Here is a 56,636-nt window from a genome sequence, read left to right on the forward strand (position 1 = left end):
GGCTCCGAGACGCGCAGGTTGGTATCGACCGTGGCGCGGTAATAATCATCGGTTCCCGCCGCCGCCGAAACGATTGTCAGGTCGTCTGCTTGCGGGGCCTTGCTGACCAGGTTGATCGTCCCGCCGACCGATCCCGAGCCGTTGTAGACCGAGTTCGCGCCGTTGTAGATCTCGATCTGCTGGAGATAGAACGGGTCGGTGCGGCTGTACTGCGCGCTGTCGCGCACCCCGTCGACGGTGATGTCGTTGTTGGCCGAATATCCGCGCAAGTTGATCGAATCGCCGTACCCGCCGCCGCCCTCGCCGGCGCCGAAGGTGATCCCCGGGATTGTCGCCAGCGCATCGCGCAACGTCAGCAGGTTCTGCTTGCGCAGCGTCTGGTCGCTGATCACGGTGACGGTCTGCGGGGTATCGAGCAGCGGCGCGATTACTTTGGGCGATTGCGCTTCCTCGCCCGCCTGGCGCGCGCCGCTGACCACGATCTGGTCGGCCGCCGCAACTTCGCTTGTGTCCGCTTCGGCCACCGCAGCCTGGGCTGAAGGCGACGCGAAAGCGACGCAACTCAGCGCCAGAAATGCGGGCAGTCTCTCGGACACGAACGAATTCCCCTTCGAGGGGCGTGCTATTGAGAGTCGTTCGCAACGTCAACACTAATGCGAGGCATTCGCAAAAAGAAGGCGCGCCGTTGACGCCGTCCGTCTGCTTGCGCAAGACAGGCTTATGAAAGCGACGATCTGGCACAATCCCGCCTGCGGCACGTCACGCAAGACGCTGGCGATCCTCGAAGAATCTCCGGGCGTGGAGGTGGCGGTAATCGAATACCTCAAGACCCCGCCGACCGCGGCGAAGCTCGCCCAGCTTTATCGCGATGCCGGAATTACGCCGCAGCAGGGTCTGCGCTTGCGCGGGACCGATGCGGCGGAACGAGGTTTGCCCGACGCAAGCGACGCAGAAGTACTCGCCGCGATGGTGGCGGAGCCAGTCCTGATCGAGCGGCCCGTGGTGGAGACGGAAAAAGGCGTCCGGCTATGCCGCCCGCAGGATGTGGTGCGCGAGATTCTGTAGAAACGTCAGAACAGCGGCATTTGTCCCGCCAGAATCAGCGCCAGCGCGCATCCGGACACGATGGCAACGCGCGCCAGCTCGATCGGCACGGAGCGCGGAAGCGAAGCGGCGAAGGCAAGGGCACGAGCCATGACTCGACTTTGCGCCCCGGCCCCTAACGAATCGTAAATTTCAGCCGGTCGTCTCCAACCATTCGACCAGCGCCGCCAGGCACTCGCGCCCAAGCAGGCGGCTGCGTTCCGGGCTCCATCCTTGCGCGGCATCCGGCAGCGCGGCGTAGTCCTTGAACGGCATCTCCAGCGTCATCGACACGCAGCCGTGGCTCGGGCCGAAGCGGTTGGCGAGCTGGTTGGTGCTCATCGTCAGGTTGGCCTTGCGCGGCGCGGCGATGGGGTAGCCCAGCTTGGTCTGGAAATCGGGCCAGCGCCGGTCGAGGATCGCTTTGTAGCGTTCATAGCCCTGCCCTTGCGCCTCGGTCCAGTTGGGCACCCCCTCGAACCCCGCGAGAAACACCGCGGCGATCGCTTCGTCGCCGTGGATGTCCATCGCGAAGTGGACGCCGCTCTCGTCCATTGCGTTGCGGATAGCGAGCACCTCGGGGCTGCGCTCGGCGCTGGGCTCATGCCATTCGCGGTTGAGGTTGACCCCAATGGCGTTGGTGCGCAGGTGGCCGCGCACCGATCCGTCGGGATTGGCGTTGGGGACGATGTGAAAGCGACACTGTTGCAGCAGTAATCGTGCGACTGGGTCAGTGGAATCGGTCAGGCACTGGAGCGCGCCCTCCATCCACCATTCGGCCATCGATTCGCCCGGATGCTGGCGCGCGTAGAGCCAAACCTGCTTGTCGCCTTCACCCAACTCGAGGCAGTCGATCGGCTGGCCGTCCAGGCTGCGGCCCAGCTGGCGATGCATGACGCCCTCGGCCAGCGCGGCCTGGCTGACCAGGTCGTGGTGGCGATCCATCGAATAGGGCGCGAAATAGGCGAACCAGGCGATGCTGGCGGCGGGGGTGTAATGAATGGTCAGGGTACCGCCATCGGCGTCCTTGTCCCACGCGGTATCGGCGCGGCCCCAGAACTCACGGTCTTCCGAGACGCAGGCGCGATAGTCGGTCCACCCGCCGGGATAAGCGCTGGCTGCCAGCCCGGTAATCTTCAGTTCGACCCGGCGTCCGGCCGCACCCGAAACGCGGAAGTGGAACCACTGGAAGAAGTCCGAATCCCGGTCCTTGCGGATCGCCAGACGGGCCGAAGTCCCGTCGATGGAAAGGACTTCGATGTTGCCGCTGTCGAACGCGGCGTCGATCTGGATGGGTGCAATTTTTGAGGTCATTTGACCTCGATAGTCTCCCCCGACTTTCCGGGAAAGCCCACGAACAGCGCATGGGCGAGCCGCGCGGCGGTTTCGGGCTTATCGGCCTCGCGCCGCGGGCTGCGCAAGGCGGAGCGGCCTTCCCACAACGGCGCGCCGCTGGCCTTGTCACGGATCGTCACCGACAGCTCGCTCATGACGTCACCGCCGCGCTGTCCGCCACCGAGCGGGAAGCCGACGCCAAGGCCGACCCCGACCGAGGTGCCCCCGCCACGGTGCCATCCGCCGCCCGAACCGCCGCCGATGCCGATGCTGACCGACGACCCGCCGCCCCGACGCTCGCTGCCGGGCACCGCGTCGCGGGTCAGACGGACTTCGGCGATGCGCCCGACGCTGGGCTGGGCCGCGGACGGTGCCAAACCTTGCGCCGCAAGCTCGCGCGCCACCGCGTCGAGCCAGGCGCGGGTCTCGAGACTGCGCGCGTCGGTTCCGGGAGCGGGAGCAACTTCGACCCAGCCGGGCCCGAGCTGAGCCAGCGTGGCCGGGGTGTGAAAGCGGGTCACCTCGACCGGGGCGGACGCCATCGCGGGATAAGCCGACGCGAGCAGCGCGGCGGTGGCGAACAGGAAACGCATGGTCGAAAGCCCCTTGAAGTTCGGCCAAATCCTTAGCCGCAAAGGATTTAGCAGGGCTGAATGCGAGCGTTAACCATCGCGCACAGATTGCGTGCTACGCGCTCGCCATGAGCGAGTCATGGTTTGAATTTCCAAAGGTAAGTATGTCAAAGCTATCTGTACTCGTGACCGGCGGCGCCGGTTATATCGGCAGCCACGCGGTGCTCGCCTTGCTGGACGCAGGCTGGCCGGTGACCGTGATCGACGACCTCTCGACCGGATTCCGCTGGGCGGTGCCCGAAGGCGTTGCGTTCTATCAGGGTGATATCGCCGATGAGGCGCTGCTGTCGCGGATCTTCGCCGAGCAGGGCACCCGCGCCGTGATGCACTTCGCCGGCTCGATCATCGTCCCCGAATCGGTCTCCGATCCACTCAAATACTACCTCAACAACACCGTGAACAGCCGCGCGCTGATCGCCGCCTGCGTCGCTGCCGGGGTGCCGCACTTGATCTTCAGTTCGACCGCGGCGGTCTATGGCGCGCCGGAGGCGGCGCGGTTGGGCGAGACCACGCCCACAGTGCCGATCAACCCTTACGGCCGCTCCAAGCTGATGACCGAAGGCATGCTTGCGGATACCGCCGCGGCGCATGCGTTCAACTATTGCGCCTTGCGCTATTTCAACGTCGCCGGCGCAGATCCGCAGGCGCGCGCCGGGCAATCGACCGCGGGGGCGACGCATCTGCTCAAGATCGCGGTCGAGGCGGCGCTGGGCAAGCGCGACTATGTCGGGGTCTACGGCACCGACTACGACACGCCGGACGGCACCGGGGTGCGCGACTACATCCACGTCGCCGACCTCGCCGCGGCGCACGTTCTTGCGCTCGAGGCGCTGATCGCCGACCCGGCGCGCAGCCTCACGCTCAACTGTGGCTACGGGCGCGGGTTCTCGGTGCTCGAAGTGCTCGACGCGGTCGATCGGGTGACCAACCGCAAGCTCGACCGCCGGATGGAGGCGCGCCGGCCGGGCGATTCGGACGCACTGGTTTCGGACAACGCCAGAATTCTCGCGACGCTTCCGTGGCAGCCGCGCTACGCCGATCTCGACACGATCGTGGGCCACGCGCTTGCCTGGGAACGCAAGCTGACCGAAATCCGCGGTGGCGCCGAAGCCCCGCGCACGGTTGACTTCGCCACGACCCGCCGATAACGGCGCGCGTTCAAATTCGAGCCTGCGGGCTGCCACGGAACCTGTCATGAAGATTCGCAACAGCCTCAAGTCGCTGAAGGACCGCCACCGCGACAACCGCGTGATTCGCCGCCGCGGCCGCACTTACGTGATCAACAAGACCAACCGCCGCTTCAAGGCGCGCCAGGGTTGATCGCGTCCGGCCGCGAGGCTGGAAAAGTCCAGACAGTTGTCTTCGACGTTGGCCGGGTCCTCTACCAGTGGGACCTGCGGTTTCTATTCGCCAAGCTGATACCCGATCCCGCGCGGCTCGAATGGTTCGTGACCACCGTGGTCACGCCTGAGTGGCATTTCCAGCATGATGCCGGTCGTCCGATCGCGGAGATGGTCGCCGAACGTTCGGCGGAGTTTCCGGCCGAAGCCGCGCTGATCGAAGCCTACGCCTGTCGCTTCAACGAAAGCATACCCGGGCCGGTGCCGGGCAGCCTCGAGCTGGTCGAGGCGTTGCTGACGCGCGCTGTCCCCTTGCACGGCATCACCAATTTCGGCGCCGATACCTGGGCCGGCTTCCGCCCCACAGCTCCGGTGTTCGACGCCTTTCGCGACGTGATCGTCTCGGGCGTGGAGAAGCTCGCCAAGCCCGACCCGGCGATCTACGCGCTGGCCGAGCGGCGCTTCGGCTATGCCCCGGAAGCGATGCTGTTCATCGATGATTCGCTGCCCAACGTGGAGGCGGCGCGGGCGCGGGGGTGGCGCGCGCACCATTTCGTCGATGCGGGGGGCTTGAGGCGGAGCTGAAGCTCCGCAACCTTCTCTAGCCTTCGCCGGGGCGACGGGTTTGGGTCGAGCGGGCCTAGCGCCGCCCCAGCGCCGCCTCGCTCTGGGCCATCAGCGATGCGACAATCTCCGCCACCGGCTCTTCCTGGGTCACCATCCCCACGCTCTGCCCGGCCATCAAGCTGCCGTGCTCGACATCGCCGTCGATGACCGCACGGCGCAGCGCGCCGGCCCAGTAGTGCTCGATCTGGAGCTGCGCCTCGCCCATCGCGATGCCGTCCTCGTCGAGCGCCTTGGCCACTTCGAGCTGCTTGGCGGTGAACAGTTCGGTACCCGAATTCTTGAGCGCGCGGACCGGGATTACCGGGAGCCGCGGATCGACCTGGACGCTGGCGACCGCATCGCGCGCGCTGGCGCGGAAGAACGCCTTCTTGAACGCGGGGTGGGCGATGCTTTCGGTCGCGCAGGCAAACCGCGTGCCGAGTTGAACTCCGCAGGCGTTCATCTCGAGATAACCGGCAACCGCTTCGCCCCGACCGATCCCGCCCGCGACGAACACCAGGTGTTCCTCGGCCAGTGCCGGAAGAATTTCCTGCGCGAGCACGCTGGTCGAAACCGGGCCGATATGGCCTCCCGCCTCCATCCCCTCGATCACCAGCGCGTCGGCGCCCGAGCGCAGCAGCTTCTTGCCCAGCGCCAATGTCGGCGCGAAACAGAGGACCTTGGCCCCCGCCTCCTTGATCGCCTCGACACTGCCTTTGGGTGGAATGCCGCCCGCGAGCACGACGTGACCGACCTTGTGGCGCACGCAGACCTCGATCAGATCGAACAACTGCGGGTGCATCGTGATCAGGTTGACCCCGAACGGGCGTTTGGTCAGCGCCGCGGTCGCCGCGATTTCGGCGTCGAGCAGGTCCGGGGTCATTGCTCCGCAGGCGATCACCCCAAAGCCGCCCGCCTCGCTTATCGCGGAGACGAGATGGCGCTCGGACACCCAGCTCATCGCGCCGCAAAGGATCGCGTATTCGCTGCCGAGGAAATCGCGCCCGCGCTGCATCAGGTGGGCGGTGAGGGGATAGCTGGTCATGGCGCGGGCGCTTAGGCGGCGGCGGCGCCAACGGCAAGCCGGGCGGAATTCTCGCCGGGCCGTTTAATCGATTTTTCCGCGCAGGGTAAGCAAGCTTAATCGCTTCACTCACTTGACCGTGCGGCCTATCGAGGCGGCTGGTTTTCGAAATACCAAGGAGCAGGATGATGGACGCGGTAACCGGATCGATGGCGGGCGGCTGCCCGGTGGGCAAGGACGGCGGGGTGCGCGCGCTGCTTGGGAGGCAGAACCGCGACTGGTGGCCCGATGCGCTGGCGGTCGACATCCTCGCCGCCAATGGCAGCGCCGATCCGATGGGGCCGGACTTTGACTACGCGACCGCGTTCAACACGCTCGATTACAACGCGCTCAAGGCCGATCTCACCGCGCTGATGACCGACAGCCAGCCCTGGTGGCCGGCCGACTACGGCCACTACGGTCCGTTCTTCATCCGCATGGCGTGGCACGCCGCGGGCACCTATCGCACCGGCGACGGGCGCGGTGGCGCCAATTCAGGCCAGCAGCGATTTGCCCCGCTCAACTCGTGGCCCGACAACGGCAACCTCGACAAGGCGCGGCGCCTGCTGTGGCCGATCAAGCAGAAATACGGTCAGAGCATCAGCTGGGCCGACCTGTTCATCCTGGCCGGGAATGTCGCGATCGAATCGATGGGCGGCCCGGTGTTCGGCTTCGGCGGCGGTCGCGCCGACGTCTATGAGCCCGAGAAGGACATCTACTGGGGCGACGAGGACAAGTGGGTCAACGAAGGCGTCCAGACCCGGATCGATCCCGAGCGGGGTCTCGAGGATCTCGACGGGCCTCTGGCGGCGATCCAGATGGGGCTGATCTACGTCAATCCCGAGGGGCCGGGCGGCAACCCCGATCCGCTGCAGTCGGCGCGCGACATCAAGGCGACCTTCTTGCGCATGGCGATGAACTCGGAAGAGACCGTCGCACTGACCGCGGGCGGGCACACCTTTGGCAAGGCCCACGGCAACGGCGACGCCTCGCTGCTCGGCAAGGCTCCCGCGGGCGGCGATCTTGCTTCGCTCGGCTTCGGCTGGACCAGCAGCGCCGAACATGGCGGGATCGGTGAGCACACCGTTACCAGCGGGATTGAGGGATCGTGGGTCAATACCCCCACCTCATGGTCTGAGAACTATTTCCGCCTGCTGCTCGATTACGAGTACGAACTCGTCCACTCGCCCGCCGGCGCGCAGCAGTGGCAGCCGATCAACCAGAAGCCCGAAGATATGGCGCCTGCGGCATGGGATCCCAGCGTCAAGGTTCCGACGATGATGACCACCGCGGACATGGCGCTGAAGATGGACCCCGAATTCCGCGTGATCTCGGAGAAATTCCGCGCCGATCACGAGGCCTTCAAGGACGCCTTCGCGCGCGCCTGGTTCAAGCTGTGCCACCGCGATATGGGACCAAGGATCCGCTACCAGGGTCCGGAAGTCCCCGCCGAGGACCTGATCTGGCAGGACCCGATCCCCGCCGGAACCAAACCCTCGGACGCCGACGTTGCGGCGGTCAAGGCGAAGATCGCATCCAGCGGCCTGACCGTGAGCCAACTGGTCAAGACCGCGTGGGCCTCGGCCAGCACCTATCGCAAGTCGGATCACCGCGGCGGCGCCAACGGCGCGCGCATCCGGCTCGCGCCCCAGAAGGACTGGGACGTCAACGAACCCGCCGAACTGGCCAAGGTGTTGTCGACCCTCGACGGATTGCGCGGTTCGCTGTCGATGGCCGATGCGATCGTGCTCGGCGGCGTTGTCGGGCTCGAGAAGGCGATGGAGGGCACCGGCTTCAGCGTTCCCGTGCCGTTTAGCGGCGGGCGCGGCGATGCGACCGCCGAGCAGACCGACGCCGAAAGCTTCGACTGGCTTGAACCGCGGGCCGATGCGTTCCGCAACTACCTGCCCAAGAAGCTGCGGGTGAAGACCGAGGAGATGATGCTCGATCGCGCCTCGCTGCTTGGGCTTTCGGTGCCTGAACTGACGGTACTGATCGCGGGCTTGCGCGTGCTGGGCGTCAATCACGGCGGTCGCGGCCACGGCAGCTTCACCAAGCGTCAGGGCCAACTGACCAACGACTTCCTGGTCCACCTGCTCGACATGACCAACGTCTGGAAGGCAGTCGACGGCAGCGACGAGGAGGAATTCGTCGCCACCGACCGGACGAGCGGCGGAGAAACGTGGCGTGCGACGCGCGCCGACCTGGTGTTCGGATCGAATTCGGAACTGCGCGCGGTCGCCGAGGTCTATGCCGAGAAGGGGCACGAGCAGAAGTTCGTCAAGGACTTCGTCAAGGCCTGGACTAAGGTGATGAACGCCGATCGCTTCGACCTCGGCAAGGGTGTCGAGGCCAACTGAGTCGATCCAACCGAAGCGATGGACCGCCGCCCGCAATCGATGGGCGGCGGTCTCGCCACTCGCGTTCCCCTTTGCCAAGGCTGTGTTAAGCCTATAATACAGCGTCCGCGATGTTGTTCACCCGGCGCGATCCCGTTCCAGACAGTTCGCAGCCGCTGCCAGGCGGCGTGCTGCCGCCACGCAGCTATCCGGGGTTCGACCCCGTATCGTTCGAGCCTCCGCAAATCGAGCTTGGCCCGACTCCCAAGCCGCCACGCAGCTGGCGGTGGTGGACCCCGCGCGTCCTGGGCGGGCTGTTGGCGCTGTTCGTTGTGCTGGTCGCGTGGCTGGCGATCACCGCACCGCTGTCGAAATCGCTCCAGCCGATCGCTCCCCCGCAGATCACCCTGCTTGCCGCCGACGGCACTCCGATCGCTCGGAGCGGGGCGGTGGTCGAGGCGCCGGTGACGATGAAGGCGCTTCCCCCGCATGTCGCGCAGGCGTTCCTGGCGATCGAGGATCGCAACTTCTACTCGCACTGGGGGGTCGATCCGCGTGGGATCGCCCGCGCCGCGTGGGGCAACCTGACCAGCAGCCGCACCCAGGGCGGCAGCACGATCACCCAGCAGCTTGCCAAGTTCACCTTCCTCACGCCCGAACGCAGCCTCACCCGCAAGCTGCGCGAGGCGCTGATCGCGTTCTGGCTGGAGGCGTGGCTGAGCAAGGACGAAATCCTCGAACGCTATCTCTCCAACGCCTATTTCGGCGACAACCGCTATGGCCTGCGTGCCGCCTCGATGCACTACTTCTACCGCAAGCCGGAGAGGCTCACCGTGGCGCAGGCGGCGATGCTGGCGGGGTTGATGCAGGCGCCCAGCCGCTATGCCCCCACGAAGAGCTACGCGCTGGCCGAGCGGCGGATGCACACCGTGGTTGCGGCCATGGTCGATACCGGTGCGTTGACCCCGGCGGCGGCCAAAGCCGTCACCCCGCCGCGGCTCGACGTGCGCGACCGCGACGCGCTGCCGACCGGAACCTACTTCGCCGACTGGGCGCTGCCCGAGGCGCGCGGGCATGGCGAGCCGGGCTATCTGCGCCAGACGCTGACGACCACGCTTGATGCCAGGCTCCAGAACGCCGCGCGCGCCGCGATCAACCGCGCGCCGTTGGGCGGGGCGCAGGTGGCGCTGGTGGCGATGCGGCCCAATGGCGAGGTCGTGGCGATGGTCGGCGGGCGCGATTACGCCAAGTCGCCGTTCAACCGCGCCACCCAGGCGCGCCGCCAGCCGGGGTCGACGTTCAAGCTGTTCGTCTATCTCGCCGCGTTGCGCGCCGGGTTCACCCCCGAAACGCGGATCGACAACACCGCGATCGAAGCCGGATCGTACCGCCCGCACAATTCGGGAGAGGACTATTCGCCGACGCTTCCTCTGGCCGACGCCTTTGCCCAATCGAGCAACGTCGCGGCGGTCCGCCTGTTCGGCAAGGTCGGCGATACCGCGGTGATCCAGGCCGCGCGCGATCTTGGGGTGACCTCGCCGTTGGCGCAGGGCGATCCCAGCCTGGCGCTGGGCACGTCGGGAGTGACCCTGCTCGAACTGACCGCGGCTTACGCGGGCATAGCGGGCGACCACAACCCGGTGGTTCCCACCGCGTTCAGCGCGCCCGACGAAGACTGGATGGGCTGGCTGCTCGGCCGCCGCAAGGCGATTTCGGGCGCAGAACGCGCGGCGATGCGCGACCTGCTGCGCGGCGCGGTGGAGCATGGCACAGGGCGCGCGGCGCGGCTTGGTGTGCCAGCCTACGGCAAGACCGGCACTACCCAGGACCATCGCGACGCGCTGTTCGTCGGTTTCGCGGGTGATCTGGTGGTCGGCGTGTGGGTCGGAAACGACGACAACACCCCCCAACCAGAAGGTCACCGGCGGCGGGCTGCCCGCGCGGATCTGGGCCGATTTCATGCGCAGCGCGCTGGGCGGCCGCGCCGCGCCCGCCGCCGCGCCCACCCAACGCCCCGATCCCGAAGGTCCGGTCGAGCCGCTGGACGTCCCCGAAGGCATCGACATCGACGCCAACAACCGCTTGCGGGTGGAAAACGGCGAGGCGGTCATCACCACCGACATCGGCGGGGCCCCGATGGACGTGCGGATCGGCGAAGACGGGGTGCGGGTGGACGGGCAGAGCTTGCAGGACCGGCTGGTCCGGCCCGAAGACCTGGAGCGCCTTCGCGAGGCGCAACGCCGCGCGGTCGACGAGGCCCGGCGGCGGGCGGATGAGGCGCGCGAGCGGTATGAGGAGGAAATGGGGCGGTAGGCTCTAGCGCCGGCAGACTTCCGGATTGTCGCCCGATGACAGCCGGGTCCGCGCGACCGACGACGAGGTATTGATGAAGATCCCGGTGGTGCCGCAACGCCTGAGTTGAAACCGGACCCTGCGCGCCCGGAAATCGAGCGAAACGCGGCGAAATGTCTCGAGCAGGTCGGTCCCCAGCAGCAGCGAAGGTTCCTTGTCGAGTCCGAACACCGTGAACGGCGGGACATCCGCGAACGCCATCGGAACATCGCGCAAGGTCACCGAGCCGAGCCGCAGTTCGCCGATCCGCGCCACTTGCAGCGGCACCGTGACCCCGGTCACCCCGACGACCTCGATCGTCACGAACTTGTCGCGGTTGCTGCGATTGTTGCGGATCAGCTTGTCGCGCAGGGCGAGGTTGCCGATGGTGATTTCCGAGCCGGTGTCGATCACCGCCTCCACCGGCAGATTGGCGGCGCGGACCTGAGTCAGTATCAATTGCCCGCGCCGTTTGCGCGCGACGAGGATGAACTCGCCGTCGAGGCGCGGCGCCGGGCGGCGCGAATCCTCGACCTTTATCTGGCGCTTCTCGAAGTCCATCATCAGCCGCTGCTCGACCAGAGCGTCGATGCCCAGCATCCCTTGGCCGCCCATGTCGCGTTCTTCGAGCGCAGGCAGTTCCAAATCACGGATCGTGCTCGGGCCGAGCGTCAACTCGCCGACCAGCACCCGCTCGACCCGGGCGCTGGCGGTTATCCCGTTGAGGATCACCGGTCTTCCCGCGGGCAGTTGCAGCGCCCGCGCGATCCGCTGGCCGACCACCGAACTGTCCGCGCCGCTATCGACCAGGAATTGATACGGCCCGCTTCCGTTGATCTGCACCGCTACGGTCAATCGGGTGCGGACCTTGCGCGCGTCGATATCGTCGCCGCCCACGGCAAGCGCATCGTCGATCACCGCAGGCGGTAGCCGAGGCATTTCCACGGGCGCGACGCGGACCGGCTTGGGCGCCGCAGCCAGCGCGGAGGGTCCCGCAAACGCCAACGCCGCCGCGAGGAGGATCGGCCAGTGATCTGTGCGCGGGCGCGGCGGTGGTTTCACCGGGCCAGGATACCGCAAAAAGCGGCGCTTCGATATTGCCGCCGGGCCGCGCCGCGCGCATGATTGCTATGTAGGATTTCGTTTGCCTCGCGTGTCTGGCGATGCGCCGCGGACACGATCCTACGCACTCTGGCTGCTGTTATGCGCGATGCGACAGCCCTTATCGCGGAAGGCCGTTTTTTTTACCTAGGACTGTGGTCCAAGTGGTCCAAGCCCGGCGCGGAACTTGCCCGGCGTCAGGCCGCCGCGTCGACCGCGTCGAGCCCGTACGCGGTGTGGAGCACCCGTACCGCGAGTTCGGTTTCGTCCTCGTCGATCAGCACGCTGACTTTGATCTCGCTGGTGCTGATCGCCTGAATGTTGATCGCGCGGTCCGCCAAGCTCTTGAACATCGTCGCGGCCACGCCCGCGTGGCTCTTCATTCCGACTCCGACCACGCTGATCTTGGCGACGTGGGCGTCCGAGATCAGGCGGTAGAACCCGATCTCGCTCTGCTTGGCCTCGAGCATCGCCAGGCTGCGGGCCAGATCGGTGCGCGGCACCGTGAAGGTCACGTCGGTCTCGCCCTTATCCTTGGCGACGTTCTGGATGATCATGTCGACGTTGATGCTGGCGGCAGCCAGCGGCCCGAAGATGTGCGCGACCGAGCCGGGCTTGTCGGGCACCCGGGTCAGCGTGATCTTGGCCTCGTTCTTGTCGTGGGCGATGCCGGTGATGAGCTGGCGTTCCATGTCCTGTCCTTCCACTTCGGCGTCGCTGACGATCATCGTGCCGGGAATGCTGTCGGCGGGGGGCGCGTCGTCGTCGATAAACGAGCTCAAGACCTGGACGCGCACGCCCTCCTTCATTGCCAGCCCGACCGAACGGGTCTGGAGCACCTTGGCGCCCACGCTGGCGAGTTCGAGCATCTCCTCGTAAGTCACGGTCTTGAGCTTGCGCGCCTTGGCGACGATCCGCGGGTCGGTGGTATAGACCCCGTCGACGTCGGTGTAGATGTCGCAGCGATCGGCCTTGACCGCCGCCGCCACTGCTACGGCGCTGGTGTCGGAACCGCCGCGGCCCAGCGTGGTGACGCGGTTGTCGTCGGACAGGCCCTGGAACCCGGGGATCACCGCGATTTCGCCGCTCGCCATCGAGGCGATAAGCGCCTCGGCGGGAATGTCGTCGATCCGCGCCTTGGCGTGCGCGCCGACGGTGCGGACGGGCAACTGCCAGCCAAGCCACGAACGCGCCTTGCAACCCAATGCTTGCAGGGTGAGAGCCAGCAGCCCGCTGGTGACCTGCTCGCCGCTGGCGACGACCACGTCGTATTCGGCGGGATCGTACAGCGGATTGGCCTCGCGCGCGAAATTGACCAGGCGGTCGGTCTCGCCCGCCATCGCGCTGACCACCACCGCGACCTCGTGCCCGGCAGCCTGCTGGCGCTGAACGATCCGCGCGACACGGCGGATGCGCTCGGTCCCGGCCATGCTGGTGCCGCCGAACTTCATCACGATCCGGGCCAAGATTGCAGCTCCCGCGCAAGAAAATGTCGCCGCGGACCCCTCGCCGCGCGGCGGGCGCCCTGTTAGGGTCGGCACATGGATAACGCAACCACCGCCACGATCAGGGCAGACGAGGCCGCGCACTTCGGCAAGCTGGCGGCCGAGTGGTGGGATCCCAAGGGCTCGTCGGCGATGCTCCACCGGATCAATCCCGTGCGCCTCGGTTTCGTGCGCGAGGCGATCGATGCGCACTGGGGCGGCGATGCGGCAGCGCTCAGGCCCCTGGCCGGCAAGCGCGCCCTGGACGTCGGCTGCGGCGCGGGGTTGCTGTGCGAGCCGCTGGCCCGGCTCGGCGCGGCGGTGACCGGGGTCGATGCGGCGGCGGAAAATATCGCGATGGCCAGCGATCACGCGGCCGGGGCGGGGCTGGACATCGCCTACCGCGCCGGAGAACTGTCCGCGCTCGATCTGGGCCGGTTCGACCTCGTCACGGCCATGGAAGTGCTCGAGCATGTCGCCGACAAGCCCGCGTTTGTCGCCGCGCTGGCCGCAAGCCTCGCGCCCGGTGGCCTGCTGATCCTGTCGACCCCCAACCGCACGCTCCAATCCCGCCTGCTGCTGGTCGGTGCGGCGGAGCTGGTCGGGGCGATCCCGCGGGGCACACATCATTGGGACGATTTCGTCATCCCGCTCGAACTGCGCGACTTGCTGGACACGGCGGGGCTCGTGATGGGCAAACCGCGCGGAATCGCCTGGTCGCCGGGCAAAGGCCTGCACCTTTCGGACGACCTGGCGCTGAACTACATCGTCACCGCCACGGCCGCTTCGCCAACCGGCGCCCTTGCAACCAGCGTATTACTCACCTAATACACTTGCCGGAACACGCCGCACGCGGCATTGAAACGGCCACGCAACACGGGATCGACGATCGATGGCTCCCACGCCCACGCAGACCGCAACCACGGCCAAGCTTGAACTGACCGCGCCCGATCCGGTGCCGGTCGTCGCGCCGGAACAGGCGATCGGGCTGGTCCCGGTCTCGGACGAAAACCGCTCGAAGCTGGAGACCAAGGTCGAAGCGTTCGTCGCCGACCTGGTTGCGCAGGACGCGGCCAGCCCCGAGTTCGGCAAGCGGGTCGATCAGCTGACCAACATGGGGCGCAAGGAGATCGCGGCCGCGGCGGCGATGTCGAACCGGTTCCTCGACCGCCCGGTACGCGCAATGGACAAGGAAACCGGCGTCGGCGCCAACCTTGCCGAACTTCGCCGCACGGTCGAGCAGCTCGATCCGGGCAAGAAGGGGCAGCTTTCCACCGGGCGCAAGATTCTCGGTATCATCCCGTTCGGCAACAGCCTCAAGAACTACTTCACCAGCTATCAGTCGGCCCAGGGCCACATCCAGTCGGTGCTCGGCCACCTCGCCTCGGGCAAGGACGAGCTGCTGATGGACAACGCCGCGATCGACGTAGAGCGCCAGAACCTGTGGAAGGCGATGGGCGATCTCGAACAGATGATCCACATCAGCCGCACCCTCGACGGCAAGCTGGAAGACAAGGCCAACGAGCTCGATCACACCGATCCGGCCAAGGCCAAGGCGATCCGCGAGAGCGCGCTGTTCTACGTCCGCCAGCGCACCCAGGACCTGCTCACCCAGATGGCGGTGACGGTGCAAGGCTATCTCGCGCTCGATCTGGTCAAGAAGAACAACGTCGAGCTGGTCAAGGGCGTCGATCGCGCCAGCACCACCACCGTCGGCGCGCTGCGCACCGCGGTGACCGTGGCCCAGGCGATGACCAATCAGCGGCTGGTGCTCCAGCAGATCACCGCGCTCAACGAGACCACCGCGGGGATGATAGATTCGACTGGCAAGCTGCTGCGCGAGCAGACCGGGCGGATCCACGAGCAGGCGGCCAGCAGCACGATCCCGATGGAAACGCTCCAGCGCGCCTTCCAGAATATCTACGACACAATGGACAACATCGACACCTTCAAGCTCAAGGCGCTCGATTCGATGAAGCAGACGGTCGAGACGCTGACCGGCGAGGTCGAGAAGTCGCGCGCCTACATCGCTCGGGCCGAAGGCGCTTCGCAGGCCAAGCTGGCGAACGATGCGCCCTCGATGCTCAGTCTCGAGGGCTGATGGCCGGCGAAGCCCACAATAGCCAGGCTATCATGGCCGCGGCCAGGCGCAGCCTGGCCGATCAGCGCGCCGGTGGGCGGCGGCGCTCGATCGGGCGTGGTTCGGCCGAACTCAAGGCCCGCCACTACAAGGCCAAGCTTGCCCGAGTGGTGGTAGCCGTCGTCGGAATCGTGGTCGCGGCGATGGTGGCGGGCACGATCATCGGCGGGATCGGGGTCGAGGGTCTGTTCTACGCGGTGCTCGCCGCGGTCGCGATCGCGGTGGTGCTGGGGCGCTATCCGCGGTTGAAGGTGCCGGGGCAGGCGCACCTGAACCAGGGCGACGCACGGACGATGGTGGCGCGTACCGAGCTGTGGCTGGAGAACCAGCGTCCGGCGCTGCCCGCGCCTGCGGTTCAGCTAGTGGACCAGATCGGCGTGCAACTCGACGCACTGGGGATTCAGCTCGAGAACGTCGCCGAACAGCCGGCCACGCTCGAGGTGCGCAAGCTGGTCGGCGAGCATCTGCCCGAGATGATTTCCACCTACCGCCGCATCCCCGCGCACTTGCGCGACGAAATGCGCGCCGACGGGCGCACTCCGAGCGAGCAGCTCAGCGACGGGCTGGGCAAGATCAGCAGCGAGATCGACCAGATCACCCGGCAGCTTGCCGCGGGCGATCTCGACAGCCTGGCCGTGCGCGGACGGTTCCTCGACTACAAATACGGCGACGCGCTCGATCCGGGCGAGGCGAAGCCAGGCTGATGCGCGTCGCTATCCCCCACAAGCTGGGCAAGGCGGAAGTCCGCCGCCGCCTGACCGAGCGCACCCCCGACCTTGCCGGATTCATCCCCGGCGGCTTCGCCCAGGTCGATCACGGCTGGATCGACGAGGACCACATGCGACTGACCGTGGGCGCGCTCGGCCAGTCGATCGAATCGCGCCTCGATGTCGAGGATCATCAGGTGGTGGTGAACGTCGACCTGCCGCCGCAGCTGGCGTTCGTCGGCGCGGCGATCGAGGCGGGAATCCGCAACAAGGCCACCAAACTGCTCACGTGACCCCTACTTCGGACGCGCGATCAGACATCTGCCCGCGCGATCGAAAGTCACCGCGTCAATGCCCGGCGCATACCCGCAACCGCCGGGTTCCAGCACTTCGCCGTGCAGACCGATCGCTCCCGCGAGCGGGACGACCAGCAGCGGCCCTGCATAGGCGGCGCGGACGGCTTCATCGGGCTCGCCATCGATCCGGTAGAGCTGGAAATAGCGTCCGTCGGCCAGCTCGCACGTGCCGCGCTCGGCAACATGGCGGCGCAGCGCGGGATCGTGCAGCTCGCCCCGCGCTACGGCTACGCCCTCGTCGAGATGCAGTTCGCGCGGGCGGCCGTAGTCGTACAGGCGATAGGTGATGTCGGCGTTCTGCTGGACCTCGATCAAACCGACCCCGGCGCCGATCGCATGGACGGTGTTGGCGGGGATGTAGAAGAAATCGCCCGCCCGAACCGGGTGCCAGACGAGCAGACCCTCGATCGAACCATCGAGAGCGGCGGCACGCATCGCCGGTCGCGACAGTGGCTTGCGAAAGCCCACGCCCAGCGTCGCGCCGGGTTCCGCGTCGATCACAAGCCAGCATTCTTCCTTGCCATTCGCGCCAAGTCCCGCAGCGCACGCCTGCGCGTCGTCGGGATGGACCTGAACCGAGAGCTTTTCGGAAGTGAAGATGTACTTGACCAGCAGGCTCGGCAGTTCGCGCGGCGGCTCGAACCAGATTTCGCCGATCTTCTCGCCCGGAGGCGCGGCGAACGGTGGGGGCAGCACCTCGCGACCCCATGGCTTGGCTACCGTGCGGATGGGCAGCCCGCTCACTTGCCGATACTCATTGGTTCGCGGCCCCGCGGAGCTTGCCGACCTGCTGCGCTCCGTCGGCGGTAGTGACCAGCACCTCATCGCCGTCGATGACGATGATCAGGTCGCTCGCCCCGATCACAGAGACACGCGGACCATCGCTTGTGACCATCACGTTGCGGCAGTCCACGAGCTCGGCCCTGCCATCGTGAGTGTTTCCCGATTCGTCCCGGTCGAGCGCGGCGTGGAGCGCCTGCCAGTTGCCGATGTCCGACCAGGCCATGTCGGCGTGTACCATCGCCGCGCGGGTTGTGTTCTCCATCACCGCGTAGTCGACCGATTCGCTGTCGATCCGCGCGAAGGCTGCCGCGCCGGGATGGAACCGGCAGCCGTCCTCGCGGCCCTGCGCCACCGCCTCGCGTGCCGCCGCGGCGATCTTGGGACGGTGCTGTTCAAGCTCGGCCAGAAACGTCCCCGCCGCGAACGCAAAGATGCCGCCGTTCCAGTGATAGCCGCCGTCGCGCAGGAACCCTTGCGCGGTGGCCAGATCGGGCTTCTCGACGAAACGCGACACCTGAAACCCCGCATCGCCGAGCGGCGCGCCTTGGCGGATATAGCCGAATCCGGTTTCCGGTGCGGTCGCCCGGATCCCGAACGCCACCAGCCAGCCGTCGCGCGCCAGCGCTGCCGCGCCCACCGCAGCGACGGTGAAGGCCGCGCAGTCGCCGATGTGATGGTCACTGGGGCAGACCAGCATCACCGCGTCGGCGGGCAAGCGCAGCGCCGCCAGCGCGATCGCGGCGGCGGTGTTGCGCGCCTGTGGCTCGACGATCACTTGCGCGGCGGCATCGATCAGTTGTTCCTCGACGTGGGTCAGGTGTCCAGTTCCGGTCACCACCACAGGAGGCGCGAAATCGTCGTGTCCGGTGCAGCGACTCTGCGTCGCTTCGAATAGCGTCTGCGTGCCGACTAGCGGGAGGAACGGCTTGGGCTTGGTCGCGCGGCTGCGCGGCCACAGTCGTGTGCCACTGCCTCCGCACAGGATGACGGGGACGATTTTGCTCATGAATCCGGTGATCCCCAAGGATGGTCTTGCGGCATCAACGCGCGGTCATTCCATCAGTGCCAGAATGTCGTCGACCAGGGCGGTGGCGAAGCCGACCGCGCTGTCCGAGATGCCGTAGGGGATGTGCAGCCGGTCACCAACGAGCAAGGCGCCGCAAGTGTAGATGACGTTGGGGACGTAGCCCGATCGGTCGGCGTCGATCGCGGTCAGCACCGGCCGCGCGCTACGGGCGATGACCTTCGACGGATTGTCGAGATCGAGCAGCGCGCAGCCCAGCGCATACTTACGCATTGCGCCGACCCCGTGGGTGAACAGCAGCCAGCCCTCGGCGGTGCGGATCGGGCTTCCGCAATTGCCGATTTGAATGAACTCCCAAGGGTATTTCGGACCCATCAGTTTTTCGCCGTCCGAATCCCATGTCTCCAGCGTGTCGGAGCGAATCAGGAACAGGTTCTTGCCGTCCTGCCTCCCAACCATCGCATACTGGCCGTCGATCTTCTCGGGAAACAACGCCATGCCCTTGTTGCGGCCGGCGCGCCCGTGGATGGGTTCGAGCTTAAATTTCGCGAAGTCACGCGTGCGCAGCAGTTCGGAGCGGATCGAGTGGCCGCTGTAGGCGGTGTAGGTGCCGATCCATTCGTAGTCCCGGTCGCCATGATCGAAGCGAACCAGGCGCAAGTCTTCCAGCCCGTTGCGCTGCTGGTCGGTGACCGGAAAGATCACGGTGTTGGACAAGCTGCTTTCCGGGTGGCGGTTGACCACGATCCCGTCGATGCCATCGGTCATCGAAGCCTCGTCCTCGGCCACCGCGGTGGCGAACGGACCCTGCGGCCACAACGCGAAGCCGCCGTCGTCGCTGGCGATGCCTTCGCGGAACGCGACCGAACTGATGTGCCCTTCGCCCACCGCGCGCAGGCTCATGATGAACCGGCAGGCGTGCTCGCCAGTCCCCGACTGATCGGGGTGGGGAACGATCGAGGGGTTCATCAGCGCCGCCGCGGCATATGTATACTCGTGGCAGAAATACGCGCCGATCAGGCGCTTTCGCTGCTCCGAAAAGGCGGTGCCCGCCAAGTCGAGCGAGTGCTCGACTTCGGCGTAACGTTCCTCGAACATCAGTTCGGTCTGCCAGTGCCGCTCGGAAAAGTCGTGGAGCACTTTGGCGTACTCCGCGTCGACCTCTTGCTCGCTCAGCGAAGCAATGTCCTCGATGAGCTTGCGCGCGCGCGATCCGTCCGCGTTGGTCGCCTGCCAGCCGAGATGAAACGGACGCAGGACGACGCGCGAAGGATCGGCGTGGAGCCGTTCCTCAAGAATAAGCAGCGGCGTCTCCGGCGGGGTGTGCAGCGCGTCCAAGTCGATCCCCCGGTTCCGTGCCGCCGGCCGCGCGGCCGAGGGCGGCCATCGCATGGCTCGCCAACTGGAATGCCAGAATGGATTCGGCTCCGCAATTGACGTTCGCACCACGCGGGGTGACGCCGTCCTGGCAGCGCCCCGTGACGATGTCGGCGAGCACCACGCCCCGGTCGTTGCCGCCGAAGAACCAGCGATAGGCGACGGCTGCGTGATCGAGCCAGCGCGCCTCGCCGGTGGCGGCGAAAGCGGCGGCGGCGGCGTCTATCGCGGCCCAGGCCTCGAGCGGCTGCTGGTCGAACGGCAGCTTCGCGAACTCCTGGCCGAAACCCTCGCTGCCGACCGGGCGGAAATGTCCCGAAGCGGCGCGCTGCTGCTCGGCGACCCACGCCAGGCTATCGAGCGCGGCATCGCGCCAGAGCGGCCGGTCGAGCACCAGCCCGGCCTCGAGCAAGGCCTGGGGCAGACGCGCGTTGTCATAGCCGAGCACGGTCTCGAACCACGCCCAGTCGGGGCGGCGCGAAGCATCGAGCAAGCGGTGGAGAAAACCCCCGCCGCGCTCGATCAGCGCGCGGGCCTTGGCGTGATCGTGGCCCGCACGCAGCGCCGTGCCTGCGCCAAGCATCGCGAAGGCGACCGCGCGCGGCGATTCGACGCCGTCCATCGCATCGATCGCAAACCCGAACCAGCGCCGGGCCCACTCGCGAAAGCCCGCGTCAAACCCACTGGCCACCGCTTCGCCGAGCACCCAGGCGGTGCGGCCGTTGCTGTCTTCCGAGCCCGCATCTTCGCACCACGAGCGGTCATAGGCCATGAAATTGCGGAAGACGCCGCGGTCCTCGTTCCAGGCATGCTGGATGAACGCGGCATAAGTCGAGGCGAGTTGCTCGCGCTCGGCCAACGGGAACTGCCCGGCCCGCAACATCAACAGCAGGGCGCGGGCGTTGTCGTCGATGCAATAGCCGTGGCGGCGGTCAGGAATGATCCCGATCGCGTGCTGCAGCATCCCGGTGCCGTCGCTCATCGCCCGGATCGCGGCCAGCGAGGGTAGCGCATTGCGCGCCGGGCCCGCCGCAGCGCGCGGGGCGACCGCACGGCCCACCAGCTTGGCCGAAGCCGCCGCGAAGCACGGCCAGATCGTCGTGCGTCCCCGATCCCAGGCAGCGCGCTGGGTCTGCTCGAGCGCGCCGGGTCGATCCAGCAGATCGAGCACAGCCGCGGTCAGCATCGCCGCTGAGCCGGGCTCGACCAGCACGCCAACGCCGTCCGCCAGCAGTTCGCGGGCGTGAACATACGGGGTAGAGACCACCGCCTTGCCCAGCGCCACCGCATAGCTGAGCGTGCCCGAGGTCGACTGCTGGAGGTTGAGATATGGCGTGACGTAGATGTCGCAGGCTTCCAGCTGATCGAGCAGCTCACCGTTGTCGAGGAAGCGGTTATCGAACGCGACGTTGTCCTCGACCCCCAGTGCGGCGGCCAGGGCGACCAGCTTCTCGCGATAGGCTTCGCCCTGGGACGTGACCAGATTTGGGTGTGTCGCGCCGACGATCCGGTAGATCGCGTCCGGGTGTTCGGCGACGATGCCGGGCAGGGCGGAAATCATCGTCTCGATGCCTTTCCCGGGACCAAGCAGGCCAAAAGTCATCAGCACCGGCCGCCCGGCTAGGCCGAACTTCGCCTTGAATTGCTCCTGACGTCCGAACGGACGATCGGGCGCGCCGTGGTCGATAACTGTGATCCGTTCCGGATCGACGCGATGCCGCTCGATCAACAGGGCGCGGGAATGGTGCGACATCACCATGATCTGCGACGAGAGCTTGATCAGCCGCTCGAGCACCTCCCGCTGCTTGGGCGAAGGATCGCCGAGCACAGTGTGCAACGTGACGATCAGCGGCGCAGCGATCCGCTCGACCAGTTCAAACACCATCTCCCCGCAGTCGCCGCCGAAGATGCCATATTCGTGCTGGAGCCAGACCGCATCGTAGCTGCGATCGTTGATCGCCAGGGCGGCGGCGCGAAAAGCGGCGACGTCGTCGCTGGCGATCCTCCCGCTGACCCGCGCGTCTGCAGCAGGACCTGCGGGAGCCTCGATCGCCCAGACTTCGGGGGCGATCCGCTGCTGATGGGCGCACAACTGCTCGAAGATGTCGGTGGTGAAGGTGGCGATGCCGCATTTGCGCGGCGCAAACCCGCCGATCAGGGCAAGCTTGACAGGGGCCGGCCCGCGGTTGGCGAAATTGAGGATTTCGGCGGAAGTCTGCTCTCCTCCGATACTATCGATCCGCTGCTCGAATGTCATCTGATCACCAATCCGGCGTTAAGGTCGCTGTCTCCCACATGAACGCGCTTGGCGCGATTCGGTTTCTTTGCAGTGCAACATAACGGTGGTATCACGTCCACCGCTCGGCGTATATTTTATTCGCCTAAGCGCATGATCATGTAGGTTTTCGCAGCTTTATATTGCAGATGCGAAATAAACTGAGCGACTGCCGCAATCGGCCATCAATCGGGACGCCACCACCACTGCTTCCACCCGGTCTCGTCCGCGATCGGGGTGCCGTCGGCCGTTTGTGCGGGGCGATAGCGGAACCGTTTCTCTATCAGGCGGCACGTGATCGTATCCGCCTCGGCACTTCCGCTCGATTGGACTACCCGGCAATTACCGACGCGGCCATCGGTTCCCACGACGTAGCGCACGATGATGAACCGGCCATCGCGTTCGTCAGCGCCCGAGCGCGGGAAATCCTTGGTCCTGAGTTCGCCCGAAATCTTTTCAGCCCGGCGCACTGCACCTCCTCCCGGGCCGTTGCCATGGCCGCCACTACCGGTGCCCGCTCCTTGGCCTGAGGCGCCGCTGCCCGCTCCCGTCACGCTGGCCCCCGATCTGTTTGCGTCGCCAGTCGCGGTCACGGGTGCGGGCGTGGGCGCCAAAACGATCTTGGCTGTCGGTCGCGGCCATGGCGTAGCCTTGGGCGCAGGGCGGGCAGCCGCACCTTGGGATCGCTCGACCCGGGGCGCGGGCTCGGGGGTCGGACTCGGGGAAGCGGGCGGAGCGGGGACATTGAAGGCGGCGACCGAGCGAACCGTTTCCACGACCGCCTCCACTCCGAATGCGGCGATCAGCGCCGCGACTAGCGCAACGTGCAACGCCGCGACCCCGGCGATTGTAATCGCGCGGGTTTTCCGGCCCACTCCGATCCGCACTTCGTTCATGCCGATCTTGGGTTCACGCCGATTTTGGCCGTTTGCAGCTCATTCGCGCGATCCAATGATCGATGAACCGCGCCAGTTCCCCGACGAGTCCAATGATTGTAATGCAATCGTCAGGTTTCATGCTATACAGTCGCGTTGAAAAAGAAGACGCGAAAACTGGGGAGATCGGTCGAAACAGATCGATCAATGGACGAGAGCGACAATGAAAATACTGGTCGTGGAAGACGAGCCTCTGCTCGCCATGATGCTGGAAGAAAGTGTCGCCGAACTCGGTCACGAGATCGCTGGTTGCGCCGCGACCGTCGATCAGGCGATGGCCATGATCGATGCCGCCGCGCCGGATTTCGCGCTGCTTGATTTCAGCCTGGCCGACGACGCAACCACGGTACCGGTGGCCACGCGGCTGCGTGCAGGCCACGTCCCGTTCGTCTATTTGACCGGCCATCGGACGCTGCCGCAGGGTGACGGGATACCCGCCGCCCCGCTGCTGACCAAACCGTTCACCCTCGATCAGCTCGACCAGGTCTTGCGCACGGTGCGGCTGGCTGCCTGACCTATCAACCGCCGAAGCCCGCGCCGCCGTCCGCCTTGGCGCGCAAATAGGACGGAACGTTCAGCCCATATCGCTCTAGCCCGGCGATGATTTGCGCCAGGCCCTCGTGCTCGGCCCAGTACATCGGGCCACCGGTCCACGCGGGCCAGCCATAGCCGTTGAGCCAGACGGTATCGATGTCCGAGGCGCGCTGGGCCATCCCTTCGTCGAGGATCTTCGCGCCCTCGGCGATCATCGGGTAAAGCAGGCGCTCGCGAATCTCGTCCTTGCTTATCGCGCGCTGCGGCTTGCCTTGTTTGGCGGCGAATTCCGCGACCAGGCCCGCGACCTCCAGCGAAGGACTGCGCCGACGGCTTTCGTCGTAGTCATACCAGCCTTTGCCGGTCTTCTGGCCCCAGCGCCCCGCCGCGCACAGTGCGTCGCGGATCGTTTCGACCCGCGCGGGATCGCGGTGCCAACCGATGTCGAGGCCCGCCAGATCGCTCATCTGGAACGGACCCATCGGAAAGCCGAACTCGAGGAGCGCGTCGTCGATGTCGTTGTAGGCCGCGCCCTCCATCAGCAGCGCCTGCGCCTGTTGCTGGCGTGGGGTGAGCATGCGGTTGCCGATGAAGCCGGGGCACACGCCAGATACTACCGCGATCTTGCCGATCTTAGGTGCCAGGGCCATCACCGTCGCGAGCTCGCTCGCCCCGGTCCGCGCGCCGCGGACCACTTCGAGCAGCTTCATGACGTTGGCGGGCGAGAAGAAGTGCATCCCCAGCACCGCCTCGGGCCGTGCGGTAACCGCCGCCATCTCGTCGATGTTCAAATAGCTGGTGTTGCTGGCGAGGATCGCACCGGGCTTGGCGATGGCGTCGAGCCGGGCAAAGATGTCCTTCTTGAGGTCCATGTTCTCATAGACCGCCTCGATCACCAGATCGGCGCCGCCCAGATCGGCGAACGCCAGGCTGGGGGTGAGCAGGGCCAGCGCGCGATCGACCTCATCTTCGCTCAGCTTCCCGCGCTTGACCGAATTGGCGTAGTTGCGCGCGATCGTCGCCACGCCCTTGTCGAGATTGGCCTGCTCGGCCTCGACGATTGTCACCGGGATGCCCGCGGTGAGGAAGTTCATCGCGATCCCACCGCCCATCGTCCCCGCGCCGAGCACGCCGACGCGGGCGATCGGCTTGAGCAGGGTGGCGGCTGGAATGTCGTCGATCGTGGCCGCCCTGGCGCGGGCGGCGGCGATGTGATCCTTGGCGCCGGGCAGGGGTTCCGACGTCATCTACGTTCTCCGTTCAAGCCATCTAGGCATAGCTCTCTTCGACCGCGCCATAGATCAGCGTCTTCAACTGGCGGCGGATGGGATAAGTGGACGATGGCATCAGCTGGGTCATGAACACCATGTGCAGCCGCTCGACCGGATCGATGAAGAATGCGGTCGAATACATCCCGCCCCAGAAATACTCGCCCGCGCTGCCCGGGATCAGCGTGCGCGCGGGATCGAGCGTCACCGCGAAGCCCAGCCCGAACCCGGTCCCGGCGTTGCTCGCTTCGCTGAACAGCGATTGCGAGACCGCAGCGAGGTCGGCACCGCCCGGCAGCTGGTTGCGGGTCATCAGGGCGAGCGTCTTCGGGCTGACGATGCGCACGCCGTCTAGCGCGCCCCCAGCTCCTGCACTTGGGCCGATTAGCATCCGGCAGAACCTGTCGTAGTCGGCCACGGTGGACACCAGCCCGCCGCCGCCGCCTTCGAACCGGGCGGGCGCGGTGAGCTTGCTGTCGCGGCCCTTGTCGATCAGCTTGGGCGGCTTGCCGGGGACGTGGGCCCAGCAGTCGGTCAGGCGATCGCGCTGGCTTTCGGGCAAGTGGAAGCCGGTGTCGGGCATGCCCAGCGGTCCGAAGATGCGCTCCGCGAACACCTCGCCCAGCGGCTTGCCCACGATCCGCGACACGACGATGCCCAGCACGTCGGTCGCCACCGAATAGTTCCAGCCGGTCCCAGGTGCGAATTCCAACGGGATCTTGGCCAGCTCGGCGACGAACCAGTCGAACCCGGCCATGCTCCGCCCGCCGTCGGGCAGGGTCTCGCGATAGGCCGCGTCGATGCTGGTGCGGTTCTGGAAGCCATAGGTGAACCCCGCCATGTGGCTCAGCAGATCGACCATCCGCATCGGTGCGCAAGGTTTGACCGGGGCGAAAGGCGCGGCCCCGCCGCCGCCGTTGTAGACGCCGAGGTTGGCGAACTCGGGGATCACCCGCGCCACCGGATCGTCGAGCGCGACTTTGCCTTCCTCGAGCAGTTGCATGAAGGCGATGGAGGTGACCGGTTTGGTCATCGAGGCGATGCGGAAGATCGCGTCGGGCTTGAGCGGCGTGCCGTCGGCGCGGGCCTGGCCCAACGTCGCGCGGTAAACCGGCTCGCCATCGCGCGCGACGAGGATGTCCGCCATCGGCAGTTTGCCGGGGTCGACGTAGCGTTCGCGCAGGAACGGCTCGATCCGCGCGAGCCGTTCGGCGTTCATCCCCGTCATATCGTCGAACCTCCATCGACCACGATGGTCTGGCCGTTGACGTAGCTGCCGGCGCGGCTGGCGAGGAACACCACGGCGCCTGCGATCTCCATCGCCTCGCCGATTCGGCGCATCGGGTGCTGGGTGTTGTAGCGCTCCATGTTCACGGGGTTCTCCCACAGCGCGCGGGCCATGTCGGTGCGGATCAGGCCGGGGGCGACGGAGTTGGCGCGGATGTTGTGCCGGCCCACCTCGACCGCGAGGTTGCGGACGAGCTGCATGTCGGCGGCCTTCGAGATGCAATAGCCCCCGAGGGTCTCCGATCCGCGCAGGCCGCCGACCGAGCTGACCACGATGATCGCGCCGTCGCGGCGTTCGATCATCCCGGGCAGGCAAAGCTGGATCAGCCAGTGGTTGGACAGAATGTTGTTGTCCAGAATCTTGCGGAAAGCGTCGTCCGAGATCGCGCTCATCGGTCCGTAGTAGGGGTTGGAGGCGGCGTTGCAGACGAGGATGTCGATCGGTCCCACCGTCGCCTGGGTTTGGGTAACGAGCTCTTCCAGCGCCGTCTTCGACGAAATGGTCGCGGCGATCGCGGTCGCCGCGCCGGGGTGCCGTGCGTTGATCGCATCGGCAACCGCCTCGCAGGCATCCTGCTTGCGGCTGGAGATCACCACCCTCGCGCCCCGCTCGGCCATCGCCTCGGCCGAGGCCCGGCCGATCCCGCGTGAACTGCCGGTGATCACCGCGACCTTGCCGGTCAGGTCGAACAGGTCGGTCATTCGGGTTCCTCGAAGAGGTGGCCAAGCTCCTTCTTGAGGATCTTGCCGTTGGCGTTGCGGGGCAGGGTTTCGGCCAGGAAGACGATCCGCGTCGGCACCTTGAACGCCGCCAGCCGCGCGCGGACCCAGGCTTGCAGTTCGGCCTCGCTCGCTCTCGCGCCAGGGGCGAGGTGGACCACCGCGGCGGGTTCCTCGCCAAAGGTGCGGTGGGGAATGCCGATCACCGCTGCATCGGTGACCGCGGGGTGGTCGTAAAGCGCGTTTTCGACCTCGGACGAATAGATGTTCTCGCCGCCGCGGATGACCATGTCCTTCGCGCGATCGACGATATAGCAGAACCGCTCGTCGTCGAGCCGGGCGAGGTCGCCGGTGCGGACCCAGCCGTCGACGAATGTCGCCGCGCTGGCCTCGGGCTTGTTCCAGTAGCCGCGAACGACCATCGGCCCGCGCGCCCACAATTCACCGACTTCGCCGGAGGGCAGTTCGCGTTTGCCATCGGGGTCCATGATCTTGAGATCGGCGACCGGGACCGCCGGGCCGCAGCTTTCGGGCTTCGCAAGATAGTCCTCGGCGGCGATTCCGGTGACGGTCGCGGTGGTCTCGGTCATGCCCCAGCCGTTACCCGGCAACGCGCCGAATTCTTCCCTGATCCTCCTGACCAGCTCGGGCGCGGAGGGCGCGCCGCCATAGCCGATCGATTCGAGGCTCGAGAGATCGTACTTCGCGCGGTCGGGATGCTCGATGAGCTGCCAGGCGATTGTCGGCACCCCGCCGGTGATGTTGACCCGCTCGCGTTCGATGATCCCCAGCGCCTGCCCCGCGTCCCACCGGTGCATGAAGACCATAGTGTGCCCCGCCGCGACCGCGCCCATCATCATCGCCGAACAGGCGGTGCAGTGAAACAGCGGGACGACCACGAGAAGGACTTTCGGCTTCGCCTCTGGCGGCACCTCGCCTCGGCGCAAGTAGACCCGCGCCGCGTTGTACCCGCCCGACAAGATGTTGGTGACGAGGTTGCGGTGCGAAACCACCGCGCCCTTCGGGTTGCCGGTGGTGCCGCTGGTATAGAAGATCGCGGCATCGTCGTCGGGCTCGATTGCTGCTTCGGGCAGCTCGCGTTCGGCGAGCATGGAATAGGTACCGGGCGTGCCGATGGCGTCTTCGAGCCGGGCGTTGCCGGGCGGGAGGTCGTCGTTCCAACGGCTGACGAGCACATGCTTTAGCGCGGAAAGGTCGCCGCGATGCGGGGCGATCCGCTGGAGCCGCTCGGCGTCGCAGATCAGGAGCTTCACCCCCGGATCGGACAGGCCGTACGCCAGCTCGGCCCCGGTCCACCACGCGTTGAGCGGCACGCAGATCGCGCCGATCGCGGTGATCGCGAAGAACGCCACCGGCCATTCGGGGAAGTTGCGCATCGCCAGCGCGACCCGGTCGCCCTTGCCCACGCCAAGATCGCGCAGATGGTGCGCAAGCGCCGCCACTGCGCGATACCAACCGGCGAAACTGACCCGCTCGTCCTCGTATACGAGAAAGGTCTTGTCGCCATGCGCGGACCCGGCGCGGGCGAGGGCCGCCAGGCTGGGCAGCGCGCTCTTCCACACCCGCGTCGGCACGCCGCGGATCGTCGCAGTCGTGATCGCAAACGGCGCGTCCTCGGCGCAAAGTAGCGCTTCGGCCGCGGCCATCGACATCGCGGGCCATCCCGGGTCGGCCGGCGATGGGGTCGATTGTATGGCTTGGGTCAAGTGCGCGCCTCTCCCGGGGCATTGTCGTTGTCTTGACGGGATAGACCACCCCCGCACCCGCCCGTCAACGCGCGCAAGAGTCGCTGGCCTTATGCTGCAAAGCAGCATAAATCGCGGCGATGCGCATCGCGATCATCGACACCAGCACCTCGCGCGCGGCGATCATTTCGGATGGCCTGCGCGAGGCCGGGCTCGACGATCTGGTGGTGATCGACCCGTCGCGGCCGATCCTGGCGCAACTCGGCGAAGCACGGCCCGAGGTGGTGCTGGTCAATCTGGAAAACCCCAGCCGCGACGTGCTCGAAGATTATTTCGCGATGAGCCGCGCGCTGGCGCGGCCGATCGCAATGTTCGTCGACCAGAGCGATACCGAGGCGACGGCGGCGGCGGTCGATGCCGGGGTTTCGGCCTATATCGTCGATGGCCTGACCAAGAACCGGATCAAGCCGGTGCTCGATCTGGCGGTGCGCCGGTTTCAGGCGTTCGCCCGGTTGCAGGACGAACTCAACGAGGCCCGCAGCGCGCTCGCCGACCGCGCCGCGATCGACCAGGCCAAGGTGATCCTGATCAAGCGCCGCAAGCTCGACGAACCGGGCGCCTACAAGCTGCTGCGCGACCATGCGATGCGCACCAACCGCCGGATCGCCGAAGTGGCTGAGGCGATCATCACCAGCGAGGCCCTGATGGGTGATTTGCCATGAGCCTGTTTCGGATAGGTTTCCTGCCGCTGGTCGATGCCGCGCTGCCGATCCTGGCGCACGAGCAGGGCTTCGCCGCCGCGCAGGGGATCGCGATCGAGCCGGTACGCGACATGACCTGGGCCACGGTGCTCGATCGCCTGCTCTACGGCCACACCGACGCCGCGCACCTGATCGCGCCGCTGGCGATCGCCACCACGCTGGGCCGCGGGCGCCCGGCGACGCCGCTCAGCGTACCGTTCGTGCTGGGGCTCAACGGCAACGCGGTGACCTTCTCCACCGCGCTGGCTGACGCGACCGGGCTTGATGGCGGGATGGCCGATCCGGTGCGGCTGGGCACGATCTTGCGCGAGGTCGCGCTCGCCCGCGCCGCGGCGGGACGACGGCTGCGCTTCGGGGTAGTCCACCGCTATTCGAGCCACAACTACATGCTGCGCTATTGGCTGGCGGTGGTCGGCATCCAGCCCGATGCCGACGTGGAACTGGTGGTCACCAGTCCGCCGTTCGCCGCGGATGCGTTGGCCGCGGGCGATGTCGACGGGATCTGCGTGGGCGAGCCGTGGAATTCGATCGCGGTCGATCGCGGGGTCGGGCGGATCGCGCTGGTCACCGCGCAAATCTGGCGGCGCGGCGTGGAAAAAGTGCTCGCGGTGCGCAAGGCTACGCTCGACGAGCGTCGCGACGAGGTCGCCGCGCTGATCCGCGCGCTGCACGCTGCGGCCGAGCACTTCGTAGATCCCGCGGCGGCGCAGGATAACGCGTCGATCCTCGCCCGGCCCGAATACTGCGACGCCCCAGTAGAGACAATCATGCGCGCGATCACCGACCGCATCCGCCCGAGCCGCGACGCCGCGCCGATCCACTATCCCGATTTCATGTTCCAGTATCGCGAGGCGGCCAACTTCCCGTGGCGCAGCCAGGCTGCTTGGCTCTATTCGCAGATGACCCGCTGGGATCGTACGCCGTTTTCCGCGGCCGAGGCCGAAGCGGCGCAGGCCGTGTTCCGACCAGATGTGTACCGCGAGGCGCTTGCCGGGTCCGCCGCGACGCTGCCGTCCTCGAGTTCCAAGCTCGAAGGCGCGGTGACAGGGGCGCTGGGGGGTGGGGGCGGCGCAGGGCCGACTGATCTTGGGCAGCGACACCTTTTTCGACCGCCGCGCGTTCGATCCCGACGACATTCCAGGCTATCTTGCGGGCCTTTGAGACAGCGATTGGGAATTCCGCCAATCCTTTCCCCCTTGATGGGCGAGGCGATCCTCGTCGCAAGGCTCGGAAGTTTGCTGCACGTGCGAAATTGATGTTGCGCTAGCGAAGCGAATCGGGCAGCTTGATGAAGTCCGGCGACGATGCCGGGCACGAAATAGACGTTTCGATCTCCAGCGCCGGGGATCGCGGCGGATACGACCGGCAAACTGGCCGGGCGTCAACAGGCAACGAAGCCGTCAGGAGGCCGCCCGGAAGGGCCGCTTTCTGGCGGCTTTTTCTTTGTCCATCGCACGTGGAGACGAAAGATGGCGACTGCATTCTGGGACAAAACCAACCCCGCCCCCAAGACCAGCTTCTGGGCGAGCGGGCACACGCCGACACTGATCGCGGCGTTCCTCTATTTCGATCTGGCGTTCATGGTCTGGGTCCTGCTCGGCCCGCTCGCGCCAGATATTGCCAAGGCGCTGGCGCTGACACCGGCGCAAAAGGGCCTGATGGTCGCGGTGCCGACTCTGGCCGGCGCGGTACTGCGGGTCGTCAACGGACTGCTGGTCGACCGGATCGGACCCAAGCGGTCGGGCGCGATCAGCCAGATCATCGTGATCGCCGGACTGATGTCCGCCTACTTGTTGGGAGTGAGCACCTTCGCCGGGACGCTCGCGCTTGGCGTGATCCTCGGGTTTGCGGGGGCAAGTTTCGCCATCGCGCTGCCGCTCGCCAGCCGCTGGTACCCCGCGGAACATCAGGGCAAGGCAATGGGCCTGGCCGGCATGGGCAATTCCGGAACCGTACTCGCGGCCCTGTTCGCGCCGGGCTTGGCCAAACTGTTCGGGTGGAACGCGGTGCTAGGTCTTGCCTGCGTCCCGCTGTCGATCGTCCTGGTGGTCTATCTGCTTATGGCCAAGGATGCGCCCCACGCGCCCGCGCCCAAGAGCTTCGCCCAGTATCTCGAACCGCTCAGGCAGGCCGACGCGTGGTGGCTGATGGGCTTCTATTCGGTGACGTTCGGGGGATTCGTCGGGCTCGCCGCCAGCCTGCCGATCTACTTCACCGACCGCTTCGGGCTGACCCCGGTTCAAGCCGGCTACTGCACCGCGGCCTGCGTGTTCGCCGGATCGCTGGTCCGCCCGATGGGTGGCGCGCTCGCTGACGCGATCGGTGGGGTCAAGACGCTGACCGGCGTGTTCATCGTCGCCGCGCTGGCGCTCGCTGGGGTCAGCATGGCCGGCACCGTCACCGCCGCGCTGGGGTTGTTCGTGATCGCGATGCTGGCATTCGGCAGCGGCAACGGCGCGGTGTTCCAGCTCGTGCCGCAACGCTTCGCCGCAGAAATCGGGGTGATGACCGGGCTGGTCGGGATGGCCGGAGGGATTGGCGGGTTCTACCTCGCCTCCTCGCTCGGCCTGGCCAAGCAGTACACGGGCAGCTTTTCCTCGGGCTTCCTGATCTTCGCAGCGCTCGCGTTGGTCGCGCTGGCCGGGCTGACGCTGGTCAAAGGCAAGTGGCGCTCGGCCTGGGCCGCCGCCGCGATGGTGCGGATCTAGGTCCGATGCGGCTGACGCTGATCGCAATCGCCGGGCTCGCAGCGGGAACCCCCGCTGCGGCCCAGACGGTCACCCTCAAACCCCTGATCGATGCGCGCCTGCGCTATGAGCATGTCGATCAGGACGGCATCACCAAACGGGCCGACGCCGCCACCGCCCGGGTCCGCGCCGGGGTCGAGGCCAAGTCGGGCGCGTTTTCTGTGCTGGTCGAAGGCCAGGGCACGCTGGCCATCGGCGAGGACTACTTCGACGGCCTGCATCTGCCTGCGATCCGGCCCTTGGTCGCCGATCCGGAGAACATCGCGCTGTACCGCGCACAGGTGCAGTACAAGAGCAAGCCGTTGACGTTGACCGCCGGGCGCCAGCGGATCGCGCTTGACGACGAACGCTTCGTCGGCGCGGTGGGCTTCCGCCAGAACGGCCAGACGTTCGACGCGATCCGCGCCGAGGTCACCGCGATCCCCAAGCTCAAGCTCGATGCGACCTATGCCTGGAGCCAGCGTACGCTGTGGGGCGTCGATGGCACCGGCGCCCGCCAGCAGGCCGTTTCGGGCGACTTCGTGTTCGGCAACGTCGGATATGCCAGCCCGATCGGCACCGTATCCGCGTTCGCCTATTTGGTCGATGAGGACGAGGCCGCAGTGAACGGCTTCCGGATGTCGAGCCAGACTTACGGGGCGCGGCTGGCCGGAACCAAGCCGGCCGGCGAGGCCAAGCTGGCCTACCAGCTAAGCTATGCGCATCAGATCGATTATCACCACAATCCGAACAGTTACGGCGCGGATTATTACCTCGCCGACGCTGCGATCGAAGCCAAGGGCTTCAAACTGGGCGGCGGCTATGAAGTGCTGGGCGCAGGCGCTGGTTCGATCGCGGGCGCGGCGCTGACGTCCTTCCAGACCCCGCTGGCGACCGGGTTCAAGTTCCAGGGCTGGGCCGACAAGTTCCTGACCACCCCGCCCGACGGGGTCCGTGATCTCTACGGCAGCGTAGGGTACGGGGTGAAGAAGCTTGGCCCCCTGGCGGCGGTCACGCTTCAGGCCGCCTACCACCGCTTTGAAAGCGACCGCCTGGTTCGCCATTACGGTAACGAACTCGATCTGCTGGCGAGTGCCAAGCTGCGCAAGACCACGCTTTCCGTTCGCTATGCAGACTACAACGCCGACAGGTTTGCCACCGACACCTCCAAATTCTGGCTGCAAGCGGACTGGACCATATGATGGAATTGCAACCGCTTCCGGTCCGCGAGGACGATACGCGCGAACATCTCGTCGTCATCGGCAACGGCATGGCGGGGTGCCGCGCGGTCGAGGAGCTGCTGGCGCGCGATGCGGCGCGCTACCGGGTGACGATCTTCGGCGCCGAGCCGCGGGTCAACTACAATCGGATCATGCTCTCGCCGGTGCTGGCGGGCGAGAAGAGCTTCGCCGAGATCGTGATCAACGGCCAGGAATGGTACGATGAACACGGCATCGCACTGATCGCTGGCGATCCGGTGGCGTCGGTCGACCGCGTGGCCAGGACCGTCACCACCCGCAGCGGGCTGACCACCGGCTATGACCGGCTGCTGATCGCGACCGGCTCCGACCCGTTCATCATCCCGGTGCCGGGCAAGGACCTGCCCGGCGTGATCGGCTTTCGCGACATGGCCGATGTCGAGACGATGCTCGAGGCGGCGGATCGCGGCGGTTGCGCGGTGGTGATCGGCGGGGGCTTGCTGGGCTTGGAAGCCGCACACGGCCTCTCGCTGCGTGGGATGACGGTCACCGTGGTCCACCTGATGCCGACGCTGATGGAGCGCCAGCTCGACGAGGCGGCGGGGTGGCTACTTAAGCAGGCGCTCGAGGCGCGAGGGCAGACGATCCTGACCGGTGCGGACACCGCCGAGATCGTCGGCTCGGACCGTGTCGAAGGAGTTCGCCTCAAGGACGGCACCACGATCCCCGCCGATCTGGTGGTGATGGCGGTGGGCATCCGCCCGTCGGTGGCGCTCGCCCGCGATGCCGGGCTGGCGATCGGCCGCGGCATCCATGTCGACGACCACATGGTCACGTCCGACCCAGCGATCCTCGCGGTCGGCGAATGCGTCGAGCATGACGGGCAGGTCTATGGCCTGGTCGCGCCGCTGTGGGAGATGTGCCGGGCGCTGGCCGACGGGCTGGTCGAGAAGCCCACCGGCTACACCGGCTCGGTGACCTCGACCAAGCTCAAGGTCTCGGGCATCGACGTGTTTTCCGCCGGGGACTTTTCGGGCGGCGACGGGGCCGAAGACATCGTGCTCCGTGACGCCTCACGGGGTATCTACAAGCGTGTGGTGGTGCGCCACGACAAGATCGTCGGCGCGGTGCTCTATGGCGATACCGCCGACGGCGGCTGGTATTTCGACCTGCTCAAGCGCGGCGAGGATATATCCGGGCTGCGCGATGTCCTGATCTTCGGCCAGTCGTTCGCCTCCGGAGGAGGCGTCGCGGACCCTAAGGCGGCCGTTGCGGCACTCTCGGATTCGGCCGAGATCTGCGGCTGCAACGGCGTTTCCAAGGGCCGGGTCGTCTCGTGCATCGCCAAAGGCGCGCACAGCCTCGATGCGGTGCGCGGCACATGCAAAGCCTCGGCAAGCTGCGGTTCTTGCACCGGACTGGTCGAAAGTCTGCTCGCGCTGACCTTGGGCGACGAGGTCCAGGCGGGGGCGAAGACGCTGTGCAAATGCACCACCTTCGGCCACGACGATGTCCGCCGTGAGATCGTTTCGCAGGCCATGCGCTCAATCCCCGAGGTCATGCAGAAACTCCACTGGAGCACGCCCGACGGGTGCTCGTCGTGCCGCCCCGCGCTCAACTACTACCTGCTTTGCGCGCTGCCGGGCGCGTACGTCGACGACCAGCAGAGCCGGTTCGTCAACGAACGGATGCACGCCAACATCCAGAAGGACGGCACTTACTCCGTGGTCCCGCGGATGTGGGGCGGGCTGACCAACCCGCGTGAGCTGCGGGCGATCGCCGACGTGGTCGAAAAGTTCAATGCGCCGATGGTCAAGGTCACCGGCGGCCAGCGGCTCGACATTTTCGGGATCAAGAAGGAAGACTTGCCCGCCGTCTGGGCCGATCTCAACGCCGCCGGAATGGTCTCGGGCCACGCCTATGGCAAGGCGCTGCGCACGGTGAAGACTTGCGTGGGCAGCGAATGGTGCCGCTTCGGAACGCAGGATTCGACCGGGCTGGGGGTCAAGATCGAGCGGGCGACCTGGGGGTCGTGGATGCCGCACAAGTTCAAGATCGCGGTCAGCGGCTGCCCGCGCAACTGCGCCGAAGCGACGATCAAGGACTTCGGCATCATCTGCGTGGACTCGGGTTACGAGCTTCATGTCGGCGGCAACGGCGGGATCAAAGTCCGCGTCACCGACCTTCTGTGCAAGGTCGCGACCGAAGCCGAGGCGATGCTCCACTGCGCCGCGTTCGTCCAGCTCTACCGCGAGGAAGCCTGGTATCTCGAACGCACCGCGCCGTGGATCGAGCGGGTCGGGCTGGCCTATGTCCAATCACGCCTGCTCGACGATCCAGAAGAGCGCGCCGCGCTCGCCCGGCGCTTCGTCCACGCGCAATCGTTCGCGCAGGACGATCCGTGGGCCAAGCGCGCCGAAGGGGCGGAGCGCGAGCAGCACGCGCCGATGGCCAAGTTCACGCCCATGAGGGAACACGCATGATCGGCGAATGGCTCGACATCGGCTGGGTGAACGAAATCCCGGTACGCGGGAGCCGCGTGGTGAACGTGGCCGGCGGCGAAGACATCGCGGTGTTTCGCACCGGCGAGGGCAAGGTTTTCGCGCTACGCGATCGCTGCCCCCACAAGCACGGGCGATTGTCGCAGGGCATTGTTCACGGCGGTGCGGTGGCGTGTCCGCTGCACAACTGGAGGATTTCGCTGAGTTCGGGCGAAGCGCTGGGCGAGGACAGAGGGTGCACCCCCACCGTACCGGTGCGGATCGACGCCGGGCGAGTGCTGATCCAGCGCGCGGCGACGCTGGCGGCGGCGGCGTGAATCTCCTTCTCCCCTTCAGGGGAGAGGATCGGGAAGAGGAGGGTGTCCAAAGGTGAGCACCACGTCCCAGCCCCCTCTCCCGACCCTCTCCCCTGAAGGGCGAAGGACTATAAAGACCACGTGCGCCTATTGCGGGGTCGGCTGCGGCATTCGTGCGACTCCAACGGGCGAACGGACGGTCATGATCGAAGGTGATCCCGACCACCCTGCAAACCGGGGCAAACTCTGTTCGAAAGGCTCGCATTTGGGTGAGACCGTCGGCCTCGAGGGCCGCCTGCTTCACCCGATGATCGGCAAGTCGCGGGCGAGCTGGGACAAGGCGCTCGATCTCGTCGCCGCGCGGTTTCGCGAAACCATCGCCCGCCACGGCCCCGACAGCGTCGCTTTCTACGTTTCGGGCCAGCTCCTCACCGAGGACTACTACGTCGCCAACAAGTTGATGAAGGGCTTTATCGGGTCGGCCAACATCGACACCAATTCGCGGCTGTGCATGGCCAGCGCGGTTGCCGGGCACATCCGCGCGTTCGGCGAGGACATCGTCCCCGCCGCCTACGCCGATCTCGATGAGGCCGACCTGATCGTGCTGGTCGGATCGAACACCGCGTGGTGCCATCCGATCGTCTGGCAGCGGATCGAGGCGGCGCGCGCCGCCAGGGGCGCCAAACTGGTGGTGATCGACCCGCGGCGAACCGAGACTGCCGAAGGTGCCGACATTCACCTTGCGATCCGCCCCGGCAGCGACGTCGCGCTGATGAACGGCCTGCTGGCGTGGTGCCGAACGCATGGCGCAGTCGACGAGGCCTACCTTGCCGCAAATGTCGCCACGCCCGACGGCTTCTGGGACACGGTAGGAGAGGGGAGCGACCTGTGGTCGGTGGCGCGTGCGTGCGACGTGCCCGCCACCGATCTCAGGCGTTTCTTCGAGTTGTTTGTGGCGACCCGGCGTACGGTCACGTTGTTGAGCCAGGGGATCAATCAATCGCTCGCGGGGACCGACCAGGTCAATGCGATCCTCAACCTGCATCTGGCAACCGGCCGGATCGGCAAGCCCGGCGCCGCGCCGTTCTCGATCACCGGCCAGCCCAACGCGATGGGCGGGCGCGAGGTCGGCGGACTGGCGTCGAGCCTTGCCGCGCATATGGATTTCGCGCCCGAGAACATCGCGCGGGTCGGCAGGTTCTGGGCCGCGCCGAGGATGGCGGCCAAGCCTGGGCTCAAGGCGGTCGACCTGTTTCGCGAGCTCGGCCAGGGACGCATCAAAGCGCTGTGGATCATGGCGACCAACCCCGCGGTGTCGATGCCCGACGCAGGCCGGGTGCGCGAGGCGCTGGCCGCCTGTCCGTTCGTGGTGGTGTCCGATGTGGTTGCCGAGACCGATACCTCGCGGTTCGCGCATGTCCGCCTGCCCGCCGCGGCGTGGGGCGAGAAGGATGGGACGGTGACCAATTCCGAACGGATGGTCAGCCGCCAGCGCCCGTTCCTGCCGCTGCCGGGCGAGGCGAGGCCCGACTGGTGGATCATCGGCGAAGTCGCGCGGCGGATGGGCTGGAAGACCGCCTTTGCTTATGATCGCCCGGCCGACATCTGGCGCGAACATTGTCGACTGTCGACGTACGAAAATTCGGGGCAACGCCTGTTCGCGTTGCCCGGCCAGGCGGCGCAGGGCAACGCCGCCTACGACGCGATGGAGCCGTTCCGCTGGGGGGGCGAGGCCTTCGCCGACGGGCGCTTTTCCACCCCGGACGGCAGGGCGCGGCTGGTGACGGTGACCCAGCGCGCCGTCGAGGCGGTGCTGCCGCGCTGGCCGATGACGCTCAACACCGGGCGCTATCGCGATCACTGGCACACCATGACCCGCACTGGGCTTTCGCCCAAACTCGCGCGCCACCGCGACGAGCCGCGGGTCGAGGTTCATCCCGCCGACGTGGCCGAACTCGCGCTCGAGCCGGGCGGGCTGGCGCGGCTGACCACACCGCAGGGCAGCAGCCTCTACCGTGTCGAGCCCAGCGATGGCCAGCGCCGCGGCGAGGCGTTCGTCCCGATCCACTGGACCGATGCCAACGCGCGCGGCGGGCGCACCGGGACTTTGCCAAGGCCGCTGGCCGATCCGGTCTCGGGCCAGCCCGGTTTCAAGGCGACCCCCTACGGATCGAGCCTGTCGCGGTCGCCTGGCGCGGGTTTCTGATCCTGAACCGCGATCTCGCCGCGGTGCCCGATTGCCTGTGGGCGACCCGGATCGCCACGCGCGGGGGCACGCTGTGGGAGCTGGCGGGCAACGGCGATCCGCGCGCGCTGGAGAAGCTGCTCCCGCGTGGCGAGACCATCGAGGCGGAGGACCGCGCGCGCGGCACCCGCCGGGTCGCAACGTTTCACGACGGGCGGCTGGCGGCGGTGCTGATGATCACCCGCAGCGGCGAACTGCCTTCGCGCGACTATCTGCTGACGATGCTCGGCGAGACCCCCGACCTCGCCTCGGTGCTCGCCGGGCGCGCGCCGGGCGCGGCGGCGGATCGCGGGCCGATCGTGTGTGCGTGCTTCGATGTCGGGCTCAAGACCATCGTGACCGCTATCGCCGAGCGCCGGCTGGCAAACGTCGCGGCGATCGGGGAAGCGCTGGGTGCGGGGACCAACTGCGGCTCGTGCCGCCCGGCGCTGGCGAAGCTGCTGGTGGCGCGGGAGACGGCGGAGGTGGCCTGAGGCACTCTGCTGGCAGGCCCCCTGATCCTCTGATAACGGCCTTCCATGCCCATCACTTTCCGCGACGCCACCAAGGCCGACCTCCCCGCCATCGTCACTCTCCTCGCCGAGGATACGTTGGGCGAAAGGCGCGAAGATCCGTCGCTGCCGCTCGATCCGACCTACGAGAGGGCCTTCCAAATCATCGCCGCCAACCCCGACCAGCGTCAGATCGTCGCCGAGCGCGACGGCGCGGTGGTCGGGACGATGCAGCTGACCTTCATACCCGGCATCGCCTTCAAGGGTGCCTGGCGCGGACAAATCGAGGCGGTGCGGGTGGCGGGCTGGCTGCGCGGAGAGGGCATCGGCGGGCAGATGATCGCCTGGGCGGTGGAGCAATGCCGCGCGCGTGGCTGCCGGATGGTCCAGCTCACCAGCGACAAATCGCGGGGGGCGGCCCATCGCTTTTACGAGCGGCTGGGGTGGACGCGGAGTCACGAGGGCTTCAAGCTGAAGCTGTGACGACAACAACCTATGACTGCGCGATCGTCGGCGGCGGTCCGGCCGGGCTGACCGCGGCGATCTATCTCGCGCGCTTCCGCCGCCGCGTGGTGCTGTTCGACCGCGGCGGGAGCAGGGCCGCACTGATCCCGGTCAGCCACAACCACGCCGGCTTTCCCGAGGGGATCGCGGGTGGCGAACTGCTCGCGCGGATGGGCGAGCAGGCGGCGGAATACGGCGCCGAGTTGCGCGTCGGCGACGTAGCCGAAGTCGCCGCGGCGGGCGACGACTGGCGCTTGGGCGGCGCGGGGATCGACCTCATCGCGCGGACCGTGCTGTTCGCCACCGGGGTCGACAACCGCCGTCCCGAGCTGGACGAGGCGGTCCACCGCGCCGCGCTGGCGGCGGGCAAGCTGCGCTATTGCCCGGTGTGCGATGGCTGGGAAGCGGGCGGGCCGGACTTCGGCGCGCGGGTCGGCGTGGTCGGGGCCAAGAGCCACGGTGTCGCCGAGGCGCTGTTCCTGCGCACGTTCACGCCGCACGTCCGGCTGTTCACGCTCGAGGAGTGCGAACTCCACGAGAAGGATCGCGCCGACCTCGCTGATCACGGCGTGACCTGGGATCCGCGCCCGGTCACCGCCTACGACTTTTCCGGCGCGGCGGTGCGGCTGTGTTTCGCCGATGGCGACGCCGCCGAAGTCGATACGCTCTATCCCGCGCTCGGCTCGGAACCGAACGACGAACTGATCCAGGCGCTCGGCCTGCGCACCGACAGCGACCGCTGCGTGATGACCGACAAGCACCAGCAGCTCGGCCTCAAGGGCCTGTTCGCCGCGGGCGACCTCGTCGCCGGGCTCGACCAGATCAGCGTCGCCATGGGCCACGCCGCCATTGCCGCGGTGGCGATCCACAACGACTTGCGCGAGCGCGACGGGGCGACGCCTGGCTGACGGCGCTATTCCGCCGCGACCGGGGTCATTTCGGCCCGCGCCGCCACCCGTCGCTTGCGCCATGGCCCCCAGCGATAATAGGCCAGCGCCAGGCTCATCGAGATCGTCGATCCGAACGGGTACGACCACCACACCGCCTCCTGCCCGATCACCGGATAGGCCAGCGCGTAGAACCCGATCCGCCCCGGATAGAGCGCGACGAACATGATCCCCAACGGGGCATAGACCGCGCCATAGGCGCGCATCGTCGAGAACAGCACCATCATCACCCCCATCAGCAGGAACGACCAGGTGACGATGAACTGGATGTGCCGGGCTAGCGGCACCGCGGGACTTCCCCCGCCCAGGAACAACTCGAGCACCGGGCGGTCGAACAACAGGATGAGCGCGGTTACCACCGCAGTGATCGCGGTATTCAGCCCTACGCCAACCCAGGTGATGCTGCCCACCCGCTTGTGCTGCTCCGCGCCGATATTCTGTGCGACCATCGCGGTGATCGCCGCGCCGATCGCGATCGCGGGCATCTGGATGTAGTTCCACAACTGGAGCGAGGTGCCATAGGCAGCCGCGGGGATCAGACCCTCGCGGTTGACCAGCCCGATCATCACCACCCCGGCCGCACCCGCGATCAGCAGTTGGGCTCCCATCGGCAAGCCCTTGCCCACCAGATAGCTCAGTTCTTCCATGCTCGGCTTGAGGAAGCGCAGTTCGCGCCCGCGCAGGCGCAGCGGCAGATCCTTGGCATAGACCCGCCAGATCATCACCCCTGCGCCGACCGCGCTGGCAAGCGCGCTCGACAGCGCCGATCCGGCAATCCCCAGCCGCGGCAGCGGGCCGATGCCCAGGATCAGCAGCGGGTTGAAGATCACGTCGAGCACCACCGTCAGGATCGTCGCGCGCATCGGGGTGGTCGCGTCGCCAGCGCCGCGCAGTCCCATCGAGACCATCATCGCCAGCACCCCGAACGGCATCGAGACCATGATGACGCGCAAGTACGACAACGCCAGCGGCTGCGCTTCGGGCGGGGTCGACATCAGGTGCAGCAGTTGCGGGGCGAAGATCCAGCCGAGGGTGGCGATGACGGCGGACAGCCCGGTGCAGAAGCCCACCCCGCCGCCGAATGCCTCGCGCGCGCCCGGGATGTCGCGCGCGCCGAACTTCTGCCCGACCAGCACCGTGGTCGCCATTCCGAACCCGAACACGGTGCCGAACGTAAGGAACATCAGCGTGTTGGCATTGGCGGTCGCGGCCAGCGCGTTTTCGCCAAGCAATCGCCCGACCCACACGGTGTTGATCGAGCCGTTGATGGTCTGGACGATGTTGGAAATCAGCGCGGGTATCGCGAACACGATCAAGGTGCGCAGGATCGGCCCGCGCGTCAGATCGCCCTTGGCCGAGGGTCCCTTCAGACGCGGGTCGTCGGGCTCTGCCGGTTGCGGGCCAGGGGAGTCGATCGGGGCGAAGTCGCTCATGTCCCCCTCGTGTCGCCGTAGAGATGGATGTGCAAGCGGTCGGACAGGCGCAGCCCTTCGCGTGCGCAGACATCCGCCAGCCACCGCGAGCGGGTGCGCAAGGTGGCGCTGTCGGTGCCCTCGGGCATCAGAAACAGGCGCTCACGGGGGATCGCATAGGTGGCGGCGAGCGCGAGGACTTCGGCGACGTCTCCGGGCGCCGCGGTCACGAACTTGAAGAACGCCCGGGGATCGGCGGCGAAGGCGGCGAGGCGTTCGGGGATTAGTGCCAGCTGCGCCGCGTTGCCCGAATGGGCAAGCTTGGGGCTGACATTGTACTGGTGGATCAGCGCATCGAGCCCGCGCGGCGGGGCGACGGTGCCGTTGGTCTCGATCTCGACGTGCATCGCGGGGAGCAGGGCGAGGAGCTTGGCGAGGGCGGGCGCCTGGAGCAAAGGCTCGCCGCCGGTGACGACGAGGCGCCCGATGCGACCGGCGGCGCCGAGCGCGAGGATGCGGTCGGCGGTTTCGGCTTCGCTCAGGACGATCTGGTTGGGCTTGCGCTCGAACGCATCCGGCCCGTCAAAGCGCCAGGTGTAGGCGGTGTCGCACCACGCGCAGGCGAGATTGCAGTTCGACAACCGCACGAATACCGAAGGCCGCCCGGCCGATGGTCCCTCGCCCTGGAGCGAGGCGAAGATCTCGGGTTCGCCGGGGATGATGGTGGCGAGCGTCAGCGGCACGGCGCGGCGCTCACCCCGTGGACCACTTGGACCACTGTCCTGAATGAAAAAACCCTCTTTCGCGCGCGCGTTTGGAAACGCGGGCCAAGACGGGCGCAAACGGCAGCATCCGCGCCCCATGGCACAATCGGGCATGGGTAGGAAAATGGTTCGTTGGGGTGTGGGCGCGAGGATCAGCATACCCAAACCCTCGCCCCTTCGGGGGAGAGGATACGGAGCCTTGCAAACTTGTTCGCTAGGCGCAGTTGGAGAGGGGGCCGCGACGTAGCGCTACGCCGCGGCCCCCTCTCCAAGCTTCGCTAGTTCCTGCGGAACAAGCTGCGCTATCCTCTCCCCTGAAGGGGCGAGGAAGATTCACCCCAACCGCGCCAGCGCCGCCGCTAGCCGCTCGGCCTCGGTGGCGTGGTGGGCGTGATCGGCGCGCGCCTTTTCGACCGCCTCGGGCTTGGCCCTTTCGACGAACGCGGGGTTGGAGAGGCGGCCTTCGAGCGACCTGGCTTCCTTGGTCGAGGCTTCGAGCGCCTTTGCAAGCCGAGCTTTTTCGGCGGCGATGTCGATCACGCCTTCGAGCGGGATCACGAAGTTGTCATTGGCAACGCCGATCTGCATCGCGGCTCCGGTTGGAGCGGGATCGAACCGTACTGCCGAGAGCCGCGCCAGTCGCTCGATCGCCGGGCCGTTGCGCTCGATCAAGTCGCGCGTCGCCGCTCCGCCTGCGGGCAGATATGCGGCCAGCTTTGCCCCCGGGGCAATGCCCAGTTCGGCCTTGGCCGTGCGGACGTTGCCGACCAGCTCGATCATCCATTCGATCTCGCGCTTCGCTTCCGTATCCACCGCCGTCCCTGGCTCGGGCCACTTCGCCACGATCAGCTCGTACGGCCGCGCGCCCATGCTGTGCCACAGTTCCTCGGTGACGAACGGCATGAACGGGTGCAGCATCACCAGGATCTGGTCGAGCACCCAACCGGCGACCTGGCGGGTCTCTTCGTCGAACGAACCCTTGATCAGTTCGATGTACCAGTCGCAGAACGTGTCCCACACGAAGTGGTAGATCGCGTTGGCGGCGGCGTCGAAGCGCAGGTCGACCATGGCCTGGTCGAGGGCGGCGAGCGTCTCGACGACTTCGCCTATAATCCAACGGTTTACCGCAGATTTTGCTGCGGGTGCCGCGAGCGTCGCCGACGCAGCAATTCCGTTGCTCTGACAGAACCGTGCAGCATTCCACAGCTTGGTGGCGAAGTTGCGATAGCCCTCGACCCGGCGCTCATCCATCTTGATGTCGCGGCCCTGGCTTTCCATTGCCGCCATGAAGAAGCGCAGCGCGTCGGCCCCGAACTGGTCGATCAGGCCCAGCGGATCGACCACGTTGCCCTTCGACTTGGACATCTTCTGGCCATCGGGCGCGCGGACCAGGCCGTGGAGGTAGAGCCGCTTCCACGGAACCTCGCCCATCAGCTTCATCCCCTGCATCGCCATCCGCGCGTCCCAGAAGAACAGGATGTCGAAGCCGGAGATCAGCAGGTCGTTGGGGTAGTGGCGCTTCAATAACGACCCTTCGCCAGGTCCGAGCAAGGTCGCGGTTTCGCTATCTTCCGGCCAGCCCAGCGTGGCGAACGGCCACAGCGCGGAGGAGAACCAGGTGTCGAGGACGTCCTCGTCCCGCGTCAGACGCCGGTCGTCGCCGGCCAGGGCGCGCGCGGCGGCCTCGTCTTCGGCAACGAAGATATTCTCGTTGTCGTCAAACCAAGCCGGAATCCGATGCCCCCACCACAACTGGCGGCTCACGCACCACGGTTGGATGTTCTCCATCCAGTTGAACCAGGTCTTCTCCCAGCTCTTGGGAACGATCTCGATCCGGCCGTCGCGCACCGCCGCGATCGGGGGCTGGGCGAGAGTCTTGGCGTCGACGTACCATTGGTCGGTCAACCACGGTTCGATCACCACGCCGCCGCGGTCACCGAAGGGGGTGGGGATGGTCCGCGGTTCGCAGTCGTGTTCGGCGCCGTCCTTGTCCACGAATGGTACCAGGAAACCCCGTTCCTTCATCCGCTGGACGACCAGGTCGCGTGCGACGAAGCGGTCGAGGCCCAGGAAATCGGCGGGCACCAGCCCGTCGGCGGTCTGCACCACCTGCGCCTCACCATCGAACATGTTGAGCATCTCGCCCGGCCTGAACCCGGCGCGCTTGCCCACCTCGAAGTCGTTGAAGTCGTGCCCCGGGGTGATCTTGACCACGCCGCTGCCCAGTTCGGGATCGGCGTGCTCGTCCGCCACCACCGGGAACAACCGCCCGGTGAGCGGCTGGAGGATCTGCTTGCCGACGATCCCGGCGTAGCGCGCGTCGGTCGGATGCACCGCCACCGCCATGTCCGCCAGCATCGTCTCGGGCCGGGTGGTCGCCACCTCCACCGAGCCGCTGCCGTCGGCCAGCGGGTACCTGAACCGCCAGAACCCGCCCTTGACGTCCTGCGTCTCGACCTCGAGATCGCTGATCGCGGTCTTGAGCTTGGGATCCCAATTGACCAGCCGTTTGTCGCGATAGATCAGGCCTTCGTTGTAGAGATCGACGAACACCTTGGTCACCGCGCGGGTGAAGTGCGGGTCCATGGTGAACTGCTCTCTGGACCAGTCCATCGAGCATCCGAGGCGGCGGAGCTGGCGGGTGATCGTCCCGCCGCTCTCGTGCTTCCACTCCCACACCCTGGCGACGAAGTCCTCACGCGTGTGGTTGGTGCGCTTGTCCTGGCGCAGCTCCATCTCGCGCTCGACCACCATCTGGGTGGCGATCCCGGCGTGGTCGGTGCCGACCACCCACAACGCGTCCTTGCCGCGCAGCCGCTCATAGCGGACGACCACGTCCTGCAGCGTGTTGTCGAGCGCGTGGCCGATGTGGAGGCTGCCGGTGACGTTGGGCGGCGGGTTGACGATGGTGAACGGCGTTGCCTCGGGCCGATCGGGGCGGAACAGGCCGTGGCATTCCCAATGCGCATACCAGCGCGCCTCGATGGCGGTGGGATCGAAGGTCTTGGCCAGGGTTTCGGGGGCCGGGGTCGCGGGATCGTCAGGGGTCATGGCCGCGGGGCTTTGCCAGCGGGAATGCTGCACCGCAAGCACGCGCGAGCCGCCGGTCGGCGGGATTGGCCCGATACACTTGTCGCGGCACGGTTTTTGCCGCAAGACCCCGGCCATGCGGGCACTTGCCGATTACACCCTGGAACCCGGCGCGGATGGCGCGGCGACGCTGGCTTTGCGCGGGCCGATGGTGGTGTGGGGTGTCGGCCCGATGGACCGCAAGCTGCGTGAGCTTCAGGACAAGATCGCCAGGGTCGATCTCGCCGGGGTCGAGTGCATGGACACCGTCGGGGCGTGGACCGCGTGGCGCGTCGCACGCGACCATGATGCAGAGATCGTCGGCGGCACGCCCGAGGCCAACAAGCTAATCGAGGCGGTCAAGGCCTCGGCCGGCAAGGGCGACATCCGCCCCGAACGCGGCAGCCTGGTCGAACGCGTGCCCGAGGCGGTCGGCACGCTGGTGACCGGGATGGCGCAGGGAACGCTGGCCTCGATCGCATTCCTCGGCACGATCATCATGGCGATCGGCACGGTGATCCGCCATCCGCGCCGTTTCCGAACGAAGGCGCTGGTCCACCAGATCGAGCTGGTCGGGGTCTCCAGCCTGGGGATCATCGGTCTGATGAGCTTTTTGATCGGCATCGTCGTCGCCCAGCAGGGCGCAGTCCAGCTCCAGCAGTTCGGCGCCGAGATCTACACGATCAACCTGACCGGGCGGCTGTGCATGCGTGAGCTGGGCGTGCTGATGACCGCGATCATGGTCGCCGGCCGATCGGGTTCGGCGTTCGCCGCGCAGATCGGCACGATGAAGCTGACCGAGGAAGTGGACGCGATGCGCACCATCGGGGTCTCCCCGGTCGAGGCGCTGGTCCTCCCCCGCCTGCTCGCTGCGGTGCTGATGATGCCGCTGCTGGGGTTCTATTCGACCGTCGTCGCGGTGATCGGCGGCGCGTTCGTCGGGAACTTCGCGCTCGACATCCCGTTCTGGACGTTCCTGTCGCGAATTCAGGAAGTGGTGCCGCTGCACGATGTCTGGGTCGGGCTGGTCAAGGCCCCGGTCTTCGGGCTGATCATCGGCCTGGCGGGGTGCTACAACGGGATGCAGGTCAAGGCCAATGCCGAGGAAGTGGGCCTGCGCACCACCGCGGCGGTGGTCATGGCGATCTTCATGGTGATCGTGCTCGACGCGTTCTTCGCGGTGTTCTTCACCAAGGTCGGCTGGGCGTGAGCGACACGGTCGAATTTCCGGATGAGGCGCTCGATCTCAATCTCGACGAGTTCACCGGCGAATACCCGATCCGCGTCCATGGGTTGAAGAACGCATTCGGCGATCAGGTGGTCCACGAAGGCCTGGACCTCGACGTGCGCAAGGGCGAGATCCTCGGCGTGGTCGGCGGCTCGGGTACCGGCAAGTCGGTGCTGATGCGCTCGATCATCGGTCTGCAAATCCCCTGCCGAGGGTGACATCGAGGTGCTCGGGCGCTCGATCACCGGGGCGCAGGAAGACGACGACATCGACATCCGCAGCCGCTGGGGCGTACTGTTCCAGGGCGGGGCGCTGTTCTCGACGCTGACCGTGGCCGAGAACGTCGAAGTTCCGCTCAAGGAGTTCTTCCCCGAGATCAGCCCCGAACTGATGCACGAGATCGCGCGCTACAAGGTGGTGCTGTCGGGGCTGCCCGAGGAGGCGACCAGCAAGTATCCCGCCGAGCTTTCCGGCGGCATGAGGAAGCGCGCCGGGCTGGCCCGCGCGCTGGCGCTCGATCCCGAACTGCTGTTCCTCGACGAGCCGACCGCCGGGCTCGATCCGATCGGCGCGGCGGCATTCGACAGCCTGATCGTCGAGCTCAAGCAGGCACTCGAACTGACCGTGTTCCTGATCACCCACGATCTCGATACCCTCTACGAAATCTGCGACCGGATAGCGGTTCTGGCCGATGGCAAGGTGATCGCGGTGGGGACGATCCCCGAACTGCTCGCCACCGATCACCCGTGGATCCAGGAATACTTCAACGGTCCGCGCGGACGCGCCGCGAAGGACACCAAGGACCGCCTCGATGCGGGCCGCGCGCCGATTTCCACGGCAAAAGCCGTGGACTCGACGGCGCGGGCCGAGGCATAAGAACGCCAGGGGCAAGATCATGGAAACGCGCGCAAATCATCTCTGGGTGGGAGCCGTCAGCCTGATGCTGCTGGCCGCGCTGGCGGCCGGAATCATCTGGCTCGCGCGGCTCAACAACGGCGATCAGAAGGAATACGACATCTTCTTCAAGCAGTCGGTCGACGGGCTGGCGCGCGGCTCGCAGGTGGCGTTCTCGGGGGTGCCCGCGGGGCAGATCAAGACCATCGAGTTGTGGGAGAAGGACCCGGAATTCGTCCGCGTGCGGATCACTGTCGATGAGAAGATCCCGATCCTGCTCGGCACCGTGGCGACGATCCAGGGCAGCTTCACCGGGGTCTCGGCGATCCAGCTCGATGGCGCGGTGCGCGGCGCTCCGCCGATCACCGAGCCCGGCCCCGAAGGCGTGCCCGTGATCCCGACCAAGCAGGGCGGGATCAACGCGATCCTCAACAACGCGCCGCTGCTGCTAGAACGCCTGGCCACGCTGACCGAGCGGCTGACGCTGCTGCTGTCGGACAAGAACCAGGAATCGATCCAGGGCATTCTCGCCAACACCGAACGCTTGTCGGGCAACCTCGCCGACAGTTCGCCCAAGGTCGACCGGGTGATGAGCGAGCTGCAACTGACCCTGCGCCAGGCCAACGAGACGCTGGCGAGCTTCGAGGCGGCGGGGGATTCGCTCAACAAGACGCTCGACAACAACGGCGACCGGCTCGCCGATCAGCTACGCTCCACGCTCAAATCGGCGCAGGGCGCGGCGGACGAGCTCAAGGCGACTTTGGGCGACGCGCGCCCCGCAGCCAAGCAATTGACCGAGCAGACCCTGCCCGCCGCGGAGGCTGCGATGCGCGATCTGCGCGCGACCAGCCGCTCGTTGCGCGAGGTCACCGATCGGCTCAATGATCAAGGCGCGGGTGGGGTGATCTCCGGACCCAAACTGCCCGACTACAAGAAGTGAGAAGGATGCGTCACATGAGGGCCGGAACGATCGCGCGCATCGCGCCGCTTGCTGCGCTGGCGTTGCTTGGCGGCTGCATCAGCTTCGGCGCCAAGGCCCCGCCGACGCTGTTCGACCTGACCGCCGAGAACCCCGCCCCCGCCGGCGCCGGCCAGAGCGGTTCGCTTTCCAGCGCGCTGGTGGTCGAGGTGCCCGAAGCTCCGCTCGCGCTCGCCGTCACCCGCGTGCCGGTGCAGATCGACGCCTCGAACCTCGCCTACGTCAAGAACGCCGGGTGGGTCGAACGCCCGGCGCGGCTGATGCAGCGGCTGCTGGCCGAAACGATCCGCGCCAAGGGGAGCCGCCTGGTGCTGGAAAGCGAGCCGGGAACGGGGGCCAGCGAGGTGCTGTCCGGACGACTGCTGGCGATGGGCTTCGACGCCCAGACCAATATGGCGGTGGTGCGCCTCGACGCGATGCGCAGCAGCAAAGGCGGCCTGGTACAGGTCCGCCGCTTCGAAGCCACCCAGGGCGCCTCGGCCAAGCCCGAAGCGCTCGGCCCCGCGCTCAACCGCGCCGCCAACGACGTCGCGCGGCAAGTGGCGGAGTGGGTGGGTTAGGACCCTTTGGCACCAACGAAACGATCTTTGAAAGGCGCGGTAGACTTGAAAGTCAGCCGCGCGCGTTCTTGCGCCGCGTCGCCCAGCCTTTCCTTGCCGCCGCCGAACGATCCTCGGCCGATCGCGACGAACTCGCGGCTCCGCCCTTGCGTGCCGGGGCTTTGTTCTCGGCCTTGCCGCGACCCGAACCGGATTTTTTGCCGCCACCGCTCATCGCGTTGACCGTCGCCCAGGCGCGGCCTTCGGCCTCTTTCACTGAGACGCCGCGGTCCTCATAGCCTTGCTCAATGTGTTCGGCCTGGCGTTTCTGCTTGTCGGTATAGGCGTCCTTGTCGCCACGGGGCATCTGCGTTCTCCTCGCGTTGCGTTCCCGTCCGTTTGCGTAAGTGCTTGAGAGGCAGCGAGGTTCCTGTGAATCAGGGGCGCGCCAGCACCGCGAACCGCGCCGCTTGCACAAACGTTGCCAGCTTGCGCGCGCGGGTCTCTTCAGCCTGATAATCCCAACCCCACTGTTCGGCCTGCCAGTCTTCCTCGAGGTTGCTGGCGGTGAACAGCGTTTCCGCATCCGCGCCGGGTTCAAGCGCGGCGAGACCAATTACGAGCGAGGCGGCGAGGCTGGAGAGCGTTTGCAACGCAGCGAGCGTGAACGGGTCCAGCGCTTCGAGGCGAGCCTGCAAAGTGTTCAGTGTCGCTGCCGGTTGGGGCCGGTGAAGGATACCCACAACCCGCTCGAACCGCACGCGATGTGCGGCTTCGGCGGCGTTGAGCAGCGGTTCCCAGATTGCCCGTTGGCGCGCGGCGAGGGGCTCGTCGGGCTCGGCGCGGTAACACAGCGTCTCTCCCTGGGCGTAGGCGAGGATGCGGCGGATCGCATCGCCGGGTTCCGCCGATACGATGTCGATCGCATAGTCGGCCATGTCGCGCAGGCCGAACCCGGCGGGGCTTACCTCGTCCGGCTGGACGCGCCATTCGTCGGCCAGGGCCTCGCCTAGCGCGCGCGTGGGTACGACTTGCGCTCTCCCTTGCGCGGTCTTCACCATTCGACCGTCGAGTGCGACCTGCCAGCCCGTGTCGGCGGGTTCGACGGAAACTTCGCGCCAGAACCGCCTCACGCGTCGGGCGTCCGCCAGCGACGCGCCATCAGTCTGGTCACCACGAACACGTCGATGAAGCCGATTCCCGCGAGGACATAGCCGAGCCAGCGCGGCAGGTCGGCAAAGGGCGAAAATCTGCCTGCGGTCTGGAGCAGGCCGACGAGGACGAACGCCACACCCATAGCGCGGGCCGCTTGAATCGCCATCCAGCGGCCGGCGGCGGGGTCGCGTCGCTCGGTCAAGGCGCCATTTCCAACAGATCGAACAACGTCGCGGCATCGGGAGCGACCGCATGTGCCCCCGCTGCGTCGAGTTCTGCGGGCTGATGATAGCCCCACGCGACGCCTATCGCCCGTGCCCCGGCGGCGCGAGCCATCGCGATGTCGTAGGCGGTGTCGCCGATCATCGTGGTTTCGGCGGCGGTCGCCCCGATCGAATCCATCGCTGCCTGGAGCATTGCCGGGTGCGGCTTCGAGGGATGCCGGTCGGCGGTTTGCAGGGTCACGAAATGCCCCGCGATGCCATGCGTGGCGAGGCAGTGGGCGAGGCCGCGGTCCGACTTGCCGGTCGCCACACCGAGCAGCCAGCCCGCCGCGCTCAGCCGTTCGAGCAGCGCGGCGATGCCCTCGAACAGCGGCTCGTCGAGCACGCCCGCCGTGCGCCGCGCCCGATAGGCATCGCGATAGTGCGCGGCCAGACCCTCGTGCACGGCCGGATCGCCCAGGGGCAGCAGCTTGCGCATCGCTTCGGGCAGCGACAGCCCGACCATGCGCCGGGTGAGGTGGCGGTCTGGCGCGGCCAGGCCTTGCGCGGCGAACGCGGCATCCATCGCTTCGCAGACGTCGGCCTGGCCGTCGACCAGCGTCCCGTCGCAATCGAACACGGCGAGGCGCATCAGCGCTTGGGGGCCTTGGGCGCGGGCTTGAAGGATTTGGGCTTGGCCGACACCTTCTTCGGCGATGCGGGCTTGCGCGAGGCGGGACCGTCGCGACGGCCGCGCTTGGTCAGAGCTTCACCGCGGCGCTCTTTGCGCAAGTCCTTGGCGTGCGCTTTCGCGGCCTGCTTCTTGGCCACCGCGGCAGTCGGCTTGGGCGGGGCGGGGGGTGCCACGTCGCCGTCGGCCTCGGTGAAGCCGAGCTGCTCGAGGCTCGTCGCGAAGTGCTCGGGCAAGGGCGCGGTGACGTCAATCGTGTCGCCTTGGGGGTGGTCGATCACCAACCGCCGCGCGTGCAGGTGCATCTTGCGGCTGACGCTGCCGGTGAGGAAAGCGAGCTGCCCGCCGTACTTGCCGTCGCCGACGATGGGATGGCCGATCGCCGCCATGTGCACGCGCAACTGGTGTGTGCGGCCGGTCAGCGGCTGCAGCTCGACCCACGCGGCGCGGTTGCCCGCGCGGTCGATTACGCGGTACTTGGTCTTGGCCGGCTGGCCGTTCTCGACATCGACGTGCATCTTCTCGCCGCCGCTGCCCGGCTGCTTGGCCAATGCAGCCTCGATCAGCCCCTCGCGCTCTTCGGGTACGCCGACCACCAGCGCCCAGTAAGTCTTCTTCGCCGAGCGGCCCGAAAAGCGCTTCGAAAAGAACGCCGCGCTGCCGGGAGTGCGCGCGATCAGGAGCACGCCCGAGGTGTCCTTGTCGAGCCGGTGGACCAGCCGCGGGCGGGGCTGGTCCTCGCCGGCAAAAGCGTCGAGCAGGCGATCGACGTGATCGAAGGTGCCGCTGCCGCCTTGCGTCGCGAGGCCCGGCGGCTTGTTGAGGACGATCGCTGCGCGGTCCTGGACGATCACCATCGCTTCGGCTCGCGCGACCTGCCCGGCGTCGAGCGGCTCGCGCATCCGCGTCTTCTTGGTCGAGGGCATTGCGGTGCCGGGAGGGACGCGCAGCACTTGGCCCGCGCTGACCCGGTCGGCGGGATCGGCGCGCTTGCCGTCGACCCGGATCTGCCCGGTGCGCGCCCAGCGGCTGATCGTGGCGAAGCCGATTTCGGGAAGGTTGCGCTTGAACCACCGGTCGAGGCGAACCTGGTCGTCGTCCGGAGCGACAGTGAACTGTCGTACCGAGTCCCGCTCACCTTCAGCTTGTTGGAGGGTCATGCGGCCAGCCGCATGACGATCAGGCCGATGTACAGCGCGGTCAGGCCGGCCAGCAGCGAGATCGCGGCATAGACGAACGCGGTGCTCGCCTGGCCGCGCTCGATCAGCAGCGCCATCTCCAGGCTGAAAGCGCTGAAAGTGGTGAAGCCGCCAAGCACGCCGACCCCGATCAGCAACCGCCAGGTCTCGCCCGCTCCTTGTGCGTCTGGGCCATGCCGCGCCAACCAGCCCGCGAGCAGTCCCATCGCGAGGCTGCCCGACACATTAACCACCAGCGTCGCCCACGGAAACGTCGCTACCGCCGCCGGGCCGAGCACGCCGGTCAGCATCCGTCCCGTCTGATAGCGCAAAACGGCGCCCGCACCGCCGCCTAATGCGACGAGGCCGGTGGCGGCAAGGGGGGAGGGCGTCGTCATTTCGAGCGCCTTAGCCGGGTCTTGCCCCCGCTCCAAGCTTCGCCGCTCCCCCGCGTGGCCACGGCCCGCAAACTGCCCGTATGCCTCGACCAAAGCTTGCAATCAGGTTGCGCGTGACTGGCCAAGTGTTCCACCCGGGTCTATATGCGCTGCAAAGGAGTACGTTTCGATGGGCGGTCTTTCGCTTCCTCACCTGCTTATCCTCGCGCTGGTCGTTCTGGTGCTGTTCGGGCGCGGTCGCATCTCGGAGATGATGGGCGATTTCGGGAAGGGCATCAAAAGCTTCAAGGCCGGGATGAACGAGGAGACCGATCGTCCCGTGGTCGCGCCGCCCGCGCAGATACCGCCGCCGCCTGCCCCGCAGCCGACCGCGACGCTGAACGGCGAGAGCGTAGTCAATCCCGGCGGCGATCCCAGCACTCCGCCGCGCAACTGACCGCCTGAGCCGCCGCCATGTTCGACATCGGCGCGTCCGAGTTGCTGCTGACTGTGATCGTCGCGATCGTGGTCATCGGTCCCAAGGACCTGCCACTGGCCTTGCGCACCGCGGGGCGCTGGATCGGCAAGATCCGCCGCGTCTCCAACCATTTCCGCACCGGAATCGAGACTATGATCCGCGAGGCGGAGCTTGAGGAGATGGAGCAGAAGTGGCGCGAGCAGAACGCCAAGATCATGGCCGAGACGCCGGCGGCAGAGCCTGAAACCGCGTCGCCCACCGAAGGCCCGTTGGCCATTCCTGCGCCCGAGTCGAGCCCCGAAGCTGCGCCCGAACCGGCCTCGGCCGAGGCCGCCGGCGCGCCATCCAAGCTTTCCTCATGAACATGTTTCGCGTCACCGACATCGACGAATCGCAGGCGCCGCTGCTCGATCACCTGATTGAACTGCGCACCCGCCTGTTGCGCAGCGTCCTCGCGCTCGGCGTCGCGTTCGCTATCTGCCTCTATTTCGCCGACGATATCTTCGCGATCCTGGTCCGCCCGCTGACCGAGGCATTCCCCGCAGGGCAGGGCAGGCTCATCTACACCAAGCTCTACGAGGCGTTCTTCGTCGAGCTCAAGGTCGCGCTGTTCGCGGCGTTCTTCGTAAGCTTCCCGATCATCGCCAACCAGTTATGGGCGTTCCTCGCGCCGGGACTCTATGCAAGGGAGAAGCGCGCCTTTCTGCCGTTTCTGATCGCGACTCCGGTGCTATTCACGATGGGCGCGTCGCTCGCCTATTTCATCGTCATGCCGACCGCGTTCAAATGGTTCCTGGGGTTCCAAGGCAACAAGGGAGGGATTCAGCTCGAAGCGCTGCCTGGAACGGGTGACTACCTCGGGCTGGTGATGCAGTTCATCCTGGCGTTCGGAATCAGCTTCCTGCTGCCTGTGCTGCTGCTTTTGCTCAACCGCGCCGGGATCGTCAGCCGCGACCAACTGACCAAGGCGCGGCGCTATGTGATCGTGGCGATCTTTGCGGTCGCCGCGGTGGCGACCCCACCCGACGTGGTCTCGCAACTGATGCTGGCGATTCCGCTGCTGTTCCTGTTCGAAGGCTCGCTGATCGTCATGCGCCTGACCGAGAAGAGCGAAGCCAAACGCAAGGCCCAAGAGGAGGCCGACGCCGCCAAGACTGTCGCCGTCTCCAGCGACCCGGCTGCTTGATCACCCCGGCTTTTCGTCGACCGTCCGGTACCAGATCATCTCAGACTTCCAGCCTTGCGCCTTGGCGGTCGAGAGGAAGCGGTTGACCCATGACGGGCTGACTTCGCCCGGCCCTTTTTCGAGCAGCGTCGGGTCGAACGGGCCCTTGCCCTTGAGCAGGAGGATTCCCGACCAGCCCTTGTGATCTGTGGTCAGCTTGAAGCTGGTCACCCCGGGGCGCGGGGTGGTGGTGACGAACTGGCCGAGCTCGCTCTTGCTTTTGATCAGCGGGGTGATCGCGCCGGTCTCCTCCATCCCGAACAAGGCGAAATCGTCGGCGAAGTTGTTGGTGTCGATCTCGATCTCGGGATCGGCGGCGAGCGTGCCGGCCTGGTTGGCCATCTCGTACTGGCGCTTGGTGGTGTTGAGCCGCGCGCCTTCGTAGTCGCGGACCTGACGGAACGCGTCGATCGGGCTGCAATCGGTCGGCGCGATCGTCTTGACGTCGGAGAAATCGATGTCGCCCGCCTTCAGCCCGGCCTTCTCGAGCACGAAGCCGACGTCGGCCTTGGCCTTGTCGGGCTTGCCCGAAACCCCGCGCAGCGCGACGTCGACGGTGGCGTCGCGAGCCTGAACGCTACCCACGTCGAGCCAACTGCAAGGCACGTCACGTAGGCCTGTGGCGAGCGCGGTCTGCGCCGCGCCCTGCGGATCGCTCGGTCCGCGGCCGAATAGGAAGTAACCCCCGGCAGCCAGCGCCAGCAATACCGCTGCACCGCCGCCTACGAGCAGGCCGGTGTTGCTCTTCTTCGGGGCCTCAAAACCAGGCTGGAACTGGACACGGGTCGCCTGATCGAAAGCGGCACCCCCACCGCCTTGCGCGGCGACCTCCGCGAGAACCGCGTCCATCGAGCGCAACCGGTCGGCGGGATCGGGGACGAGCATCTTGGCCAGGATCGGGCGCAGCTGCTCGGGCGCCTCCGAAAGATCGGGCACGTCCTTGCGCTTGTCGAAGGCGTCGGCGAGGCTTCCGCCCATGTCGACGTCCTTCTTGCGCGCCACCGCCAACATCACCAGCGCGAGGCTGTAGACGTCCGACCAAGCGCCGACCGAGCGGCCGTATGAGCCCAACTGTTCGGGCGCGACGTAGTTGAGCTTGCCCGCGAACCCGTCGCCGACGATCGTCTTGGCCCCGGCATCGAGATCCTTGGCGATGCCAAAGTCGATAATCTTGGCGTCCTTGAGCCTTCCGCCTTCGAGCAACACGTTGTCGGGCGAAATGTCGCGGTGGACCGCGTCGAGCTCGTGCGCCGCGCCGAGCGCGGCGGCCAGCCGCTTGAGCAGGGTGAGTTGATCCTCGGGAGTGGTATCGAGCGTCTTGAGCACGTCCGAAAGGTTCACCCCATCGACAAACTCGGTAACGATGTAGGTCACGCCCAACTGCGGCTCGCGCCCCAGCATGCGATACTGGACCAGGCCCGGGTGGCGCAGCCTTGTGAGGGTCTTGGCCTCCTTCGAGAACATCGCCTGGACCAGTGGATCGGCGGCGAGATGCGGCAGCATCACCTTGATCGCAACGCGATCGTCCTCGGCGTTGACGTTCACGCCTTCGAACACCTCGCCCATCCCACCGCGAGCGATGAATCTGCGGACCTCGTAGGTGTGGTTGAGCACGTCGCCGATCTGGATCCGTCGCGCCTGCTGGGGCGAGGGCATCGCCTGCGCCGCCGACATCGCGGTGCCCGACGGCGTCGACGACGTCTCGGGCGCAGGCGCGGTGGCGACTGGCTCGACCGGGGGCGGAGCCGGGCTCGCTTCCGCATCGGCGGGTGCCGCGGCCGGCGCCGCATCGGGCATATCAGCCGGCGCAATAAAGCGGGTGCGATCGTCTTGGCCGGGCGTGGTCTCGCCGCCGGGTGAGAAGATCGTCGCCTCGTCACCGCCTTGGGTGGGGGGGTATCCTTGTTGTCGTCGCTCATCGGGCGCTCCCCTCACCGGCGAGGACCAGCATCGTCGGCTCGCTGGCATAGACCAGCACCACGGTGACGTTGTCGGGCGCGCCGCGCTCGAGGCTGGCCTCGATCAGGTTTTGCGCCCCCGCACTGCCGTGCTCCGCCAAGATCGCGGCGATCTCGACTTCATCGACCACACCGTGAAGCCCGTCGCTGCACAGCAGGAACAAATCACCCTTTACCACGTGGTCGCGGATCGCATCGACCTGGAGTTCCGCCTGCACGCCCACGGCGCGCGCGAGAACATGACGCATCGGGTGGTCGGCGGCCTCCTCGGGTGTCAGCATTCCGCGATCCATCAGATCCTGGACCTGGCTGTGATCGCGGGTGAGCTGGATCAACTGGCCGTCGCGGAAAAGATAGGCGCGGCTATCGCCCGCCCACATCACCGCGAAT

Annotated in this window: 50 protein-coding genes and 4 pseudogenes (2 of these 54 running past the window's edge); 27 read left to right on the forward strand and 27 right to left on the reverse strand. The window is 67.0% G+C overall.

Going from position 1 to position 56,636, the window contains the following annotated elements; genetic code table 11:
* Window positions 1-596: the beginning of a TonB-dependent siderophore receptor gene (locus tag GKE62_RS12560; RefSeq protein ID WP_230206679.1), read on the reverse strand. The gene continues 1,870 nt to the left of window position 1, outside the view; the window shows 596 of its 2,466 coding nt (coding positions 1-596); its start codon is at window positions 594-596; the stop codon falls past the left edge of the window.
* Between the two features lie 124 nt (window positions 597-720).
* Between GKE62_RS12560 and arsC the strand changes: the two genes are divergently transcribed.
* Window positions 721-1,065 (forward strand): arsenate reductase (glutaredoxin), encoded by a 345-nt coding sequence (arsC, locus tag GKE62_RS12565; RefSeq protein ID WP_154692529.1) that lies wholly within the window; start codon window positions 721-723, stop codon window positions 1,063-1,065.
* A 5-nt stretch (window positions 1,066-1,070) separates the two neighbouring features.
* Here the strand turns inward: arsC and GKE62_RS19445 are convergent, their stop codons facing one another.
* From GKE62_RS19445 to GKE62_RS12575, 3 genes are read right to left on the reverse strand one after another with little or no spacing between them, the layout of a single operon-like run.
* Window positions 1,071-1,196, reverse strand: a complete 126-nt coding sequence (locus GKE62_RS19445; RefSeq protein ID WP_255453322.1) for a hypothetical protein — start codon at window positions 1,194-1,196, stop codon at window positions 1,071-1,073.
* Between the two features lie 40 nt (window positions 1,197-1,236).
* The gene (locus GKE62_RS12570) at window positions 1,237-2,397 is read right to left on the reverse strand and encodes a M14-type cytosolic carboxypeptidase (protein ID WP_154692530.1); all 1,161 of its coding nucleotides are present in this window, start codon (window positions 2,395-2,397) and stop codon (window positions 1,237-1,239) included.
* Window positions 2,394-3,011 (reverse strand): DUF4136 domain-containing protein, encoded by a 618-nt coding sequence (locus tag GKE62_RS12575; protein WP_154692531.1) that lies wholly within the window; start codon window positions 3,009-3,011, stop codon window positions 2,394-2,396. The genes GKE62_RS12570 and GKE62_RS12575 overlap by 4 nt, the downstream gene beginning before the upstream one ends.
* A 143-nt stretch (window positions 3,012-3,154) precedes the next feature.
* On the opposite strand from GKE62_RS12575, the gene galE reads away from it, so the two are divergent.
* From galE to GKE62_RS12590, 3 genes are read left to right on the forward strand one after another with little or no spacing between them, the layout of a single operon-like run.
* Complete coding sequence (gene galE / locus GKE62_RS12580) at window positions 3,155-4,198, forward strand: UDP-glucose 4-epimerase GalE (protein ID WP_154692532.1); 1,044 nt, start codon at window positions 3,155-3,157, stop codon at window positions 4,196-4,198.
* A 46-nt stretch (window positions 4,199-4,244) separates the two neighbouring features.
* Window positions 4,245-4,370: a type B 50S ribosomal protein L36 gene (gene ykgO / locus GKE62_RS12585; protein WP_003046794.1), complete on the forward strand. Its 126-nt coding sequence runs from the start codon at window positions 4,245-4,247 to the stop codon at window positions 4,368-4,370.
* Window positions 4,367-4,975 (forward strand): HAD family hydrolase, encoded by a 609-nt coding sequence (locus tag GKE62_RS12590; RefSeq protein ID WP_230206680.1) that lies wholly within the window; start codon window positions 4,367-4,369, stop codon window positions 4,973-4,975. Before ykgO ends, GKE62_RS12590 begins: the two co-directional genes overlap by 4 nt.
* Before the next feature lie 55 nt (window positions 4,976-5,030).
* Here GKE62_RS12590 and GKE62_RS12595 read toward each other — a convergent pair whose 3' ends face one another.
* The gene (locus GKE62_RS12595) at window positions 5,031-6,041 is read right to left on the reverse strand and encodes a nitronate monooxygenase family protein (RefSeq protein ID WP_154692533.1); all 1,011 of its coding nucleotides are present in this window, start codon (window positions 6,039-6,041) and stop codon (window positions 5,031-5,033) included.
* A 167-nt stretch (window positions 6,042-6,208) separates the two neighbouring features.
* On the opposite strand from GKE62_RS12595, the gene katG reads away from it, so the two are divergent.
* Complete coding sequence (gene katG / locus GKE62_RS12600) at window positions 6,209-8,419, forward strand: catalase/peroxidase HPI (protein ID WP_154692534.1); 2,211 nt, start codon at window positions 6,209-6,211, stop codon at window positions 8,417-8,419.
* Between the two features lie 110 nt (window positions 8,420-8,529).
* A pseudogene (locus tag GKE62_RS12605) lies at window positions 8,530-10,711 on the forward strand (transglycosylase domain-containing protein).
* Window positions 10,712-10,714: 3 nt separating this feature from the next.
* Here the strand turns inward: GKE62_RS12605 and GKE62_RS12610 are convergent.
* Window positions 10,715-11,791: an aspartyl protease family protein gene (locus GKE62_RS12610; protein WP_154692535.1), complete on the reverse strand. Its 1,077-nt coding sequence runs from the start codon at window positions 11,789-11,791 to the stop codon at window positions 10,715-10,717.
* Between the two features lie 236 nt (window positions 11,792-12,027).
* Complete coding sequence (locus GKE62_RS12615; RefSeq protein ID WP_154692536.1) at window positions 12,028-13,296, reverse strand: aspartate kinase; 1,269 nt, start codon at window positions 13,294-13,296, stop codon at window positions 12,028-12,030.
* Window positions 13,297-13,371: 75 nt separating this feature from the next.
* Here GKE62_RS12615 and ubiG point away from each other — a divergent pair, with 75 nt between their 5' ends.
* The 4 genes from ubiG (at window position 13,372) to GKE62_RS12635 (ending at window position 16,454) form a co-directional block, all read left to right on the forward strand.
* Entirely contained in the window at window positions 13,372-14,142 is a 771-nt protein-coding gene (gene ubiG / locus GKE62_RS12620; protein ID WP_154692537.1) for a bifunctional 2-polyprenyl-6-hydroxyphenol methylase/3-demethylubiquinol 3-O-methyltransferase UbiG, read from the forward strand.
* A 64-nt stretch (window positions 14,143-14,206) separates the two neighbouring features.
* Window positions 14,207-15,415: a toxic anion resistance protein gene (locus GKE62_RS12625; protein ID WP_154692538.1), complete on the forward strand. Its 1,209-nt coding sequence runs from the start codon at window positions 14,207-14,209 to the stop codon at window positions 15,413-15,415.
* Window positions 15,415-16,158, forward strand: a complete 744-nt coding sequence (locus GKE62_RS12630) for a hypothetical protein (protein WP_154692539.1) — start codon at window positions 15,415-15,417, stop codon at window positions 16,156-16,158. The genes GKE62_RS12625 and GKE62_RS12630 overlap by 1 nt, the downstream gene beginning before the upstream one ends.
* Window positions 16,158-16,454 carry a polyhydroxyalkanoic acid system family protein gene (locus GKE62_RS12635; RefSeq protein WP_154692540.1) on the forward strand — a complete coding sequence of 99 codons (297 nt, stop codon included), beginning with the start codon at window positions 16,158-16,160 and terminating at the stop codon, window positions 16,452-16,454. Before GKE62_RS12630 ends, GKE62_RS12635 begins: the two co-directional genes overlap by 1 nt.
* A gap of 3 nt (window positions 16,455-16,457) precedes the next feature.
* Here GKE62_RS12635 and GKE62_RS12640 read toward each other — a convergent pair whose 3' ends face one another.
* From GKE62_RS12640 to GKE62_RS12660, 5 genes are all read right to left on the reverse strand, one after another.
* Window positions 16,458-17,261 (reverse strand): class I mannose-6-phosphate isomerase, encoded by an 804-nt coding sequence (locus tag GKE62_RS12640; protein ID WP_154692541.1) that lies wholly within the window; start codon window positions 17,259-17,261, stop codon window positions 16,458-16,460.
* A 10-nt stretch (window positions 17,262-17,271) separates the two neighbouring features.
* Entirely contained in the window at window positions 17,272-18,306 is a 1,035-nt protein-coding gene (locus GKE62_RS12645) for a mannose-1-phosphate guanylyltransferase (RefSeq protein ID WP_154692542.1), read from the reverse strand.
* Between the two features lie 45 nt (window positions 18,307-18,351).
* On the reverse strand, window positions 18,352-19,662 hold the full coding sequence (locus tag GKE62_RS12650) for a glycoside hydrolase family 130 protein (protein ID WP_230206681.1): 1,311 nt from the start codon (window positions 19,660-19,662) through the stop codon (window positions 18,352-18,354).
* Window positions 19,616-21,958 (reverse strand): glycosyltransferase family 4 protein, encoded by a 2,343-nt coding sequence (locus tag GKE62_RS12655; protein ID WP_154692544.1) that lies wholly within the window; start codon window positions 21,956-21,958, stop codon window positions 19,616-19,618. Before GKE62_RS12655 ends, GKE62_RS12650 begins: the two co-directional genes overlap by 47 nt.
* A gap of 203 nt (window positions 21,959-22,161) precedes the next feature.
* Window positions 22,162-22,872, reverse strand: a complete 711-nt coding sequence (locus GKE62_RS12660) for a TonB family protein (RefSeq protein ID WP_154692545.1) — start codon at window positions 22,870-22,872, stop codon at window positions 22,162-22,164.
* 202 nt (window positions 22,873-23,074) lie between these two features.
* On the opposite strand from GKE62_RS12660, the gene GKE62_RS12665 reads away from it, so the two are divergent.
* Window positions 23,075-23,425, forward strand: coding sequence for a response regulator (locus GKE62_RS12665; protein ID WP_154692546.1), 351 nt, complete (start codon window positions 23,075-23,077; stop codon window positions 23,423-23,425).
* Window positions 23,426-23,429: 4 nt separating this feature from the next.
* On the opposite strand, the pseudogene GKE62_RS12670 reads toward GKE62_RS12665, so the two are convergent.
* From GKE62_RS12670 to GKE62_RS12685, 4 genes and pseudogenes are all read right to left on the reverse strand, one after another.
* Window positions 23,430-24,668 (reverse strand): annotated as a pseudogene (locus tag GKE62_RS12670) (3-hydroxyacyl-CoA dehydrogenase NAD-binding domain-containing protein); the annotation flags it as partial.
* Between the two features lie 46 nt (window positions 24,669-24,714).
* Entirely contained in the window at window positions 24,715-25,941 is a 1,227-nt protein-coding gene (locus GKE62_RS12675; RefSeq protein ID WP_154692548.1) for a serine hydrolase, read from the reverse strand.
* Entirely contained in the window at window positions 25,938-26,702 is a 765-nt protein-coding gene (locus GKE62_RS12680; RefSeq protein ID WP_154692549.1) for an SDR family NAD(P)-dependent oxidoreductase, read from the reverse strand. The genes GKE62_RS12675 and GKE62_RS12680 overlap by 4 nt, the downstream gene beginning before the upstream one ends.
* Window positions 26,699-28,393 (reverse strand): class I adenylate-forming enzyme family protein, encoded by a 1,695-nt coding sequence (locus tag GKE62_RS12685; RefSeq protein ID WP_195908377.1) that lies wholly within the window; start codon window positions 28,391-28,393, stop codon window positions 26,699-26,701. Before GKE62_RS12685 ends, GKE62_RS12680 begins: the two co-directional genes overlap by 4 nt.
* 173 nt (window positions 28,394-28,566) lie before the next feature.
* Between GKE62_RS12685 and GKE62_RS12690 the strand changes: the two genes are divergently transcribed.
* From GKE62_RS12690 to GKE62_RS12730, 9 genes and pseudogenes are all read left to right on the forward strand, one after another.
* Window positions 28,567-29,148, forward strand: coding sequence for an ANTAR domain-containing response regulator (locus tag GKE62_RS12690; RefSeq protein ID WP_154692551.1), 582 nt, complete (start codon window positions 28,567-28,569; stop codon window positions 29,146-29,148).
* The gene (locus GKE62_RS12695) at window positions 29,145-30,443 is read left to right on the forward strand and encodes a CmpA/NrtA family ABC transporter substrate-binding protein (protein WP_370516005.1); all 1,299 of its coding nucleotides are present in this window, start codon (window positions 29,145-29,147) and stop codon (window positions 30,441-30,443) included. Before GKE62_RS12690 ends, GKE62_RS12695 begins: the two co-directional genes overlap by 4 nt.
* Before the next feature lie 213 nt (window positions 30,444-30,656).
* Window positions 30,657-31,895: a NarK/NasA family nitrate transporter gene (locus tag GKE62_RS12700; RefSeq protein WP_154692552.1), complete on the forward strand. Its 1,239-nt coding sequence runs from the start codon at window positions 30,657-30,659 to the stop codon at window positions 31,893-31,895.
* A 5-nt stretch (window positions 31,896-31,900) separates the two neighbouring features.
* Window positions 31,901-33,115 carry an alginate export family protein gene (locus GKE62_RS12705; protein WP_154692553.1) on the forward strand — a complete coding sequence of 405 codons (1,215 nt, stop codon included), beginning with the start codon at window positions 31,901-31,903 and terminating at the stop codon, window positions 33,113-33,115.
* Complete coding sequence (gene nirB / locus GKE62_RS12710) at window positions 33,115-35,595, forward strand: nitrite reductase large subunit NirB (protein WP_154692554.1); 2,481 nt, start codon at window positions 33,115-33,117, stop codon at window positions 35,593-35,595. The genes GKE62_RS12705 and nirB overlap by 1 nt, the downstream gene beginning before the upstream one ends.
* The gene (nirD, locus tag GKE62_RS12715) at window positions 35,592-35,930 is read left to right on the forward strand and encodes a nitrite reductase small subunit NirD (RefSeq protein WP_154692555.1); all 339 of its coding nucleotides are present in this window, start codon (window positions 35,592-35,594) and stop codon (window positions 35,928-35,930) included. Before nirB ends, nirD begins: the two co-directional genes overlap by 4 nt.
* A 52-nt stretch (window positions 35,931-35,982) precedes the next feature.
* Window positions 35,983-38,627, forward strand: a pseudogene (locus GKE62_RS12720) (molybdopterin-dependent oxidoreductase).
* A gap of 45 nt (window positions 38,628-38,672) precedes the next feature.
* Window positions 38,673-39,128: a GNAT family N-acetyltransferase gene (locus GKE62_RS12725; protein ID WP_154692556.1), complete on the forward strand. Its 456-nt coding sequence runs from the start codon at window positions 38,673-38,675 to the stop codon at window positions 39,126-39,128.
* Window positions 39,125-40,057, forward strand: coding sequence for an NAD(P)/FAD-dependent oxidoreductase (locus GKE62_RS12730; protein WP_154692557.1), 933 nt, complete (start codon window positions 39,125-39,127; stop codon window positions 40,055-40,057). Before GKE62_RS12725 ends, GKE62_RS12730 begins: the two co-directional genes overlap by 4 nt.
* A 5-nt stretch (window positions 40,058-40,062) precedes the next feature.
* Here GKE62_RS12730 and GKE62_RS12735 read toward each other — a convergent pair whose 3' ends face one another.
* The 3 genes from GKE62_RS12735 to GKE62_RS12745 all read right to left on the reverse strand — a co-directional run bounded on the left by GKE62_RS12735 (window position 40,063) and on the right by GKE62_RS12745 (window position 45,323).
* Window positions 40,063-41,529 carry an MATE family efflux transporter gene (locus tag GKE62_RS12735; protein WP_154692558.1) on the reverse strand — a complete coding sequence of 489 codons (1,467 nt, stop codon included), beginning with the start codon at window positions 41,527-41,529 and terminating at the stop codon, window positions 40,063-40,065.
* A complete protein-coding gene (locus tag GKE62_RS12740; protein ID WP_154692559.1) occupies window positions 41,526-42,251 on the reverse strand; it encodes a 7-carboxy-7-deazaguanine synthase QueE in 726 nt (241 codons plus the stop codon). The genes GKE62_RS12735 and GKE62_RS12740 overlap by 4 nt, the downstream gene beginning before the upstream one ends.
* 354 nt (window positions 42,252-42,605) lie before the next feature.
* A complete protein-coding gene (locus GKE62_RS12745) occupies window positions 42,606-45,323 on the reverse strand; it encodes a valine--tRNA ligase (RefSeq protein WP_154692560.1) in 2,718 nt (905 codons plus the stop codon).
* A 115-nt stretch (window positions 45,324-45,438) separates the two neighbouring features.
* Between GKE62_RS12745 and GKE62_RS12750 the strand changes: the two genes are divergently transcribed.
* From GKE62_RS12750 to GKE62_RS12765, 4 genes and pseudogenes are all read left to right on the forward strand, one after another.
* Entirely contained in the window at window positions 45,439-46,551 is a 1,113-nt protein-coding gene (locus tag GKE62_RS12750) for an ABC transporter permease (protein WP_154692561.1), read from the forward strand.
* Window positions 46,552-46,619: 68 nt separating this feature from the next.
* Window positions 46,620-47,445 (forward strand): annotated as a pseudogene (locus tag GKE62_RS12755) (ABC transporter ATP-binding protein).
* Between the two features lie 19 nt (window positions 47,446-47,464).
* Window positions 47,465-48,403 (forward strand): MlaD family protein, encoded by a 939-nt coding sequence (locus tag GKE62_RS12760; protein WP_154692562.1) that lies wholly within the window; start codon window positions 47,465-47,467, stop codon window positions 48,401-48,403.
* 14 nt (window positions 48,404-48,417) lie between these two features.
* A complete protein-coding gene (locus GKE62_RS12765; protein WP_154692563.1) occupies window positions 48,418-49,002 on the forward strand; it encodes an ABC-type transport auxiliary lipoprotein family protein in 585 nt (194 codons plus the stop codon).
* Window positions 49,003-49,054: 52 nt separating this feature from the next.
* Here the strand turns inward: GKE62_RS12765 and GKE62_RS12770 are convergent, their stop codons facing one another.
* The 6 genes from GKE62_RS12770 to crcB form a co-directional block, all read right to left on the reverse strand.
* On the reverse strand, window positions 49,055-49,348 hold the full coding sequence (locus GKE62_RS12770; protein ID WP_154692564.1) for a plasmid stabilization protein: 294 nt from the start codon (window positions 49,346-49,348) through the stop codon (window positions 49,055-49,057).
* 70 nt (window positions 49,349-49,418) lie between these two features.
* Window positions 49,419-50,114, reverse strand: a complete 696-nt coding sequence (locus GKE62_RS12775; RefSeq protein ID WP_154692565.1) for an ATP12 family chaperone protein — start codon at window positions 50,112-50,114, stop codon at window positions 49,419-49,421.
* Window positions 50,111-50,302: a hypothetical protein gene (locus GKE62_RS12780; RefSeq protein WP_154693717.1), complete on the reverse strand. Its 192-nt coding sequence runs from the start codon at window positions 50,300-50,302 to the stop codon at window positions 50,111-50,113. Before GKE62_RS12780 ends, GKE62_RS12775 begins: the two co-directional genes overlap by 4 nt.
* A gap of 32 nt (window positions 50,303-50,334) precedes the next feature.
* Window positions 50,335-50,991: an HAD-IA family hydrolase gene (locus tag GKE62_RS12785; protein ID WP_154692566.1), complete on the reverse strand. Its 657-nt coding sequence runs from the start codon at window positions 50,989-50,991 to the stop codon at window positions 50,335-50,337.
* The gene (locus GKE62_RS12790) at window positions 50,991-52,190 is read right to left on the reverse strand and encodes an RluA family pseudouridine synthase (protein ID WP_154692567.1); all 1,200 of its coding nucleotides are present in this window, start codon (window positions 52,188-52,190) and stop codon (window positions 50,991-50,993) included. The genes GKE62_RS12785 and GKE62_RS12790 overlap by 1 nt, the downstream gene beginning before the upstream one ends.
* Window positions 52,187-52,606 carry a fluoride efflux transporter CrcB gene (gene crcB, locus GKE62_RS12795; protein WP_154692568.1) on the reverse strand — a complete coding sequence of 140 codons (420 nt, stop codon included), beginning with the start codon at window positions 52,604-52,606 and terminating at the stop codon, window positions 52,187-52,189. The genes GKE62_RS12790 and crcB overlap by 4 nt, the downstream gene beginning before the upstream one ends.
* Window positions 52,607-52,775: 169 nt before the next feature.
* Between crcB and tatA the strand changes: the two genes are divergently transcribed.
* From tatA to tatC, 3 genes are read left to right on the forward strand one after another with little or no spacing between them, the layout of a single operon-like run.
* Window positions 52,776-53,042: a twin-arginine translocase TatA/TatE family subunit gene (gene tatA, locus GKE62_RS12800; RefSeq protein WP_154692569.1), complete on the forward strand. Its 267-nt coding sequence runs from the start codon at window positions 52,776-52,778 to the stop codon at window positions 53,040-53,042.
* 17 nt (window positions 53,043-53,059) lie between these two features.
* Window positions 53,060-53,425, forward strand: a complete 366-nt coding sequence (gene tatB / locus GKE62_RS12805; protein WP_154692570.1) for a Sec-independent protein translocase protein TatB — start codon at window positions 53,060-53,062, stop codon at window positions 53,423-53,425.
* A complete protein-coding gene (tatC, locus tag GKE62_RS12810; protein WP_154692571.1) occupies window positions 53,422-54,249 on the forward strand; it encodes a twin-arginine translocase subunit TatC in 828 nt (275 codons plus the stop codon). The genes tatB and tatC overlap by 4 nt, the downstream gene beginning before the upstream one ends.
* On the opposite strand, the gene GKE62_RS12815 is transcribed toward tatC, so the two are convergent.
* Together GKE62_RS12815 and GKE62_RS12820 are read right to left on the reverse strand one after the other, a co-directional pair.
* Window positions 54,250-56,085: a serine/threonine-protein kinase gene (locus GKE62_RS12815; protein ID WP_195908379.1), complete on the reverse strand. Its 1,836-nt coding sequence runs from the start codon at window positions 56,083-56,085 to the stop codon at window positions 54,250-54,252.
* A gap of 118 nt (window positions 56,086-56,203) precedes the next feature.
* Window positions 56,204-56,636 carry the 3' portion of a PP2C family serine/threonine-protein phosphatase gene (locus GKE62_RS12820; RefSeq protein ID WP_230206682.1) on the reverse strand. Its footprint extends 326 nt past the window's final position, so only the last 433 of its 759 coding nucleotides appear in the window; its start codon lies beyond the right edge, outside the window; the stop codon is at window positions 56,204-56,206.

Source organism: Novosphingobium sp. Gsoil 351 (assembly GCF_009707465.1).
GTDB lineage: Bacteria > Pseudomonadota > Alphaproteobacteria > Sphingomonadales > Sphingomonadaceae > Novosphingobium.

Excerpts from the sequence above, each read along its gene's own strand:
- arsC (WP_154692529.1), top strand. The coding sequence starts at position 721 with ATGAAAGCGACGATCTGGCACAATCCCGCCTGCGGCACGTCACGCAAG.
- GKE62_RS19445 (WP_255453322.1), bottom strand. The coding sequence starts at position 1,196 with ATGGCTCGTGCCCTTGCCTTCGCCGCTTCGCTTCCGCGCTCCGTGCCG.
- GKE62_RS12570 (WP_154692530.1), bottom strand. The coding sequence starts at position 2,397 with ATGACCTCAAAAATTGCACCCATCCAGATCGACGCCGCGTTCGACAGC.
- GKE62_RS12575 (WP_154692531.1), bottom strand. The coding sequence starts at position 3,011 with ATGCGTTTCCTGTTCGCCACCGCCGCGCTGCTCGCGTCGGCTTATCCC.
- galE (WP_154692532.1), top strand. The coding sequence starts at position 3,155 with ATGTCAAAGCTATCTGTACTCGTGACCGGCGGCGCCGGTTATATCGGC.
- ykgO (WP_003046794.1), top strand. The coding sequence starts at position 4,245 with ATGAAGATTCGCAACAGCCTCAAGTCGCTGAAGGACCGCCACCGCGAC.
- GKE62_RS12595 (WP_154692533.1), bottom strand. The coding sequence starts at position 6,041 with ATGACCAGCTATCCCCTCACCGCCCACCTGATGCAGCGCGGGCGCGAT.
- katG (WP_154692534.1), top strand. The coding sequence starts at position 6,209 with ATGGACGCGGTAACCGGATCGATGGCGGGCGGCTGCCCGGTGGGCAAG.
- ubiG (WP_154692537.1), top strand. The coding sequence starts at position 13,372 with ATGGATAACGCAACCACCGCCACGATCAGGGCAGACGAGGCCGCGCAC.
- GKE62_RS12625 (WP_154692538.1), top strand. The coding sequence starts at position 14,207 with ATGGCTCCCACGCCCACGCAGACCGCAACCACGGCCAAGCTTGAACTG.
- GKE62_RS12630 (WP_154692539.1), top strand. The coding sequence starts at position 15,415 with ATGGCCGGCGAAGCCCACAATAGCCAGGCTATCATGGCCGCGGCCAGG.
- GKE62_RS12635 (WP_154692540.1), top strand. The coding sequence starts at position 16,158 with ATGCGCGTCGCTATCCCCCACAAGCTGGGCAAGGCGGAAGTCCGCCGC.
- GKE62_RS12645 (WP_154692542.1), bottom strand. The coding sequence starts at position 18,306 with ATGAGCAAAATCGTCCCCGTCATCCTGTGCGGAGGCAGTGGCACACGA.
- GKE62_RS12655 (WP_154692544.1), bottom strand. The coding sequence starts at position 21,958 with ATGACATTCGAGCAGCGGATCGATAGTATCGGAGGAGAGCAGACTTCC.
- GKE62_RS12660 (WP_154692545.1), bottom strand. The coding sequence starts at position 22,872 with ATGAACGAAGTGCGGATCGGAGTGGGCCGGAAAACCCGCGCGATTACA.
- GKE62_RS12665 (WP_154692546.1), top strand. The coding sequence starts at position 23,075 with ATGAAAATACTGGTCGTGGAAGACGAGCCTCTGCTCGCCATGATGCTG.
- GKE62_RS12675 (WP_154692548.1), bottom strand. The coding sequence starts at position 25,941 with ATGACGGGGATGAACGCCGAACGGCTCGCGCGGATCGAGCCGTTCCTG.
- GKE62_RS12680 (WP_154692549.1), bottom strand. The coding sequence starts at position 26,702 with ATGACCGACCTGTTCGACCTGACCGGCAAGGTCGCGGTGATCACCGGC.
- GKE62_RS12685 (WP_195908377.1), bottom strand. The coding sequence starts at position 28,393 with ATGTCGATGGCCGCGGCCGAAGCGCTACTTTGCGCCGAGGACGCGCCG.
- GKE62_RS12690 (WP_154692551.1), top strand. The coding sequence starts at position 28,567 with ATGCGCATCGCGATCATCGACACCAGCACCTCGCGCGCGGCGATCATT.
- GKE62_RS12695 (WP_370516005.1), top strand. The coding sequence starts at position 29,145 with ATGAGCCTGTTTCGGATAGGTTTCCTGCCGCTGGTCGATGCCGCGCTG.
- GKE62_RS12700 (WP_154692552.1), top strand. The coding sequence starts at position 30,657 with ATGGCGACTGCATTCTGGGACAAAACCAACCCCGCCCCCAAGACCAGC.
- GKE62_RS12705 (WP_154692553.1), top strand. The coding sequence starts at position 31,901 with ATGCGGCTGACGCTGATCGCAATCGCCGGGCTCGCAGCGGGAACCCCC.
- nirB (WP_154692554.1), top strand. The coding sequence starts at position 33,115 with ATGGAATTGCAACCGCTTCCGGTCCGCGAGGACGATACGCGCGAACAT.
- nirD (WP_154692555.1), top strand. The coding sequence starts at position 35,592 with ATGATCGGCGAATGGCTCGACATCGGCTGGGTGAACGAAATCCCGGTA.
- GKE62_RS12725 (WP_154692556.1), top strand. The coding sequence starts at position 38,673 with ATGCCCATCACTTTCCGCGACGCCACCAAGGCCGACCTCCCCGCCATC.
- GKE62_RS12735 (WP_154692558.1), bottom strand. The coding sequence starts at position 41,529 with ATGAGCGACTTCGCCCCGATCGACTCCCCTGGCCCGCAACCGGCAGAG.
- GKE62_RS12745 (WP_154692560.1), bottom strand. The coding sequence starts at position 45,323 with ATGACCCCTGACGATCCCGCGACCCCGGCCCCCGAAACCCTGGCCAAG.
- GKE62_RS12750 (WP_154692561.1), top strand. The coding sequence starts at position 45,439 with ATGCGGGCACTTGCCGATTACACCCTGGAACCCGGCGCGGATGGCGCG.
- GKE62_RS12760 (WP_154692562.1), top strand. The coding sequence starts at position 47,465 with ATGGAAACGCGCGCAAATCATCTCTGGGTGGGAGCCGTCAGCCTGATG.
- GKE62_RS12765 (WP_154692563.1), top strand. The coding sequence starts at position 48,418 with ATGAGGGCCGGAACGATCGCGCGCATCGCGCCGCTTGCTGCGCTGGCG.
- GKE62_RS12770 (WP_154692564.1), bottom strand. The coding sequence starts at position 49,348 with ATGCCCCGTGGCGACAAGGACGCCTATACCGACAAGCAGAAACGCCAG.
- GKE62_RS12780 (WP_154693717.1), bottom strand. The coding sequence starts at position 50,302 with ATGGCGATTCAAGCGGCCCGCGCTATGGGTGTGGCGTTCGTCCTCGTC.
- GKE62_RS12785 (WP_154692566.1), bottom strand. The coding sequence starts at position 50,991 with ATGCGCCTCGCCGTGTTCGATTGCGACGGGACGCTGGTCGACGGCCAG.
- GKE62_RS12790 (WP_154692567.1), bottom strand. The coding sequence starts at position 52,190 with ATGACCCTCCAACAAGCTGAAGGTGAGCGGGACTCGGTACGACAGTTC.
- crcB (WP_154692568.1), bottom strand. The coding sequence starts at position 52,606 with ATGACGACGCCCTCCCCCCTTGCCGCCACCGGCCTCGTCGCATTAGGC.
- tatA (WP_154692569.1), top strand. The coding sequence starts at position 52,776 with ATGGGCGGTCTTTCGCTTCCTCACCTGCTTATCCTCGCGCTGGTCGTT.
- tatB (WP_154692570.1), top strand. The coding sequence starts at position 53,060 with ATGTTCGACATCGGCGCGTCCGAGTTGCTGCTGACTGTGATCGTCGCG.
- tatC (WP_154692571.1), top strand. The coding sequence starts at position 53,422 with ATGAACATGTTTCGCGTCACCGACATCGACGAATCGCAGGCGCCGCTG.
- GKE62_RS12815 (WP_195908379.1), bottom strand. The coding sequence starts at position 56,085 with ATGCCCGATGCGGCGCCGGCCGCGGCACCCGCCGATGCGGAAGCGAGC.